This is a genomic window from Pseudomonas sp. G.S.17 (genome assembly GCF_038096165.1).
Lineage (GTDB): Bacteria > Pseudomonadota > Gammaproteobacteria > Pseudomonadales > Pseudomonadaceae > Aquipseudomonas.
The window spans coordinates 3,644,578-3,699,508 of sequence record NZ_CP151076.1 but is presented as its reverse complement, the minus strand read 5'-3'; the positions used below and the strand labels follow the sequence as shown (position 1 = coordinate 3,699,508).

Sequence of the window (54,931 nt, the reverse complement as noted above, 5' to 3'; positions counted from 1 at the left end):
ACTAAGATGCATAAATGCATCGCTAAGGGAGACGTATGAACTGGGATGACACCCGGGTATTCCTGGCGATATGCCGCAAAGCCACGTTACGCGGCGCGGCGCGGGTGCTGGGCGTGGATCAGGCCACGGTCGGCCGTCGGCTTGGCGCACTGGAAAGAGCCTTGGGCACGACCTTGTTCCTGCGCACGTCGGACGGCTATGTGCTGACCATGGCCGGGGAAGCCGCGCTGAAAGCGGCACAGAAAATGGAACAGTCGGCGCTGGAGCTGCAACGGCAGATTCTCGGTCTCGACGAGCGATTGACTGGCGAAGTGCGTATCACCAGCACCGATTCCCTCGCCGTCGACTTCGTGATTCCGGCCATTGCCAGCCTGCATGACGTTCATCCCGACATCAAAGTCCGGCTCGACACTTCGATTGAAGTGGCCAGCTTGTCCAAGCGTGAAGCCGACATCGCGATCCGCAACATCAAACCCGAGAATCCGGACCTGATCGCCCGCTGCATCGCCCGCTGGCCGGTGGGATTGTTCGCATCGGCGGGCTACGTCGAGCGTCGTGGTCAACCGCCGGCCGGGTTTGCCGGGCATGACCTGATCATGTATCAGCCTTATCTGGAGACGGGAAAGCCTCCGACCATGTGCTCCGAGCCCATCACCGAGGGGCATTTGGTCGCCACGGTGAATTCCGGGTTGATGATGCGTAAATCCGTTGCGGCCGGGATCGGCATTGGCGAGCTGCCGGTTTGTCTGGGGGAAATGGATGGCCTTGCGCGGATCTGGCCCGAGCGTTCCCGGTTGACGACTTATGATGTCTGGCTGGTAACCCATGAGGACTTGCGCCATACCGCCCGGGTGCGTGCGGTCATCGAAAAAATCGTCGAAAAGTTTGCCGGGTTTAACTAACGTGGTCCAGAACAAGCACCGACACATAATTGTTTGAATTGAACATGCTGCTGATATTTAGCGTAATCTATCCAAATGGATTGATTAAAATGTGTTTATTTGAACTTTAGTTATTTTAAAAGTGTCTTGAATGCCACGTGCAGCCTCGCTGTCATACTTGCAATTAGCCGCAATGTGTAGAGAATTCCGCGCAACGACTGTTTTTTCGTCAAAAAGCCACTATTTCGTTTTTCTTCCAGCTCTGCTGTGAAGACCGCACTGTTCCAGGAGTTCAAGAACATGGCAGCACTGCAGCAGCGTACCGTTGAAGCACTGAAAAAATCCCAGGCCGGGCTGACCTCCAAATGGCTTGCCAGCCTGGAAGCGAGTGGCGCGACGCGCAATATCAAGGAAGAAGATCTGAGGTTGCAGGCGGGTGACTTTCTGCGTCTGGTGATTTCCGTGGCAGAGAAGGGCAGCCATCAGTCGCTGGGTGGCAGCGACTGGGATGATATTCGTCTGTTCCTGGAAAAACTCTCCCACAGTCGCGCCCTTAGCGGCCAGGATTCGCAACAGACCGCCAGCTTTATTTTCTCGTTAAAAGGCCCGTTGTTCGCGATGCTGCAAAGCGAATACGAAGACAGCCCGACGCTGCTTGCCGAGCAGGTTCTGGAAATGTCCGAGCTGCTGGATGCCTTGGGCATGCACACCATTCGTACTTTCCAGAAATCCCGGGAAGCGGTGATCAAGCGCCAGCAGGAAGAACTGCTTGAGCTGTCCACGCCCGTGGTGAAACTGTGGGATGGCGTGCTGGCACTGCCGATGATCGGCACTCTGGATTCACAACGTACCCAAGTGGTCATGGAATCGCTGCTGCAACGGATTGTCGACACCGGCTCCGAGATTGCCATTATCGACATTACCGGCGTGCCAACCGTTGATACCCTGGTTGCCCAGCACCTGTTGAAAACAGTGACTGCCATTCGCTTGATGGGTGCTGACTGCATCATCAGCGGCGTGCGCCCGCAAATCGCGCAGACCATCGTGCACCTGGGTCTGGATCTGCAAGGCGTGGTCACCAAGGCCAATCTTGCCGACGCCCTGGCGCTGGCCCTGCGTCGTCTGGGTTTGACCGTCACCAAGGCGGTGTAGGCCCATGGAACGTATTCCGATTCTGCAGATGGGCGCTTACCTGCTCGTCACGATTCAAGTGGACATGCATGATCAGCTCGCCCTGAACCTGCAGGATGACCTCTCCGAACTCATTAGCAAGACTTCCGCGCGTGGTGTGCTCATCGATATTTCGGCGCTGGATATTGTCGATTCGTTCGTCGGACGCATGATCGGCACGATTTCCGGCCTGTCGCGGATCATGGACGCCGAAACCGTGCTGGTCGGCATGCAGCCTGCCGTGGCGATCACACTGGTCGAACTGGGCATGACCTTGCCCGGCGTCAGCACCGCGCTCAATGTCGAGCGTGGCATGAAGTTGCTGCACGAGCGAGCGCATGCCCAATGACCGTGCGAAGCGAGGGTTCCCAACCCGTGCTGATCGAACAAGATGTCGTATTGGCGCGCCAGACGGCGCGCAGGCTCGCCCAGGAGTGCGGAATGCGCCTGATCGACCTGACCAAAATGGTCACGGCGGTCAGTGAGCTCGCCCGCAACACTATGGTGTACGGCGGAGGCGGGCATATGGACTGGCAAATCCTCGATGACAATCTGCGTACCGGCTTGCGCATCACGTTCCGCGACGAAGGCCCAGGCATCGCTGATCTCAAAATGGCCATGACCGATGGCTGGACATCCGGCAAAGGCATGGGCCTGGGCCTGACCGGCGCCAAGCGTCTGGTGGACGAGTTTGAACTGGACACCGCGCCCGGCGCGGGCACTCGGGTGATGATTACCCGATGGGTATGATGCTGCGCAGCACCCTGACGCAGGTGTTGTTGATCGAAGACAGCAGCCAGGTTGGACACGCCAGGCGCACGGTTCAGCAATTGGCCGAGGCGCTGGATTTCTGCGAAGCCGATGCCGGTCGCGCGGCATTGGTGACCACCGAGCTGGCCAGCAATCTGCTCAAGCATGCGACGCGCGGCGAGCTGCACTTGCGCACGTTCCGCTCGCCTTCCTTGCAAGGCATCGAGGTGATTGCAGTCGACCGTGGCCCTGGCTTCGATGTGCATGATTGCCTGACGGACGGGTTTTCCACCCGTGGTACCCAAGGCATCGGGCTGGGCGCGATTTCCCGTCAGGCGGATGTCTTCGATGTCCATTCCGACGCGCGTGGCTCGGTGGTGCTGGCGCGGTTCTTTCCCCGTGGACAATCGATCAGCGACGTCAGGTTCGGCGTCAGCCAGCATTCGCTGGGTGGCGACCCGGCCTGCGGCGATGTCTGGTCAGTTGCGATCAAGGAGGGCTGGATCAGCGTCTTGATGATTGACGGCCTGGGCCATGGCGAAGACGCGGAGCTTGCGGCACGGGCAGGGGAAAATGCATTTGCCAGACAACCTTTTGCCTCTCCAGTGTTCACATTAGAAGAAATGCACGACGCCATGCGCGGCACCCGAGGCGGCGCCGTTGCTGTTGCGCAATTTGACGGTGTCGGCGATTCATTGCGATTCGTCGGTATCGGCAATATTGGCGGTACGTTGATCGGCGCAGAGCGACCTCGCGGCCTGGCTTCTCATCCGGGTATCGTAGGGCTGCAATTTCGCAAGGCCCAGACGTTCGACTTCCCTCAGATCGGTGGCCAATTGTTGATCATGTACAGCGACGGACTGCAATCACGTTGGGATCTGCGCGAGTATGCCGGGTTGGCGTTCCGCCATCCGGCGGTCATCGCGGCAGTGCTGCATCGCGATTTTTGCCGGGGTCGTGATGATGTGACTGTTTTAGTGATTGCCCTGGAGACTGCAAATGCCTGAGTCAACCCCCGCCGACTCGAATGCCCTCGCTCTTGAGCTGGCCCGCGTGCAGGCTGAAGCCGATGCCTTGCGCACCGAACTCGATGAAACCAATCAGGGCGTGCTCGCGTTGTATGCCGAACTGGACAATCAGGCCAATGAACTGCGCCAGGCTTCGGATCTGAAAAGCCGCTTCCTGTCCTACATGAGCCACGAATTCCGCACGCCTCTGGGTTCGATCCTGAGTATTTCCAGCCTGCTCACCGATGAAATCGATGGGCCGTTGGCCACCGAGCAGCATCGGCAGGTTGCGTTTATCAGCACTGCCGCACGTGAGCTGTCCGACATGGTCGATGATCTGCTGGATCTGGCCAAGATCGAGGCCGGACGCATCACCATTTCCCCGGCCTGGTTCGACATGTTTGACTTGTTTGCAGCCTTGCGCGGCATGTTCCGCCCGATCGTCAATATGTCTTCGGTGGACCTGATTTTCGAAGAGCCCATTGGCTTGCCACGGTTGTTCACCGATGACAAAAAACTCGGGCAGATCCTGCGTAACTTTATCTCCAACTCCCTGAAGTTCACCCAGCGCGGTGAGGTTCGGGTCTCGGCTCGCCTGGAAAATGATCACGAAGTGCGTTTCGCCGTCACCGATACCGGCGTGGGTATCCCGGAAGAAATGCTTGGTGAGCTGTTCGAGGATTTCTCGCAGATCGACTCGCCGCTGCAAAAGCGATGGCGCGGCACCGGCCTTGGATTGTCGCTGTGCAGACGCTTCGCCGAGCTGTTGGGCGGGCGGGTAGGGGTACAGAGCAAGCCTGGCGTCGGCTCGACCTTCTTCATCATCATTCCGCTGGCAATTGCCGGGGAGCCTGCCGATGAGGCGTGAAATCCGGCTGTTGATCGTCGATGACAACGCCGCCACGCGCTATGCCTTGCGGAGGCGCATGGAGCTTCATGACTTTGTCGTGCTTGAGGCCGGCACCGGCAATGAAGGCCTGGCGCTGATTGCTTCTGAAGCGCCGGATGCGCTGATTCTCGACGTCAACCTTCCGGACATGAGCGGTTTTGACATCGTGCGCCTGCTGCGCTCTGAGCCGCGCACGGCGCTGTTGCCGGTTGTACATGTGTCGGCGGCCTCGATCCAGACGGCCGATATCGTCACCGGTCTTGAAGCCGGTGCGGATGCCTATCTGGTGCATCCGGTGGATGCCGATGTTTTGCTGGCAACCCTGCGCACGCTGTTGCGAGTGCGCGACACCGAATACGCCCTGCGCGAGAGCGAGGCACGGTTTCGGGAAATCTTCGTCAACATTTCCGCGCCGATTGCGGTGATGGACGCCGACCTCAAAGTGCATGAGTGCAACCACGCGTTCGCCCAGCTGATTCAGAAAAGTATTTCCCAGCACACGATGCTCGACTCCCTGGCGGCAGATCAGGACGACATCATTCAGCAACTGCGCGCCGGACTGCTGGCGGGAGAGCGCTGGAGAGGCACGCTGTTGATGTCGGTCAAAGGCGAAGTCCGGGAAACCGAGTGGCAGATTTCTCCGTACCGCACGCCGGAACTGAGTCTGGTTTTCGTCGAGGATGTCACCGAGCATCGTCAGCGTGAGCAATCGCATCTGCGCCAGCTCGACAGTGTCAACACGCGGCTGGCCCATGAAGTCGCCGAGCGCGCACGCACCGAAGCACAGCTGTTGCAGGCGCAGAAGATGGATGCCATCGGCAAGCTAACCGGCGGCATTGCCCACGATTTCAACAACTTGCTGACCGGGATCATCACCGGCATCGAGCTGATCAAAAAACGCACCGCTGAAAATCGTCCGGAACGGGTCGCGCGCTATGCCGACGCGGCCCTGGCTTCGGCCATGAGCGCCGCGGCCTTGACCCATCGATTGTTGGCGTTTGCTCGCCAGCAGCCACTGGATGCCCGGCCGATCGATGTCAACGAGCACATCCGTTCCCTGGAAGATTTGCTCAGTCGCACCATCGGCAAGCGCATCACGCTGACCCTGGACCTGACCTCAAAATCAGCCGTAGCGTTGGTGGATTCCAGCCAGCTGGAAAGCGCGATACTCAATCTTGTCATCAACGCGCGGGATGCCCTTCCCGGCGGCGGCAACGTGCGCGTCACGACCTTTGCTGCGCACTCCAAAGGCGATCAGCGTGTGGCTGACGGGGCGTATATCGCGTTGTCGGTCAAGGATGACGGCATCGGCATCGATCACAGCGTGATCGATAAGGTATTCGATCCATTCTTCACCACCAAACCCATTGGCGAAGGCACCGGGCTCGGGCTTTCGACCATCTACGGCTTCGCCAGGCAGTCCGGTGGTGACGTACTGATTCGCAGCGTTGCCGGGCATGGCACCGAAGTGACGCTGATGATTCCGGCAGCCATCGACGTCCTGCCTGCACAAGCGGAACCCGGAATGCCGGTCCAGCCGGGTACCGGGGAGCATATTCTCATCGTCGAGGACACGGCATCGGTGCGAATGTTCGTCAGCGAGCTGCTGGTGGACAACGGTTACCGCTGCACGCAGGCCGCAGACGTCGCCACCGCTCTGGATATTCTCGAGAACGATCCTTCGGTGGATCTGTTGCTGTCCGACGTTGGCCTGCCACACATGAACGGCCGGGAACTGGCCGACCGCGCACGGGTATGGCGGGAAAACCTGCCAGTGCTGTTCATGACCGGTTACGCGGAAAACGCGGTAAACCGTCAACGTTTCCTCGGCGAACGCATGGATATGGTCATCAAGCCGTTCAAATTGAACGCGCTGCTGGAGAAAGTCCGCAAGATGCTCGAGAGCTCACCGACGGCTCTCTGAGGGCAGTCCGGTGGCACAGCATGGTGCGCCAGGCCGGGAAACGGGTGACCGGGCGGTCAGAATAAAAACATGTAGTGCTCTGAAAAAATCACTACATAACGGTTGACGCTTCCCCCTTCGCCTTGCATTATGCAGCTGTCTCCCTGATCGGGAGAGCGGTAAAAGGGTGTTCTGACATGCACGACGAGCCGTCGTGATGTTCCCGGATGTGTGCTGCCCACAAGGCAGATTGATGAAGCTGACCTGGCATGATCCCTGACCGGATTCGAGATGCTGGCGAAACGTCCTCATGAGGCTTGTGGTTGACAGTCAATTGTTAGTTGTCAGCGCTGTAATAGCCTTTTGAATCAAGACTTTTCGCAACTTCTCCTCTCGTTGTGGTGCTCTTGCGCAGCAGTGTTTTATCAAGGCTACACGCATCTATTCATGGGCCGGATCTGCAAGTTGTCTGATAGCGAATGTCATGCAGGTGCAGCGACACAAATCCACTGGCCGATTAATCATGTGTATTAGCTAACTAATTAAACCCGGTTGACGAGCGGTCAAGGAGCATTCAAATGAATTTGAACAAACAACCTACTATTGATGAACTGGCCCAATTGTTCGCCGCGCGCAAAGACAGTCTGGACAGCCATGTATTGTGGATCAGCGACGAAGGCGATGTTCATGTCGATCCGCTGACTTGCCAGGAAAACGAATTCGGCAAGAGCCACCCGGAAATGCGGGCCCGTCTGCGGACCTACCGTCGCGGCCATGGCTACGTTGGCAAGAAAGCCGCCGCCGACAAAGTGTTCATGAACCGGGTTCTGCAAACCCTGAAGAATGAATGGATCGCCACACAACAACAGTCCGACGTCCGTGTTGTTGATCGTCTCTACTGATAAACAGTTATACCTATAACGATTAATAATGAGTTGTTTCGCTTCTTGCTCCCGGAGAATATCCGGGAGCTTTTTTTATGGGTGTTTGTTAAGCAATCTCGAACCGTCGATTACCCTCCGCATCGCTGCTGCCTCCCTCGAATTGGCCATGTACTAGAATCAGGTTTGCGTACCCGTCAGCTGTTCTGTGGAGGACATGTGCCATGAATGATTCCGAGCAAAAAACTCCGACGCCTGAAGATGAAAAAAAGCCGGCGACCCGCCCCGGCAACTGGCATCCGCTGGACCGCATTCGTCAGCAGTTCGACCATCTGCTGAACGAATTCAATAGCCTGCCTTCAATCCTTTCCCGCAGCGGCCGGTTTGATGTGCAGCCGTTCTGGTCAGGGGAGTTTTCCGGCGTCCAGGCGCCTGCCGTGGATATTCGGGAAACCGCAACCACCTACGAAATCGCCGCTGAAGTGCCCGGCGCGGACGAGCAGAGCCTGACCGTCAAGGTCATCGACGGCAATCTGCGGATCAAGGGCGAAAAGCGCGAGGAAAAGTCGGACTCATCCGCCAACTATCACCTGACAGAACGCCGTTATGGGCAGTTCGAAAGAACCTTCAGCCTGCCCACAGGTGTGGATGCCGAGCATATTCAGGCGCATTTCAGCAGGGGCGTGCTGAATATCACGCTGCCCAAGAAGCCTGCGGCAGCGAAGCCGGAAACTTCGGTGAATATTTCCGTGGATTGAGCGCCGCAGCGCGCCCTTGAGGCCTGGCGCAGGACGGCGGCTGTCAAACGTCATCGACGCTGATCGAAACTATGGTTAGGCTTTGCTGGCGTTTCTCGTCCTGTTTCAGGTTGTCCGGAGGAGAACGGACTCTTCATTTCGATCTTCAAGGAAGGACACCCGACCTCGCCATCGATCTGACCCTTGCTCCCGAGCTCTGAGAGCGCGCACCAATCAGCCATTGCAGGATCAAGGCTTGAATGACGGCAAGGTGCTGGATCTGATTCACGCTATTTCAATCTTCGCCTGGGCCAACCGCTTGATGCTCAATCTGGGTGAGCCGGTCTTTGCTGGGCAATCGAGTGTTTGAATAAACTTCACTTAATGTTGTACAAGAGGCTATTTGTCGTATAGGTTTTAATCTTCTGGGTCGGTAGCAAGGTGTTGTAGTGGTCTCTTGGCCTTGCACCGCGTTACTGGCCTTTTTTTGTGCGCCGTTTTTATGTTGCAGCTGTCAGTGAGGCCTTACATGACGCGACCATGGTTGTGGTTAGTCTGGTTGTTGAGCGGCACGAGCCTGGCGGCAGGCTGGCAGGATGCGTTGCCCAATGCGCAAGTGGTCGGCAGCGGTGAGTTTCGCATGTTCGGCTTCAGGATCTACACCGCGCGGATGTGGAGCACCGACAAGCCTCTGCAGACCGACAAGCCATTCGCCCTGGAGCTGACGTATCACCGTTCCATTTCCCGCGAGGATCTGGTGGACGCCAGCATCGATGAGATCAAGCGCACGTCTGGCGCGCAGGTCAGCCCTGCGCAGCTGGTTATCTGGCGAGAGCAGATGCAGCGAGCGTTTGTCGATGTGCAGGAGGGTACTAGGATCGTCGGCGTGAATGTGCCCGGTCAGGAGGCACGCTTTTACGTTGGCGACAGGCTGCATCAGGTCGTGCGGGATCCGGCGTTTGCCAAGGCTTTCTTCGATATCTGGCTGGCCGCTGACAGCCGCAATTCCAATCTGCGCGAACAGTTGTTGGGCACGGCTGCTCCGTAATCTGCGCGCTCTGAAAATATGGCCTCTGGAAATAAGGAAAGCACCATGCTGAAAAGAATCGTTTTAATGTTGTGTATCGGTTTGGCGGGTTGCAGCGGAGTGCAGGTCAGTCAATACAGCCAGGAAACGCCGAAACTCGACCTGCGCGACTATTTCACCGGGCAGGTTTTGGCTTCCGGGATTTTCCAGAAGCGTTCGGGGGAGGTGACCAAGCGATTTCATGTGGTGATCAATGGCCGCAGTGAAGGCGACAAGCTGATCATGCACGAAGCCTTCAACTACAGCGACGGCACTAAACAAACCCGGGTCTGGACGTTGGTCCCGACCGGGCAGGACAAGTGGAAAGGCACGGCGAGCGATGTGGTGGGCGAGGCTTTTGGCGAAGTTTCCGGCAATACCTTCCACTGGAACTACGTGCTGAACCTGCCGGTGGACGGCAAGATCTACGAAGTGCGTTTTGATGACTGGATGTATTTGCTCGACGACCAGACCCTGGCCAATCGCTCTTACATGAGCAAGCTTGGGGTAGAGTTGGGGCAAGTGACGTTGTTTTTTCGTAAGCAGTAGGCTCTAGCGCTGTAGGAGCCAACTTGTTGGCGAGGCGGTCTGCCAGATTACGCAGGCCATACACTTCGCGAGCAAGCTCGCTCCCACACCGTTCGCTCCTACCTGTCTATGCCATTTACGGCACCACAGGAATCAACGGATCAGCCGCCGCCAGCGCTTCTGCGCGATTGGCCGCTGGTGGGTAGATCCACTGGGTGTTGATCTGCATCTTGAGCTGTTTACCTTCTTCCTTCACGTATTTGACCTGGCGATCCCAGCCTTCGGTGTACACCGCGCCCCAGGCGCCGAGGTCCAGGCAGGTCACGTATTTCACCTGGCTGTAGGGGATCGGTGCGACGCCCAGCAGATCGGCTGCGACGTTGTTACCGGCCGAGCGGCCAAGGGCGATGGCGTGCTGGCAGGTCATCATCGCGTAGTTTCCCAGATCGTCAGTTGCGGCATAGGCCACATCGCCGGTGGCGTAGATTGCGTCCTGGCCGATCACCTTCAGATTGCGGTCCACATGCAGGCGGCCGAAGTTGTCGCGCTCGGCAGTGATCTGTTCGGTGAGGCTGCTGGCGCGAACGCCTGCTGTCCAGACCACGGTATTGGCTTCGATGCGTTGGCCATCAGCCAGCGTGATGCCTCCAGCGTCGACTGCGGCAACGGTGGAATTGACCTGCCATTGCACGCCAAGACTGGCGCTGGCCTCGGCAATCAAAGGTTGCAGCGATTCGCCCAGTGCCGCGCCGATTCGCGTGCCACGGTCGACGACGATGACCTTGATATTGGCGTTTTCGCCCAGCGCCGCCCGCAAACGATGCGGCAATTCGGTCGCCGTTTCGATCCCGGTAAAACCGCCACCGGCCACGATCACGGTGTTGCGCGCTGCGGATTCAGGCAGCTGACCCAACGCATTGATATGCGCTTCAAGTCGGCTCGCCTCTTCAATACGGTCCACATCAAACGCGTGCTCCAGCAAGCCCGGCACCTTCGGCCGTACCACGCTGCTGCCGCTGGCGAGGACCAGGCGGTCATAGCTCAAGGTGCCTTTGACGCCGTTGGCATCGGTGTAGCCGACACGTTTGCCAGCGACATCGATCTGGTCCGCGGCACCCTGGACAAAGTTGACGCCGACGGCTTCGAACAACTCGCCCAGCGGCGCCTGCATGCCATGCACCTGGGCCTCGTAGAAGCGCGGACGGACGCGCAATTGTGCCTGCGGCGCCAGGACCGTGACTTCAATGTTCTGCTGGCCATGTTGATCGATCAGGCGCGTTGCACTCAGCGCGCTCCACATGCCACCGAATCCTGCGCCGACGATCAAGATCTGCTGTTTCATGGTTGTGTCCTTCAAAGATGAATCGATTGAGTGAGTCGAGTTCGTAGTGCCCTGACTACGGAGAGGACGGACGCGAATCGTTGCGTTAGCGCTGCGTCCCTGCTTACTCGATAACTACGACTTTATTAGTCGTAGTTAAATCAGGCAAGCTATTTTTTTATCGCTAAATCTGCCATTCCTCGCTGAAAGCCCAGATAACCGCTCTATCACGTCTGTTATGGGTGTGTTCCGAACGTCAGGATATTCTCAGCTCTTTACCGGTGAGCTGCTGATCGTTGTTAGAGTCAAGGATTTTTGCTACATTTGGCGACTGAATCAGTCGGAGATAGTCATGGCGCTTTACAGTGCAGGAGTCGAGTACGGCATCCATTGCCTCTTGTTTTTGCTTGATGATCGCGGCGACAGTCGGGAGGCCAGCGTGCGTGACCTGGCCGAGCTGCAAGGTGTGCCCCACGAATACCTGGCGAAGGTGTTCACCAAGCTGGCGAGGGCGAAACTGGTGGTCGCCACCGAAGGCGTGCGCGGTGGTTTCAAACTGGCGCGTCCGTCTGACGAAATCACCCTGCTGGATATCGTCACGGCCATCGACGGCAAGAAATCCATTTTTGAATGTCGCGACATTCGTGGCCGTTGCGCGGTGTTCGATGGACAGCCGCCAGCCTGGGCCACAGAGGGGACTTGCGGCATTCATGGCGCGATGCTGGTCGCGCAAAAACGCATGGAAGAAGCCCTGGCGCAGCAGACCATTCTTGATCTGGGCCGACGGTTCGGACGCAAGGCGCCGCCGGTATTTTTCAGCCAGGTCGATGGCTGGATGAATGAGCGCCGGGAACACAAAAGTGCCAGTAGCGATGAGCAGCAAGCCATTGCGCTGGTCGATATTTCCGAGTGACCGCCGGAATTTATTTGCAACATTTCCCTGCCGCTGTATCCAAGCCCTCGTTACTATTGTCGGCCCCGGCCCATCCGCCGGGATTACCACAATGGATTTCAACCGGGGACGGAGCATGACCGAGCCTGATTCACCTTCGCGCAGAGGCTTCTTTCTGGTTGCCTGCGCCTTGCTGATCACCATGATCGGCACCACGTTGCCCACGCCGCTTTACGTGTATTACCAGCAGCAAATGGGCTTCGGCGAAACCTGGGTCACCTTGATTTTTGCCATCTATGCGTTGGGCGTTATCGCTGCGTTGCTGGCGGTTGGCAGTTGGTCGGACCAGATAGGTCGGCGGCCGATGTTGTTCGCGGGCCTGCTGATGGGCGCGATCAGCGCGGCGATTTTCCTGTTCTGCGATTCCATTGGCGGATTGCTGCTGGGGCGGCTGTTTTCCGGGTTTTCTGCCGGGATCATGACCGGCACCGCCACTGTGGCGATTATTGAACTGGCGCCGAAAAGCTGGAGCAAACGTGCAACGTTGATTGCCACCGCAGCCAATATGTTCGGCCTTGGTCTGGGCCCATTGCTGGCCGGGCTGACGTCGCAGTACCTGCCGCAGCCGTTGCATCTGGTGTTCTGGTTACATCTGGGATGTCTGGCGCTTGCGATGCTGGGCATCGCGTTGGCTCAGGAAACCGTCGAGCGTCCGCCCGTGCCACGCTTGCGGGTCATGCGTCCGTCGATTCCGCCGGGGGTACGCGCGATGTTCATTCCGGCAGCGATTGCCGGGATGGCTGGATTCAGCGTTGCCGGGCTGTTCACCAGCATGGTGCCGTCGATCATGCGCCAGGTAATGGGCCAGTCTGATGGCGTGGTGATTGGCGCGGTGGTCGGCTCGTTTTTCGCTGCCTCGGTATTGGGCCAGGCCGCATTGCAGTGGTTGCCTGCGCGCTTGCACATGACCACCGGCTGCGCCGGGCTGATCCTGGGCATGGCGACCCTGGGCTTGAGCATTTCTACCGAACAATTAAGTTTGCTGATGATTGCAGGCGCGCTGGCCGGGATTGGCCAAGGCATGGTGTTCCGCGCCGGCATGGGCGCAGTGACTGCGGCGAGCCCCGCGCACCACAAGGCTGCGGTCAGTTCGGCATTGTTTGTGGTGTTTTATTTCTCCATGTCGCTGCCGGTCATCGCGGTCGGCGTCAGCGTCCCGGTGTTTGGCCTGCGGCATGTCGGCGAGTTGTTCAGCGCCATTGTTGCGGTGGTTGCAGTTTTGGCAATGCTGAGCATGAAGCGGGCCCAGGCGGTTGCGGCTGCCTGAGCTTTTTCGGTTGAAAAAAAGCCCCGTAATCGGGGCTTTTTGCGTTACAAACGCTGCAACAACGCCTGCGCAGTTGCCTCTGAAGATGACGGGTTCTGCCCGGTGATCAGCAGGCCATCTTCAACGACATAGCTGGCCCAATCCCCGGCCTTGGAATAGTCGCCGCCGTTGGCCTTGAGCATGTCTTCCACCAGAAACGGCACGACATCGGTCAAGCCGACGGCGTCTTCTTCGGTATTGGTAAAGCCGGTGACGCGCTTGCCTTTGACCAGCGGCTCACCGTCGGCGCCTTTTACGTGGCGCAGTACGCCGGGGGCGTGGCAGACGGCAGCGACTGGCTTGCCTGCGGACTGGAAGGCTTCGATCAGCGCGATGGAATTAGAGTCTTCAGCCAGATCCCACAGTGGACCATGGCCGCCGGGGTAGAACACCGCATCAAAGTCACTGGCTCTGACGTCTTGCAGCAACAAGGTGCTGGACAGTGCGGCCTGGGCGTTGGGATCTTTGCGGAAGCGTTCGGTGGCTTCAGTTTGCGCGTCCGGCTCATCGCTTTTCGGATCAAGGGGCGGCTGACCACCTTTGGGTGAGGCGAGGGTCAGTTGCGCGCCTGCATCCTTGAAGATGAAATACGGTGCCGCGAATTCTTCCAGCCAAAAGCCGGTTTTCTTGCCGGTATCGCCCAACTGGTCGTGGGAGGTGAGAACCATCAGAATTTTCATGTGCAGGCATCTCGTGTTGGGAGCGCGCAATGGCTGTCGCGCTCGGTGATGAAGAACTAACAAGGATTCTGAAAGCGGATTGGCGCAGACGTTCAACGTCGTGTACCTGACCGCATAAGGCAGCCACGCTGCCGGGAAGACAACGGAAAAGTTCCCCGCTGCGCGCTTATGTCGCAAGGTGTGACGCAGCGCTTGCCCGCCGTGGCTTTGCGCGGAACAGGGTGCATTGAAGCTGCGCAAAGCCTGTGCCGGGCGATGTTGAACCTGTAGCGGCGGTGTTACATTTCCCGGTCATGAACGTCCCTGCCATCCACCGATTGCTCAATGCCAGGCATCAGCCCTCCGCAACGGGCACGCGTGGCGTTGAAAAACTGCGCACGGGATTGATCAAGCGCCGCGCAGGCGCGGCCAGTCGGCACGGTATCGGCGCCTGGCTGGGCATATTCGCCATGCTGATGATCTTCGTCGGCCCGCTGATTTCCCAAGGCGCGAGCATGGTTCATGGCACGGGCGCGCCGATGGCCCACGACATGGCCTGCGACGACATGCCAGGCATGGCGCAGGTTGCAAAGCCTGTCTCGCCGGGCGGCCATCACGATCTGGTCATCTGGGAAAAATGCGGCTATTGCACGCTGCTGTTCCAGCATCCACCGCTCACCGAATCCAACCTGATTGTCGCGCCGCTGGGCATCGTGCCGGCGACGTTCCTGGCAACCTCGTTTACCCCGCAGCAAGTCCGCGCACCGGTGTTTCCCGGCGCTCGGAGCCGGGCGCCGCCGATCTCCTCCCGCTGAACGTCACCGCCATCCGCTGCTGAACAACGCTCAATCGACCCATGCGCCGACGCAAGTCTGTGCGTGCGTTGTTTGCCGTTTTGCTGGCAGCCATCACCTGACTTTTCATCGGATGTCTTTATGTACTCGACTCAGAACGAGCCTGCCTTTCACCTGGATCTACCCCGTCTACGCTGGCGTCACGCCTTTGGCCTGTTTCTCGGCCTGGCGCTGCCCGGCATGGTCCACGCTGCACCTGTTGACGGAGAACCGGCGACGGCGGCGCTGGACTTGTCGCCTCTGGTCATCACCGCCGTGCAACAGAGCTCACCGCTGACCATCGTCACCAACCCGAAAGAAGCGCGGCAGCCGGTACCGGCCAGCGACGGCACTGACTATCTGAAGACCATTCCGGGTTTTTCCGCGATCCGCAGCGGCGGCTCCAACGGCGATCCGGTGCTGCGTGGCATGTTCGGCTCGCGCTTGAACCTGCGCACCAATGGCGGACTGATGCTGGGTGCCTGCCCGGCGCGCATGGATGCGCCCAGCTCCTACATCGCTCCAGAAACTTTCGACAAACTGACTGTGATCAAAGGCCCGCAAAGTGTGCAATGGGGGCCGGGCGCTTCGGCCGGGACGGTGCTGTTCGAGCGCGGCCCCGAGCATTTCGGCGAGCTGGGCAGTCGCCTTGACGGCAGCGTGCTGGTGGGTTCCAACGGCCGCTTCGACAAGGTGCTCGATGGGGCGGTGGGCGGACCGCAAGGTTATCTGCGCATGGTGGGCAATCAGTCCCGTGCCGATGACTACAAGGATGGTGGTGGCAATACGGTGCCGTCGCGCTGGGACAAATGGAATACCGACATCGCGCTGGGCTGGACGCCGGATGCCGATACGTTGCTGGAATTCACGGCGGGCAAGGGCGATGGCGAGGCGCGCCTGGGCGGGCGGGGCATGGACAGCTCGCAACTGGCCCGGGAAAGCCTCGGGCTGCGCTTCGAGAAGCGTAACCTCGGCGGTGTGCTGGATAAGCTGGAAGCGCAGGTCTACTACAACTATGCCGACCACATCATGGACAATTTTCGGCTACGCACCCCCGATCCCAGCAGCATGATGAGTATGCCCATGGCTTCGCAGGTTGATCGACGCACCCTTGGCACGCGTCTGGCCGCCACCTGGAAATGGGCCGACGTGGAACTGGTGACCGGCGTCGACGCCATGCGCAGCGAACATCGCACGCGTAATTCCAGCTACAACATGATGACCGGGTTCTATACCGACGCGGACGCCGTGGCCTGGAATACCGATGCGGTGGAGCACGATTACGGCGGCTTTGCCGAAATGACCTGGTTCGCCGCCGAGCGTCGTCGGCTGGTCGGCGGCGCTCGCCTGGATCGGGCGTCGGCCAAGGATTACCGCGACACTCTGCGCAGCATGTCTACCCAAGCGACCAACCCCACGGCCGACGATACCCGGTCCGACACATTGCCCAGTGGTTTCGTCCGTTACGAATATGATCTTGCGGACTCGCCCATCACCTTGTATGCCGGCATCGGTCATGTGCAGCGTTTTCCTGATTACTGGGAGCTGTTTTCCCCCAATAGCGGGCCGAGCGGCACCCGCAACGCCTTCGACGGCATAAAGCCCGAGAAAACCACCCAGCTGGACTTCGGCGCACAGTACAACGGTGACGATTTGCGGGCCTGGGCGTCCGGCTATGTGGGGCAGGTGCGCGACTTCATTCTGTTCGACTACAGCACCAACATGATGGGTACCACGACGTCCCAGGCATCCAACGTGGACGCGCGGATCATGGGCGGCGAATTGGGCTTCGCCTATCGCCTGGATGCCAACTGGAAAACCGACGCGACACTGGCTTATGCCTGGGGCAAGAACAGTTCGGATGGACAGGCGCTGCCGCAAATGCCGCCACTGGAAGGCAAGCTCGGTTTGACCTATGAGCGTGAGCTGTGGAGTGCCGGTGCTTTATGGCGGCTGGTGGCGGAGCAAAACCGGGTCGCCGAAGGCAAGGGCAACGTGGTCGGCCAGGACTTTGGCAAGAGCGCCGGTTTTGGGGTGTTCTCGCTCAATGGCAGCTATAAGCTGAGCAAGCAGCTGAAAGTCAGCGCCGGCGTGGACAATCTGTTCGACGAGAACTACACCGAACATCTGAATCTGGCGGGCGACGCTGGCTTCGGATTTGCCGGCGACCGGGCGCTCAATGAGCCGGGGCGTACCTTGTGGACCAAGGTGGACTTCAGTTTCTAGGCAGCGATCATTGAAGTTTCGGCATCTTCAGTGACCGGCGACAAGCGGGAGGCGGGGTATCGGGTGTGTAATGCATCGTTTAGCGTTGATAATGCTCCGCTTGCCGCTCCTGCCAACCACCACGGAATCCACACGTGTGATGTTCGAGATCAAACCGCTGAACCCACAAACCTACCGCAGCCAGACCCGACGCAGCACGCTGATCATCGCCGTGACCTTCGCGGTGCTGGCGGTGGCGCTTTCCAGCCTCGCGGTGCACCTGTTCGGTGTGCCCGGTGGCGATAATTTCAGCCTGAACCTGAGCGGCGTCATCGTCGCGTTGCTGCTGATGATTGCCCTGGTTCGTTTCATCTTCTGGCCACAGCCCTGGATGGCGGCGGCGGTCTATGGCTGGCAACTCAAGCGCAACCTGATGCGCATTACCAACGTCATGCACCACATTAAGTCCGGCGTGGCGGCCGATGATCCGGCAGCGATCAAACTGCTGCGCTTCTACCATCTGGCGCTGGCGCAAATGCATGAGCTCGACGGCAATACCGGCGCCCACAGCGAACTGCTCAGGGACAGCGAACAACACAAGGAACGCATGACAGCCTTGAGCATCAACCCGGAGCAAACCCGGTTTGATCCGGCATGGATTGAGGCGGTCAAAGACCAGCGCTGATTGAAATGCGCTTCCACAGGCAGAACTGCGGCAATATCCTGGCGGGCGTCGGGCCGTTTGCGATTGAGCGCGGTCTGGTCGCCGTGCAGGACGCGCAGACCCGGGTCAGGATCTACATGGAGAATACTGGCCAGACTGCCACTGCGATCATTCAGACCCCTGACGGCGCGGTGAACTATGACGGCGACGTCAGGATCGACGGTGTTCCCGGCACCGCAGCGGCGGTGGTGGTGGAGTTCGACGATATTGCCGGTTCCAGTTGCGGCGCCTTGCTGCCCACCGGTAATCCCGTCGACCGCATCGACGGCGTGCAAGTGACTTGTATCGACGGTGCGCACCGCGCGGTTGATCTTCGATGGACAGGTGTGCGTTCGCGAGTCGGTTTTCTCGGCTATACCTAGTCGGTGACTTGCTAATTCCCCAAGCGCCTGACCGTTCACGGAGTGAAGCCATGCCCACACTTGCCCTTAAATTGAGTTCGTTATGGTTGGTGGCCATAACGGTTGCAGGATGTGCCAGTTCAGTGACCCAACCGGATGAGTATTCCGGGTTTCTCAAGGACTACAGCCAGCTCAAGCAGGAGAAATCACCCTCGGGTGCCGACGTGATGCGTTGGATTGATCCGCAGCTCAATCTCGCGAAATACACCAACGCCTACATCGAACCGAGCCAGTTTTATCCCAAGCCCCAAGCCACCGACAAAATCCCGCAAAGCACGCTGCAAGGAATCACCCGGTATTACGACCAGGCGTTGAAGCGGGAGCTGGGCAAATCGCTACCCATTGTAGCGTCGCCCGGTCCAGGCACGATTATCGTCAGGCCGGCAATTACTGCTGTCACCAGCAAGACTGAAGGCCTGAAACCCTACGAAGTGATTCCCATCGCCCTGGTGGCGGCAGCGGTCAGCACCGCATCGGGGATTCGTGACCAGGCAACCACCATCGCCACCGAAGCGGCGTTCCTCGATGCCGACACCAACAAGGTCATCGCCCAAGTGGTGCGCAAAGGCTCCGGCAGCCCATTGGAGAGTTCGGCACAGGTCATGAAGCCAGACGACGTCAAAGCGGTGCTCGATGGTTGGGCGTCGGACCTGCATCAGTCGTATTTGAAGTTGAAGGCGAAGTAGTATTTGGACCGCTGGACCGCTGGACCGCTGGACCGAGTGGTGCCAAACGCCTCACTGACTACCAAACATCGCCGTCCAGTAAATTCCGGCATCGCTTTTCGGGTCGGTTGCATAGGCGGCGCCCAGGTCGCGGTATTGCGGGTTCATCAGGTTGGCGCAGTGACCTGGGCTTGCCAACCAGCCATCCAGCACCTTGTGCACTGAATCCTGACCAGCGGCGATGTTCTCACCGATCTGTTGGCCGACGTAACCCGCCAGCTCGGCCCGATCGCCCGGAGTGCGGCCATCACGGTCGATGTGATCGAAGAAATTGTTGTTGGCCATGATTCGGCTATGGCTCTGAGCTGCGCTGCCCAAGGTTGCATTCCAGCTCAGCGGGGAGGCTGCGGCGAACTCCTGGCCGCCACACTGACGTGGCTGAGTGCGCGCACGGTTGATCATTTCCAGCAGCTTCTGGCCCTCTGCCTGCCAGTCGCCCAGACGCGCCGCCAGCAGTGGCCGCGCCAGGACGATGCGCCAGTCACGGCCCTCCCGGCTGACGCCAATATCGACAAACTGCGGGTCCAGCACCACCTGACAGAAGCTTTCCAGCACCACGCCCATGGCCGCCTTGGCATCGCGGGGGCCGGAAAGGCTGATTGCTTGCACGTTGACCATCGGATACGTCGCCCGCGCCAGCGCCCTTTGCAGGTCACCGACACTGTTGCCGGACAGCACCAGACGCGGATCGCTTACCAGAGGTGGCAACTCCAGGGAAACCTGGTCTGCGCAGCGTTGACCCTGGCTGCGGTAGGCATTGATCGTGTCGATCAACTGCGTTTCCTCGCTCGCCACGGCGGAAGTGGCGAGCAACAGCCCGAGCAAAAACGCTGTCAGACGCAGCGCGGATGAAATGAATGCCATGAACCTCTCCCTTGAGTCGAGTGCGCCTATCATGCGCAATTTTCTCGCATCAGGCACAAAGGGATTTCGCTCGGGCTAAATCGTTCCCCTGAAAAGCCCGCAAACACGAAAATTCAACCGGGTTACAGCAGCTTGGCGCGGGCTTCAGGCGTTCAACACTTTACGCTTAATCCGAGCAGAAACTCGCTGATCGCCTGTTGGATCAATCGCGGCACCACCAGATGCGCGTTATGCCCACCGTAAGGCAGCAGCTTGAGTTGTGAATGGCTGATCAGCGCGGCAATTTCCGCCGAGCAATGGCTGGGGGTGCTCATGTCATCCTGTAACCCCAGCACCAGCGTAGGCGCAGCAATCTGGCCAATGCTTGCCCGGCGGTCATGGGCGAGGCAGGCATCGATGCGCCGCAGCATCACGTCGGTACCGGGAAAGGCTGCGCAGGACGCGTTGAATCCAGCGCTCAGCGCGGCGTCATTGCGAGCGATCCAGTCCGGCGGGTAAATCCCGATCGGGCCGCTGCGCACGAAGGCTTCGACGCCCAGCCCGGTGAGCATTTCCCGGCGCATGTTCATGACCCGGCAGAAATAAGGCTCCGGCCCGCACCAACTGGCGTAGATCACCAGCCCGGCCACGCGCTCGGGGTGCTCGACTGCCAGCGCTTGCGCTACGGCACCGCCTAGCGAATGGCCGACGATATGCGCGCGGTTGATGTGCAGATGATCCATCAGCGCCAGCACATCGCCGGCCATTTGCTCGACGCTGTAAGGCCCGTCCCAGCCATCGCTGGCGCCAAGGCCGCGATGGTCATGGGTAATCGCGCGAAACTGCGTGGCCAGTGCTGGCACGATGCCGGTCCAGGGACGCGCCAGACCGTTTAGTCCCGAGATCAGCAGCAACGGCGTGCCGCTTCCAGCGTCTTCGTAATACAAACGGCCCCACGACAGTTCGGCGCTGGACATGCATTCACTCCTGACCAGCAAGGGTCTTTCAGTGCGTGGTGATGGTATTCGCGGCCGTATTGTCGGTCAGCTTGTATTTAACCAGCATTGCCGCGTAGCTGCCGTCTGCGACCGCGTCCTGCAATGCCGCGGACACCGCGTCGCGCAATTCATGTGACTGTTTTGGGAAACCGGCAACAATAAACAGCGAGCTTAGCGGCTTGCCGATGGTGACGTAGGTGCCTTTCTCCAGGGCCATGGTGGCGGGAACCGATTCGCTGCTCTGCACGGCAACATCGACCCGCGCCTGTTTCAGGTCCAGGCGGGCCATGGCAGTACCGTCGGTGGAGTGGACTTCAATGGCCGGTTTGCCCTTGGCAACGCAGTGGGTCTCGCTCCACTTTTTCATCGCTGCGTCGAACGCATTACGCCGATTGGCGCCGACTTTGAGGCCGCAAATGTCCTCGGCAGTGGCGATGGGCGCGTGGCTCGCCAAGGCATAAGGCTGCATGCCGGACGTCAGATAAGGCAGATAATCCAGGCGGTCCGCCGCCTCAGGCGCATCCAGCAAGCTAAAGGCCATGTCGACGCGGCCGGTCATCAGCGAATTGATTGCCGACTCGTAGGACACGTCCTCCCATTGGATCGCTACGCCCAGACGCTTGCCAACGTAGTTCGCCAGGTCAACATCGATGCCGACCAGTTCGCCGGTTTCCGGAACTTTGGATGCCATGGGCGGAAACCCCGCAAACAACGCGATTTTCAGCGTTTTGCTGGCCTGGAGACTCGCGGGTAAATTGATCTTTGGATCAATGGTTACTTCTGCTGCCACTGCGTTGGACAGCGCCAGCGCAACCGCTGCACTCATTACCAGTTTTTGAAATCGTCGAGATGACATTGACTACCTCATGCACGCAAATAAGGATTGGCCGGATGAGACGGCGCAATAGGCGATTCGGGTGGTACAAGGCGGTATTCAAAATAGTGCAGCGGTGCTGGCAGTTCTAGGACTGTTTGTGTTTAACGCAAGGTGTAAACGGCAGTGGCGACAAGGCTTAATAAAGCGCCTTAGTTGTATAAAAGTATCCGCGGGCGGGCAATTCACCATTGTTTATATTGAATATTTGGCAAGGCAATAAAGCAGCAGGAACCGGGTTGTGGGAGTCAACTTGTTGGCAAGCTTGCTCCCCTATAAGTTCGTTCCCTAAGCCAGATACCTGCTGAACCAGGCCAGGGTTCTGTCCCATGCCAGTCTGGCGGCGGCATCATCGTAGCGGGGCGTGGAATCATTGTGGAATCCATGATTGGCGCCTGGGTAAATATAAGCTTCATAGGTTTTTCCAGCGGCCTTCAATGCCTTTTCATAGGCCGGCCAGCCTTCGTTGATGCGGGTATCCAGTTCACCGTAGTGCAGCAGCAACGGGGCTTTGATCCTGGCTACGTCTTCAGCTTTCGGCTGGCGTCCGTAGAAGGGCACTGCCGCCGCCAGTTCCGGGTAGGCCACCGCAGCGGCGTTGGCGACGCCGCCGCCGTAACAGAAGCCGGTGATGCCGACTTTTCCCGTGGTTGATTTGTTGGCCATCAGCCATTCAATGGCGGCGAAGAAATCATTCATGAGTTTTTCCGGATCAACCTTTTCCTGCAGTTCGCGGCCTTTGTCGTCGTTGCCGGGATAGCCTCCGACCGAGGACAGGCCATCCGGCGCCAGGGCGATAAACCCGGCTTTTGCCACGCGCCGTGCAACGTCTTCGATGTAGGGGTTGAGGCCGCGATTCTCATGCACGACGACCACGCCCGGCACTTTGCCGCTGGCTTTGGCCGGGCGCACCAGATACGCACGAACCTGGCCGTGGCCCTTGGGTGACGGGTAGGCAATGTACTCGGCGACGATCTCGGGATCGGTGAATTCCACCTGTTGCGCCAGCGCGTAATTGGGGCTCAGGGCGCTGAGCATGGCGCCAGCGGTCAGCCCGGCCAAGGTGAACGCCGCCGCACGGTCGAGAAACTCCCGACGGTTGATCTTGCCATGGGCGTAGAAATCGTAAAGTTCGAGCAGTTCCGGGGAAAAATCTTTTGCGGTGAGACGTTCCATCTACTGCTCTCCTTGGGCTGGGATTGCCTTATTAAAGCAACGTTTGCGGTAACGGCCAATAAAGTCAGACGGGTATGATGGGCGCATTCAGCCTTCCCGGAGCCACAATCGCGCATGTCCATCGTCACCCGCTATGAAACGCCGCCGCCAGAAGCCATCAACAGTCAGATCATGCAGATGGTGGTCGATTATGTGACCGATATCAGCATGGTCGCCATCGCGCCGAGCAATCCGCTGTACAACCTCTATCAATACGGCATTGGCTACGAAGTGCATCTGTACTTGCAGGCCATGGACGGTTCCCGGGGCATACCGGTTGAACTGATCGTCGCCACGGACGAGCAGAACCCGGAAACCGTGATCGGGTTTGTGCTGTATTTGCCGGTGCAGGACGACCCTCAAGCCTGTGCAGTGGCTTACATGGCGGTGCAGGCCAGCCGCCGTCGTCAGGGCGTTGCCCGGGCGATGTTGCAGACGGTAATCAGCCGATATCCCCATGCTGAACTCGCATGCTTCATTGCCAAAGTGCCGTATTTCGAGGCGCTGGGCTTTCAGGTAGTGGGCGCGCGCGGTCCGCAGGTATTGATGAACACCCGCGACCATGGCACCGACGGCCTGCTGGCGGTGCTGGATGTCGCGCCGATCTACAACTCGCTGGAAGTTCGGCAGATTCACACCTACTTGCTGCAACAACATGGCAAGCGGGCCATGGTCGATGCCGAGAAACAGCGTGACCGGCATCTGGACCAGATGACCCGACAGGCGCGGGCATTTGTCCAGGGGCGTCTTGGTGATGCGGCTGTGCAGAACCCGCTGCCGGGGCCGCGACTGGTCTAGAGGCCAGCCCGCAATGGCGTCTGGTCAGGCAATTTCTCGTCGAAAATTGTCCACCTATACTCAACGCAGCGTGGCTAAAACCCATCCGGGCGGGTAGGGCTCACACGCATTCAACCTTGCAGGAGATCGCAATTTTGAATCTGCGCTCCGTAAGCACTGCCTTGATCGTTGGCCTGGTGGTGCTGCTGACGGGCTGCGCAACCGCACCGCGTGCCCCGCCAGCGCCGCCGATTGTGATTTCGCAGAACACCTGGCGGCAGGTCGACGTCGAGATCATTGCCGCATCGCAGGATGCGGCCGGGCAGGCCGGTGTTTATGCCCGTGGTTCCATGGACCATTGGCGGTTGCGGGTGTACGAGCAGACCGAAGAGACGTTCATCCCGTGGTTCAGCAGCTACTGGACCCAGGAATGGCTGGCGATGAAAGTCGGTTGGTACAGCATGAGCGCGGGGGACGATCAGGACGCCTCGGCGAATCGATTGGCGGTCTATCTGCAGGAACAATATCGCGGTCGTGTCCTCGCGCCGGTCGCGGTGGAGATTGATCCGGACGCGATCATGCAGCAATCGACGCAATTCTATGTGCAGCTGCTGGGCCAGCACTTTCAACGCATCGCTCAGCGCCATGGCGTGCCGGCGGAGCAAATGAACCAGCATCTGAATGGCGTGCTGGCGATCACCCTCGGTCCTCCGCCGCCGCGCAATGCCTCGCTGTATCAGCTGGTTCGTTCCGAGCCACTGACGGTGCTTCCCGCCTGGCTGGCATTGCAGGACAAGATCCACACGGCCAGGGTCCAGTCATCCCAGGCGGCCATGGCCTCGGTCGCCAAACGCACCAGTGAAAAACTCCAGGCCCAGTTTGCCAGCCGGGGCGTAGCGAGCGCTGCGGCAGCGGCGGCCGGCCGGGTAGCCGGCTTGCTGATTTCCGTGGGCGTGGCGGGATTTCGCGCAATGGCTCACGAAAGCGACCGAGCGGAAATGGAAGCCCAACTGCGGCACAACCTGGGTACCGCTTTCGACGGTGCATGGCTGGGCATCATGAAGAACCGGGAAACCGGCGTCATGGCGGCGGTCTATTACTTGTCCGGAGAGATCGAAACAAATCTGGCAGCGCGTCCTGCGCTGTCAGCTACGGTTTATTCACCACCCAAACAGCACGAGCGTCAGCAGCCATCCAACCTGAGACCGTGATGATGCGAAAAATCTGGAAGCGTTATGTGCACCAGCTGGACCTGGACCTCAATACCAAGATCTTTGATAACGTCAAGAATCTGCTGGTCTGCGCCTTGTTGTTTGCGGCAGGGACTAACGTCCTGCGTTCTCGGCATGAAGTGTTCATGGGGCTGGCGGGGGCAACTATTTCCGGGTGGGTGTTGATCGGGATTTCCGCGCTGCTGATGCTGCTTAACATCAGCGACGGCCTGAACCGACTTGCGAGGCTTCCCCATCATCGGGCGGTGCAAGTGATTTTTTGCGTGGTGTACCTGATCCTGGCATTTCGCATCGTGGAGATTGTCTGGGATTTTCGGGCTGAGTGAGGCTTTCCACTCTATCCCGGAAAGCGCCGGCGCAGTCATCAGACAATCGTTGCAGGAGGGTGTGTGTATGAGAGAAGGCATAAGCTAGCTTGAGAATGAGTCGCATTATACGCGCGGATCGCTTCATGCCCACGCTCCGCAGCAACAAACCGTGGCGCAACAAAACCCGCGCCATCATTCGTTCAATTGATAGTGACCATCATCTATTGCGAGTTCTGTTTTTTTGGCAAAGGAGGAGGATAGCGTCATACCCAACCTGCTTCCGCCGGAAGCTTTTGAAGGAATGCGCGCGATGAGAATTTCAACCCTGCTGGCTCTTGTCGCCGTATTGACCGGTGGCGTTGCTGTCGCTGCACCTACCTACGCTGCCGACGCGCAGTCCTGCCATTTGCTGCCGGTGGCCGCCAGCTCGGCGAGCTTGCAGCATTCCCAGTCGGTGGGCGTGCTCTACAGCGAAAACACAGTCAGCAACCTGGCTTATCTTGAGCAATATCACTCAGTCGCTGTGAAAGGTCAGAAGAGCGGCGTGCTGGATCCGCGGATCAGCTCGGCGTTCATTGACAGTTCAGATCCGCAACTGGCAATCGGCTGGCTCAAAGAGTCGCTGGATACGCAATTTGCCACGGTCACCGTCTACAAGGATCTCGATTCACTGGTGCAGGCCAGGCCCGATGTGGTAGTGATGCTCGACACCTATAACCAACTGGTCACTCAGCGCAATACCCAGGTCGAAGCGCGCTATGTCGCCAGGTTCTACGATGCGAATCTGCAATACATCGGCAAGGCTGAAGGTTATGGCGCCAAGCAAATGTCCTCGGTGTGGGTTCACGACAAGGCCGCTGCGGAGATTGCCGCGCAAGTGGACCAGCAACGCGAGCTGCAAGTGAACGCACTGAAACAGTTCGACGCATCATTGAAGGCGCTGGTGACCTCCGGCCAGGTGGCGAGTAATTGACAGGGCAGAGCATCGACTCCCTTGACGATGTGCCGGGTCAACCCGCCAGTCATGTGTACCGGCCCAGCCGACAGGCCTGATCAGCGGGAAAACCGCTTCGCCCCTGCCACGCAGAAGATCACCGCTACGCAAACCCCAAGCATGCCGATGCTGACCTGTTCCTGCAGCAGCGTGGCCGCCAGGGTCAGGCCGAAGAACGGCTGGAGCAGTTGCAACTGGCCGACTGCGGCGATCCCGCCCTGGGCCAGTCCGCGATACCAGAACACGAAACCGATCAGCATGCTGAACACCGAGACGTAACCCAGGCTGAGCCACGCCGGCAGATCAATGCCGGAAAATGACGGCGGGCTCAAGGCCCACGCCAGCGGCGCCATGACCGGCAGCGCCAGCACCAAGGCCCAGCAGATCACTTGCCAACCGCCCAATGTCTTTGAAAGCCTGGCGCCTTCGGCATAGCCCAGTCCGCAGGCGAGGATGGACAGCAACATCAGAATGTCGCCGGCTGGCGCGACGCTGAGGCCTTGCGACACGGCAAATCCCACCACCAGCGCGCTGCCCAATACTGAAAACAGCCAGAACACCGGACGCGGGCGTTCGCCGCCGCGCAACACGCCGAACACCGCCGTGGCCAGCGGCAACAGGCCGACGAAAACTATGGAGTGCGCTGACGTTACATATTGCAGCGCCAACGCCGTCAGCAATGGAAACCCGACCACCACGCCCATTGCCACTATTGCCAGGGGCACGAGCTGATGGGTGGCCGGTCGCCGCTGGCGCAGCAGCATCAACATGCCAAGCGCCAATACCCCGGCAATGCTTGCCCGGGCCACGGTCAGGAACACCGGGTCCAATTGCATGACCGCCAAGCGCGTCGCAGGCAGCGAACCACTGAAAATGACGACGCCAATCAGGCCGTTGAGCCATCCGCTGGCAAGCTTGGTGTCGGCATGGATTGCCGGGTTTGAGGTCTGTTGCATAGCGCTTCACTCACTGTGGTCGGGGTAATGCCGGTTGCGTCTGGCTATCGTATGGCTGAAGATCATGACAATCAAAAAATCGTCATGGATACATCTTCATATGGCCCGTGCTCGCTACAAGACCCTGGTGGATGCATTCGCTGCCGACATTCGTTCGGGCGCGTTGCCGCCCGGTACCCGCTTGCCCACTCACCGGGAACTGGCCGTCCGCGAAGGGCTGGCGCTGGTGACCGCGTCCAGGGTCTATGCCGAGCTGGAGACCATGGGCCTGATCAGCGGCGAAACCGGGAGGGGCACCTTTGTCCGGGAAACGACGTTGCCGCCGGGGCGCGGCATTGATCAGCAGGAAGTGGCGGCTGGCATGCTGGATCTCAGTTTCAATTACCCGTCACTGCCCGGTCAGGTTGAGCTGTTGCGCGGTGCGCTGCGCCAGTTGGCGGTGGCGGGGGATCTGCAAGCACTGCTGCGTTATCAACCCCACGCCGGCCGTCTGCACGAGCGCGCGTGTCTGGCGCGTTATCTGGCCTGTCGTGGCCTGGCGGTTGCCGCTGAACAGCTGCTGATTGTCAGCGGCGCTCAACACGGCTTGGCAATCGCCGTCATGGCGCTGTTCAAGCCGGGGGATGTGATTGCCGTCGACGCGCTCACTTACCCGGGATTCAAGGTAGTTGCGGACGCGCATCGTCTGGAGCTGGTGTCGATCCCGATCACCGACCGGGAACCTGATCTGGATGCCCTTGAAACCTTGTGCGCCAGGCGACGGGTCAAAGCGGTCTACAGCATGCCGACGCTGCATAACCCCATGGGCTGGGTGTTGGATCTGGCCTGGCGTGAACGACTGGTCGGTATTGCCCGACAGCACAACCTGTTGCTGATCGAGGATGCCGCCTATGCCTTTCTCGCCGAGAACCCGCCGACGCCCTTGGCGACACTGGCACCCGAGTTGACGGTGTACGTCTCCGGTTTCTCGAAAAACATCGCCACGGGGTTGCGCGTCGGCTTCGTCGTCACGCCGCTGGATTGGGTGCCACTGTTCGAACGCGCGATAAGAGCGACGACCTGGAACACCCCCGGCGTCATGACGGCAATGGTCTGTGGCTGGATCGAGGATGGCACCGTCGCCCGCCTCGAAGCCGAGAAGCGCGAGGATGCCTCGACCCGGCAGGCGATTGCCAGAAAGGTGCTGGCCGGTCTGCGCTGCATCGGTCACCCCAATTCCTATTTTCTCTGGCTGCCGCTGCCGGAAGAGGTCCGCGCCGATCAGGTCACCGTGGCTCTGTTGCGGGCGAATGTTGCGGTTTCGACGGCTGAGTCTTTTGTCGCGTCTGGCCCGGTGCCCCACGGGATTCGGCTGGCATTGGGTTCCGTCGACTTGCCGACGCTTGAGGTAGCGCTCAAGGAAGTGCGGCGGGTGATTGAGCAGTACGCCTGGTGAGTGGCCCGCAAGAGCCACTCGCAAAACGCCTGAAAAAGATCAGATGGCGCTGCTGTAGCGGCGACTGGTCACCCAGCAGATCGCCAAGGCAATGATCGCCACCAGGCAGCCGATAAAACCTACCCAGGCCGCGCCGAAATGATGGACCACGATGCTGCCCAACAACGCACCGCCGCCGATGCCGATGTTGTAGATCGCCGAGTGCAGCGCGGTGGCAACGTCGGTTGCGTCCGGCGCCATGCGAATCACCTGGGACTGCATCTGCACGCCGAAGCACAGCATCGCCAGGCCCCACACGGCGAAGACGGCAACCAGCGCGTAAACGCTCAACGATGCCCAGAACATCAGCCCCAGACACAGGCACAGACAACCAATCGCGATGTGAGTCAGGGTCGCCGGGAAGCGCGTATGCAAGACGCTGAAGAAAATCGAGCCGAGCAATCCAGCCAGACCGAACAACAGCAGCAGCCAGGTGGTGGTCGATTGACTGAAGCCGCCCACCGACTGCACGAACGACTCGATGTAGGTGTAGGCGGTAAAGTTGGCGGTCACCACCAGCGCGGTGATGACATACAGCGACACCAGCGCCGGACGCTTGAAGAGCACAGGCAGGCTGGTCAGGCTGCCGCTGTTCTGGCTCGGCAGCAGCGGCAACTTCTTGGCCAGCAAAAACCAGATCAGGCAGGCCACCAGCGCGATGGCGACAAAGGTCGCGCGCCAGCCCATGCCTTCACCCAGCAGACGGCCAATGGGGATGCCCAGCACCATCGCCAGGGACGAGCCCATGGCCAGGATGCTCAGCGCGCGGCCATGATTGGCGGCTGGCGCCAGGCGCACGGCGAGCGATGCGGTAATCGACCAGAACACCGAGTGCGCCAGGGCAATACAGATACGGCTGATCACTACGATGGTGAAACTGGGCGCAAGGCTGAGGATGAGATGGCTGGCGATCAGCGTGCCGATGGCCACTTTGAGCAACAGACGCCGCTCGACGTTACGGGTCAGCAACATCATCGGCAGCGACATCAGAGACACGGTCCAGGCATAGACCGTCAACATGGGGCCCACTTGCGCCGGGGTCATGTCAAAGCTGCTGGCGATGGCGCTCAACAAGCCCACCGGAGCGAACTCGGTGGTGATGAAGATGAACGCAGCGACGGCCAGCGTGCAGACACTGATCCAGCTGGTGGGTTGCGTGTCGGCAGTTGTAGTCATGAAACCTCGCAAAAATTGAGTATGGCGGGCGACATTAAACCAGCTCTTTCTTCATGTGGCGTTCGATCTGTTCCAGAGACTTGCCCTTGGTTTCCGGCAGACAGAAGAACACGAACAGCAAAGAGCCAACGTTAATCACCGCAAAGACAAAAAAGGTCGGGTTTCCCAGCGCTGCCAGGGCCATTGGAAAGGCAACCGCTGCGTTGAACAGCCATTGCATCGACACGGCGGTACCGGTCAGCAGGCCACGAACCTGCGTCGGGAACAGTTCCGACATCAACAGATGACGACGCCCGAAGCGGCCGATCGCCCAGATACCCAGCAGGGTGGCGATCACCGAGACGATGCCGTTGCTGATAGTGGCGGTCAGCGCGGTATTGGTGCCAATCCCGGTGTTCTTGAGAATGATCGGCGTGTAGTGCATGAAGGCGTTGACCCCGGTGGCATCCTTTACCTGAGTCACGAACTTCGCTCAAACGATGCGACCCGGTTCCTGCCTAATCGCTTCGCCTGGTAAAGCTGCTGATCAGCGCGATTGATCAGCGCCGCCGGATTGGCGTCCGAGGCCCGCGCCAGTGCGATACCGACGCTAACGGTGACTTGCCCGACCACGGCAAACGTGGCCTGGGCGATGGCGGAGCAGATGGTCTGGGCAACAATCAACGGGCTTTGTTCGCCTTCGATTTCCAGCAACAGCACGGCGAACTCTTCACCGCCATAGCGGGCGACAAAGTCAGTGGCGCGGGTGCTGGATTGAATCAACTGCGCCAGTTGCACCAGCACTTCGTCACCGGTGGCGTGTCCGAAGGTGTCATTAATGCGCTTGAAATGGTCGGCATCGATCAACAGTAAGGCGAATGCACGGCCGGTGCGCTTGAAGAGCAGGCTGCACTCGACCAGCTTCTCATCCAGCCGACGCCGGTTGTAAACCCCGGTGAGGGCGTCGTGGCTCGCCAGTTTCAAGAGTTCGGCATTGGCCTGGGTAAGGGCGGCGGTGCGTTGCGCGACGGTGGTTTCCAGAGACGCGTTCGCGGCCTGCAATTCACGCTCCTTGCCCAGCAACGACTCGGTCATGCTTTGCATGGATTGGCCCAGTTGCGCGATTTCCTGAACGGGATGATGCAGGGGAAAGGACACGTCGGTGCGATGGGCCTGGACCCGCTTGGCGGATCTGGCCAGTTGCTCGATTGGTCGACTGAGGGTCAGCGCCAGATAGTAAGCCACCACCGCGAACAGCAGCGCGGCAAGCACACCCAGCCCCAGCAGCTTGTAAAGCAGGATGCGCGCGGGTTGCAGCGCTGTGTTCAGCGGCTGGCGGACCGCAATGTTCCAGGCCAGCCCCGAGTTGGGCGGCGTCTGCACTGCAATGACGCTGCTGACAAACTCGCTGTCCACCGACCAGCCGGAGGCATCGGAGAGGGTGAGTGGCGATCCAGGCATATTGGTTTGCTGCTGCCCGGCAAGTTGCTCGGGATAGAGTATCCGCCCATCCTGATTGACGATCAGCACCTGCGTGTCAGCGCTCATGTCGGTGTGCGAGACGGCGGATTGAACAATCGTCGTCACCCAGCTCCAATGGGCATGTGCGCCGAGGACGCCGACCACTTGACCGTCGACATTGACAATGGGCGCTGCAAAATCAATGAAACGCAGAGGCTCGCCGTTGGTATTGGAGGGCAGCATTTTTGCCAGCAGCAGCGCCTCATGAGGATCGCCGGTGTACGGGCCGAGCAATCCGGCCTTGAACCAAGGGCGTTCTTTCACCGATTGATTCAGCAGCAGGCCTTTCACCGCCTGGCGCACCCGCCCATCGGTGTCCGCCACGCCCATCCAGGCGTATTCGGACCGCGACTGACTGCGCAGCTCCATCGACGGCAATATGTCCGGGTCATCGAGGTTGCCTCGCACCAGATGGGGTTCGCGGCTGAGCAGAAAGATTTCCAGTTGTCGTTCCCGCAACTGGATGCCCAATAGCGCCGCAGCTGATCGGGCAGTGCTCGCCAACGCGCTGCCGCTCGCCTGCTTCATTTGCTCGGTGGCGATATGGCCCACATACACGCCGACGATCAGCAGCGTCAGCAGGGACAGACCGGCAAACCAGAGGGTCAGGTGGCTACGGAGACTGGCTTTGAGCATGGGCGCGACCTGACGACTGGACTGTGGTCATGTTATCCAGAATAAATGGCTAACCGCCAGCTTCCGTCAGCAGTTTCACCAGGAAATAAGGCATATTGCTGGCCCCGCAATCTCGGATTGCCCGTCAAACTGTCTTTCTTTTCAGAATGTTAGGTGCTGGCTTGATGCGGATCTTTGGATTGATTGCGGCGACGTTGGTCTTGGTCAATGTTTCGCTAACGGCTCAGGCGAAAGAGCCGAGCATGAATGGGCGGGTTATTTGCGCCTGGGGTTCGGGCATTGCGGCAGGCGCGCAGGAATCGAAGCTTGCGGGAGTGACCCTCTATGGCGCACGCAAGAAGCTGCAAACCCGGAAGTTTACCCAACCCTGGATGCGCATGACGGCCATGGGCATCACCGAACAGACGTATAAAAGTGCTTCACGCCTGAAGCCGGCCGGTATCAAGCAGACCTATTTAGAGCAGTGCATCAACCACGAGCTGGCGCGTAAATAGGGGAAGTTTCTGCAGATTCAACTAACACGGCGATGATCGTCAGCGCGATCCAGCGCACGATGGTGTCCCTGGATCCGTCCAGAGCGCTCATCGCCGGCTTACATCAGCGGTGAGTTGTAGCCGCCGTTGCGCCCGCTGCGGATGATGTCGGGGCGCTTGCTGTCGGGTTCGATCTCGCGGCGCAACCGACTGACCTGCAGATCGAGGATTTCGACGTCGACGATCAGAAGTTTGCTCACGAGGGTCAGTCAGGGCGATTGATGAGTCCTAATCGAAGTGAAATAAATGGCCCGGTCGTATATTTCAATCCGGTAACAATCATTCCACACAGGCATATTCAGGACACATTCGCTCACACAGCCCTGACCGATTTCGCTCAATACTTCAGCAAATGCCAGGCGCGGCATTCAGCTTTTGGTTTTGATGGAATACATGCCCCCGAGAATAACCAATACCGCGCCGACCACCGTCCAGGTATCAGGAATCTCGCCGAACACGGCCAAGCCTATCAGGGTCGCGAACACCAGCAACGCGTAGTTGAACGGTTGCAGGGTTCCGGCTGTTGCATATCTAAGGGACTGAATGAGCAGCAGTTGAGCGACCACCCCCGTCAGCGAGACTATGCCCAGCAAAACCCATTCGGACGCAGTCGGCGCGACCCAACCCGGCAGCCCGACACACGTTGCCGCTATGGCGCCGACAATCGCCATATTACCCAATTGCGGGCGTGGGACTTCAATGGCTCGCTCTACATTCGCCAGCTGTTCGCTCATGATGCCCGTCACTTCAATGATTGCTGAGGTACAGCGTTTTTCGGGGTTGGCGGTAGCGGTTCAGCCTTCTCGTCCAACCCTCAATGCCTGCCAGCTGATGACGGAATTCACACCGAGTCTGGTCAATAGGCTGCCTGCTTTTGCTTAGCCACCACTAGACCGATGCTGCCGGAAGCCGCGAAGCTTTGTGTTTACGCCGGCAGCAGTCCCGCCACACGATAACTTTCGATCAGCGTGTCATAGAGCCCGATATCCGCGCGGCTTCTTGCCATGAGCTGAGCGCCGGAGACCGCAGCGAAGATCGCGCGCGCCTGTGCTTGGTTGTCCTCGGGGCTGGAACCGTTTGCAGCAGCCAGGACTTTGCCGAGCCAGGCCACGCTGATGTCGGCGAAGGTCTGGATCTCCGTCTTGACCGGTTCCGGCAAGTCGTCGAATTCGGCGGACATGAAGCTGCACAGGCACAGCCGGTTACCGTTCGCCAGCGAGCGGCGAAACAGCTCGGGATAGCGGCGCAGGCAGCTGGCCGGGTCCGGCATTTCGGCCAGCATGGTTTCCAGTTCGGCGGCGGTGTCTTGCCAATAGCGTCGAGCTACGGCTGCGCCCAGATCGGCCTTGCTCGGGAAGTGGTAGTAGATGCTCGCGCTCTTGATGCCCACGACTTCGCCGAGATCACGAAAATTCAAACCGCTGTAGCCACGGGCCTGCGCGGCATCCTTGGCGGCGGCCAGAATGGCTTCTCGATGGTTTGAGCTCACTTCACTGTCTCCTCGGTTCAATGGCTGGGCATCTTAAGCGATACAAAGCCCTTGACCGTTAACTTTTCACTCGTTATCTTCTACCTATCAACTGGCAGACAGGTAGAATATTATTATGAACTCCAACACCCCGTCAGACACAAGCACGCTGACCATCTACGACTGGCATACAGGCCCGTATCCGGCGCGTGTACGCATCGCCCTGGCAGAGAAAAACCTGCAATCGCGCACCCGTTTCGTTTCGATCGATCTCTGGAAAGGCGAGCACAAGACCCCGGAATTCCTGGCCAAGAACTACTCCGGCACGCTCCCGGTGCTGGAACTCGACGATGGAACCCTGATTGCGGAATGCACTGCGATCACCGAATACCTCGACAGCCTTGATGGCGCACCCACGCTCACCGGCAGCACCCCGCTGGAAAAAGGCCTGATCCACATGATGAGCAAACGCGCCGAACTGGAGCTGCTGGACGCCGTCAGTGTGTATTTCCATCACGCCACGCCGGGGCTGGGTCCTGACGTCGAGCTTTACCAGAATGCCGAATGGGGTTTTCGCCAGCGCGACAAGGCCCTGCGCGGCATGCATTACTTCGATGCCGTTCTGCAAACCCGGCCGTTCGTGGCGGGTGAAACGTTTTCAATGGCCGATATCACCGTTATTGGCGGTTTGATCTTCGCGGGGCTTGTCGAGCTGGCGATTCCTGAAGAATGTCAGGCACTGCACGCCTGGTACGCAAGGATGCAGGAGCGTGAGAGCGTGAAAAACCGGGTGACGATGTCCGAGCCGGTCTGATATCCGATTCACTCTGCTGTTGACCCACGCTCATCAAACGCCAACGGCATGATGGCGTTTTGGATTCGCTGGCCAAGTCATTTTCGATAGCGTTTGAATTACGAGCGATTCGACTGCCTTTGTCGGATTAAGGCATTTGGCCATAATCAAAAGATTTGATTTAAATCAGCCGGTTACACTGCATTTATCAATCAGTGCTCGGTAACCGGCAATAGGGTGTACCATCTGAGTCTGTCCTTCGGATATCAGTTAGCCATGCCCACGCTCAGCGAAGAGAGCCGTCAGATCGTAGCTTCTCTGGCGCACCGCGTTGGCCCCAACGCTGACATTGCAACAATTGCTCAAGCGGTCGTTTCCATATTGCAGGATATGGACGCGGCGCTCACGCCTGTCATCGGCCAACAAGGGGCTGCGGCGTTGCTGCGTCGCAGCCTTCATCTCTGCGTAACGACTCATCCAAGTCTGGCTGCCAGCTATGGCAGCCTGCAGGCATCGCCTATTCTGACTGCCATCGCGGCCGTACTCGTCGAGCAAAGCAAAACCAATGCGCTGTTTTTTGGCAAAGTCTTGCTGACCACCTATTACGGGTTGCTGACCACGCTGATCGGGCCTTCGCTGACCGCGCGTTTGCTTAGCTCCGTGTGGGAACCTTCTTTGAGCGACACTCCTTCGCAGGAAAAATCGCCATGAGCACCAAAGTGACTATCAACCGCCTGGCCACCGGCGTGCCAGGACTGGACGAGGTGCTGGGCGGAGGTTTGCCGGAGTTTTCGTTCAATCTGATCGCGGGCCCGCCTGGCTGCGGTAAAACCACCCTGGCGCATCAGATGATGTTTGCCCTGGCGACGCCCGAGCGCCCGGCCTTGTTCTTTACGGTACTGGGCGAGCCGCCGCTGAAGATGCTGCGTTATCAGCAGCAGTTCGATTTTTTCGACAGTGACGCGATAAATAAGTCGATTCGCTACGTGAATCTGGTCGACGACACATTGGCTGGTGATCTCGACGAAGTCTTGCGCCGTATCGTCAGTGAGGTTGAGATTCATAACCCGTCGCTGGTGTTCGTCGACTCGTTCCGTTCCGTGGTGCTGGCGAGTCAGACCCAGACCAATCCCAACAATAATCTGCCGCAGTTCATTCAGGAATTGGGCATGTTGATGACCACCTGGCAGGCGACCACCTTCCTGATTGGGGAGTATTTCACCGAAACCGACACCAACCCGATTTTCACTGTGGCCGACGGTCTCATCTGGCTACGGCAGAGCGTCCAGCGCAACTCCATGGTGCGCAAGATGGAAATCATGAAGATGCGCGGCCAGCCGACCCTGCCGGGGCTGCATACCTTCCGCATCGCTACGTCCGGGATCAAAGTGTTCGCGCCGGCCGCGCGCAACGTGAACGAGGCGCCTCTGGAGTTTCCGGTCAAACGCCTGAAAATGGGCGTGCCCCGGCTCGACGACATGCTCGGCGGCGGATTGCCTCGCGGGTACTCCTTGCTGGTGGCGGGGCCGTCGGGCTCGGGTAAAAGCATTTTGGCAGCGTCCTTTCTGGCCGAGGGCGCGCGCAATGGCGAAAGGGGTGTCATCGCCGTCTTCGAACAGCGCCCCAATCACTCGCAAAACGCTACGCTTTCTGACTTGATCCAGAGTGGAATGGTTGGGCTGGTGGACAGTCGTGCTCCAGATCTGTCGATTGACGAAATTGTCCAGTTGCTGCTCAGCGAGATCAGTCGACTCAAAGCCACTCGTGTGGTGATCGATTCGCTCTCAGGTTTTGAGCTGGCGCTGGCGCCGACCTTCCGCGAAGACTTTCGCGAATCGCTGTCGCGCATGGTGACTGCGCTGACCAGCGCGGGAGTCAGCGTGTTGATGACTTCAGAACTGGAAGACCGCTACACCGACCTGCGTTTCAGCCCTTACGGCACGGCATTTCTCACTGACGCGATCATCGTTCAGCGTTACATCGAAGTGCAGAGCCGCTTGCTGCGCATCATGGCCGTGGTCAAGGTTCGGGCCAGCGCCCACTCCGATGAATTGCGTTTGTACAGCATCGACGATAACGGGTTGCAGATCGGCGAGATGCTGCCGGATCAGGAAGGTTTACTGGGCGGCCGGCCGACCCGGCAGCGCCCGGACATCAACAATGAGTAACTCAACCTCATGACCAACGCCGAGGACAAGGACGTTACGGCGAACGCCGCTCGCGAATTACTCCTGCTCGAGGAGGAAATTCTTGAAGCAAAGGCAGTTCTGGCGGCGCTGCAACAAGAGTTGAGTGACACCAACCAGCGCATGGCTGAAAGCCGGCAGCTTGAGCAATTGGTCGAGGCCAATCAGCAATTGGTATTGGCGATCCTGTTGGCGCAAGCGGATGCGGAAAAATTACCGCACACGCTGGAAGAACAACGCTCTTCCCTGCAGGTTCGTGAGGCCAACGAACAGCTGGTGATCGCTGCCCTCGGCGCGCAACACCTGCAGGATCTGGCCGAACACGCTCTGGAGCGGCAACGCCAGGTCCTGACCCTGGTGGCCCATGAACTGCGCAATCCGCTGACCCCCATCAGCATGATTGCCGGGCGACTGGTGCGGGTGCCCAGGGAAGAACTGCCGCGCATGCAGAAGTTGATCGAAGGTCAGGTTCAGCACATGTCGCGCCTGGTGGAAGACCTGCTCGACGTATCACGCGCGAACACTGGCAAGTTTCGCCTGGATTGCCGCCTGGTCGACATGTCACCCATCATCCGCGAAGCCATCGAGATCTGCAGCCCGGTAATGGTCGCCCAGCACCTGGATTTCCGCGTCGAACAACCCGAGTGTGCGCTGATCGTCAATGGAGATCCGGTGCGTCTGGCGCAGATTCTCGGCAATCTGCTCGGCAACGCTGCGAAATACACGCCATCAGGCGGTCTTGTCGTGCTTTCGGTATCGAACAATGCGGACAGTGTGGAGGTACGGATTCGGGATAACGGCATCGGCATTTCTGCCCGGGCGCTGCCCTTTATCTTTGAGCCCTTTGTGCAGGATGCCCACGCGGTTGGCTTCAATGGCGTGGGGCTGGGCATTGGTTTGACGGTGGTGCGCGAGCTGGTCGAAGCCCATGGCGGGACAGTAACGGGCACCAGCGAGGGCGATGGTAAAGGCAGCGAGTTTGTCCTGACACTGCCGTTGTTCCACTTCTGACCTCATTCGTCCAGCGTCGCGCGTCAGCTCTGGCAGAACCGAATCCGGTTGCCGAACGGGTCGCAGACTTCCAGCACCGCCTGCCCGCCAGCAGATTGTTCACAATTCGTGTTCTGCATGATCACTTCAAGGCCATTGATGCAGTTTTCATTCGGAATATGCTGGGTTCATGAGTAACCGTGATCTCGCATAACAATGAGAAGAGTGCATCGCCATGATTAGCCCACGTACCCTTTATCAAAAACATATCGACAGCCATACCGTCTGCACGCTGGATGATCAGGGCCACGTCCTGTTGTACATCGACCGGCAGGTCGCCAATGAATACACCAGTCCGCAAGCGTTCAGCGGTCTGCGCGAGGCCAAACGCAGTGTATGGCGGCCTTCGGCGACCCTGGCCGTTGTCGACCACGTCAACCCGACAGCACCTGAGCGTGTTGCCGCGATGCCGGACGCCGGTGGGGCGCTGCAAGTCTCCTATTTCGAAGAGAACTGCCGGGATTTCGGCATTGAGCTGTTCGATGTGCTGGACAAGCGCCAGGGCATCGAGCACGTCGTCGCTCCCGAGCAGGGGTTTATTCTGCCCGGCATGGTGGTTGCCGCCGGCGACAGCCACACCACGACTTATGGCGCCCTCGGCGCATTTGGTTTTGGTATCGGAACCTCCGAGATCGAACACCTGCTTGCCACCCAGACGCTGGTCTACAAGCGCTTGAAGACCATGCGCGTCACCGTGACCGGCGACCTCGGCATGGGCGTGACGTCCAAAGACATCATCATGGTCCTGATCCAGCAGATCGGCGCTTCGGGTGCCACGGGATACGCAATCGAATTCGCCGGTCCGGCCATCTCGGCGCTGAGCGTCGAAGCGCGGATGACGATCTGCAACATGGCGGTGGAGGCGGGCGCACGCGGTGCGTTCATGGCGCCGGACGATAAGGTATTCGCCTACGTCAAATCCAGACCTCGCGCACCGCAAGGCGAGCAATGGGCGGCGGCCGAGCAGAAGTGGCGGGAGCTGTACACCGACGAGGGCGCGGTGTTTGATCGCGAAGTGCGGGTCGACGTGAATGCACTTGAACCGATGGTCACCTGGGGCACGAGTCCCGATCAGGCCGCCCCGGTCGGCAGCACCGTTCCGGATCCTGCCGGGGAAGTTGATCTGATTCTGCGCCAGGGTATGCAGCGGGCGCTGAAATACATGGGCCTGGAGGCCGGGATGCTGTTGAGCGAGGTGAAGATCAGCCATGCATTCATCGGCTCATGCACCAATGCGCGAATCGAGGATTTGCGCGACGTCGCGCGGGTTGTCCATGGCAAGCGGGTCTCTCCCGGCGTGCGGGCGATGATCGTGCCGGGCTCGACCCTGGTGCGCAATCAGGCAGAAGAGGAGGGGCTCGCGAGGATTTTCCTCGATGCCGGTTTCGAGTGGCGCCAGTCCGGTTGCTCCATGTGCCTGGCCATGAACGACGACGTGCTGGCGCCGGGTGACCGCTGCGCGTCGAGTACCAACCGAAATTTCGAAGGGCGTCAGGGTGCGGGTGCGCGAACCCATCTGATGAGCCCGGCGATGGTGGCGGCGGCGGCGATCCGTGGCCATCTGACTGATGTTCGCTCGTTTGCCTAGGAGGCTTGAACCATGCAACCTTTTGATACCGTAACGGGCAAAGCTGCCCCGTTCCTCGCGTCGAATGTTGACACGGACGTCATCATGCCCAAGCAGTTCCTCAAGGGCATCGACCGCAGCGGGTTGGACAAGGGCCTGTTTTTCGACCTGCGTTTCCTCGGGTCGGGTGAGCCGAATCCAGAGTTCGTCCTCAATCAGCCAGCCTGGAGCGGTGCGCGTTTTCTGGTGACCGGGCCAAACTTCGGTTGCGGCTCCAGCCGTGAACATGCGGTCTGGGGGCTCAAGCAATTGGGTATCCGGGCGCTGATCGGCACCAGCTTCGCCGGCATTTTCTATGACAACTGCCAGCGTAACGGCGTGCTGGCGATCCAGTTATCCGAGACTGAACACCAAAGGCTCGGCCAGGTGGTCAGCAACGCGGCAACCACGACGATCAGTGTCGACTTGCCCAACCAGGTGATTCGCTTGAGTGACGGTTCGGTGATCGCCTTCGAAATAGACGATTTACGCAAGCAATCGCTGCTGCTGGGGCTCGATGCCATCGGCAACACACTGCAACGCTCAGCGCAGATTCGTGATTTCGAAACCCGGCACCTCGCAGAGAATCCCTGGCTGAGCTAGGCGCTGGGCTATCACAGGGGAACAACAGTTCTCCTGTGATCAAACCAGCGACAAGTTGCGGAAATGCTCTTCGAAAAACTCGATGCAGACCCTGAGTTTTGCCGACTGGCTGACCCGCGTCGGGTACACCGCCCAGACATTGGCACTTTGCGTGTACTCGTCGAGCACCTGAACCAGTTCACCGCTTTCCAGCATGGGTTTCACGTCCCATAAAGATCGCAGGATGATCCCTGCGCCGCTCAATGCCCAGCGCAACACAATCTCACCATTGTTCGATGACAGTGGCCCGCTGACCCGCACCGACTCTTCGACTCCACCCTTGGTAAGGCTCCAGAGGCCGAAGGCATTATTGCGTTCCTTGAGGACCAGGCAATCATGATCGGACAGGTCGTCCAGCGAGTTCGGTCTGCCACGTCGCTGCAGATAGTCCGGAGTCGCGCAGAGCACCCTGCGATTGGCTACCAGCTTCTTTCCGAGCAATTGATTGGGCAAATCATCGCCTACCCGAATTTCCAGATCGAACCCTTCATTGACGATATCGACAACACGGTCAAATACGTCCAGTCGAATCTCCAGTTTGGGATACAGACGGGACAGCGTGGTTATCGCCGGCGCCACATGATTGCGACCGAAACCGAATGTACTGCAGATGTGCAGGCTGCCGCTTAACTGTTGTCGGGCGTCGGTCAGCTCGCTGATGAAATCATCCATGTCCCCCAGAAATCGCGTGGCCCAGACGCGAACCCGTTCGCCATCATCGGTCAGTGCTACGCGGCGGGTAGTCCTGTGCAGAAGCCTGGCACCCAATGTCGCCTCCAGAATCGACACGCGCTTGCTGACGTAGGCCGGTGAATAGCCCAGCTCCTCGGCGGCATGGTTGAAACCATTCTTGCGGATCACGGTGAGAAAAACCCGAAGGTCATCCGGTAGCAGGGATTGCTCACGATTCGTGTTCATAGGCCTCATGACTTCGCTATTTATCATGTTTTGGCGCAAGGATAACATCGAAATACGCTTGATTAATCGTATCGGGCTCTCCGTGACTTACATAAATCCTCGATAAAAATAACTAGAGGAATACACGCATGAACAAACCTTATGAGCAATCTCTGAAGGTCAGCAGTTTAGCCGGTTCGGGTCTACGCAATCGCTTGAACAGCCTGTGTGCCTATGAGATCGGGGTGATTCCGCTGCCGATATTCCTGGGCATCGCTTTCATCGTTTTCCTGTCGGCCCATTTGGGTTTACTGCCGAAAAACATGATCGGTGGCCTGGCCGTCATCATGACCATGGGCGTGTTTTTCGGTCAGGTGGGGCAGCGTCTTCCGATATTGAAAGAGTTCGGTGGCGGGGCGATTCTGTGCCTGATGTTGCCGTCGGTTCTGGTGTTCTTCGGTTTTTTCGGTGCGCCCACAATTGATGCCACCAAGATGCTCATGAAGGATGCCAATTTCCTGTATTTCGTGATCGCCAGCCTGGTGGTCGGCAGCATCCTGGGGATGAGTCGATTCACTCTGGTTCAAGGCATGATCAGAATGTTCGTTCCCCTGCTCGCGGGTACGTTCGCGGCTTTAGCAGCCGGGTTACTGGTGGGCGAGCTGTTTGGCTATACGTTTCACCACACGTTCTTCTACATCATCGTGCCTATTCTGGGCGGCGGTATCGGTGAAGGGATTCTGCCGCTGTCCCTGGCTTACTCGGCCATTCTGGGTGGAAGCCCGGATCAATACGTCGCCCAACTGGTCCCGGCTGCGGTGGTGGGCAACATCATCGCCATCATCTGTTCCGGAGTGCTGGCTCGTATCGCGCTCAAGCGCCCATCGTTGAACGGTGAGGGGACACTGATTCGGGCCAAGGATGAGAACGACAAGTTTCAGGTGAAGGAAGAAGATAAAGGCCCGGTCGATTTCCGTTTGATGGGCGCAGGTGTCTTGCTGATCTGTGCGTTCTTCGTGCTTGGCGGCCTGCTGGAAAAAGTCGTGGGTATCCCCGGTCCGGTGATGATGATTCTTGCCGCAGTCGCTTTTAAATACATTCGGGTATTGCCGGAGCGTCTGGAGAAGGGTGCCCATACTTTTTATAAACTTGTCTCGTCGGCATTTATCTGGCCGGTGATGATTGGCCTGGGAATGCTCTACGTACCACTCGACAGCGTCGTGAAGGTATTTTCGGTGGGTTATGTGGTGGTCTGCCTTGCCGTCGTGGTGTCGATGACCGCTGCGGGATTCCTGGTGGGGAACCTGATGAAGATGTACCCCATCGAGGCGGCTATCGTGACCTGTTGTCACAGCGGGCTGGGCGGTACAGGCGATGTCGCGATTCTTTCGGCGGCCAATCGCATGCAACTGATGCCGTTCGCCCAGATATCGACCCGGATTGGCGGGGCGGCCACGGTGATTATCGCCACGATCCTGCTCAAGGTTTTTTCCTGATACAGCAATGCCAATCTCTGTAGGAGCCAACTTGTTGGCGAGAGGATGGTCCTGCGTAACCAGACAAACCCCCTCGCGAACAGGTTCGCTCTTACACAGTCTGTACAAGACGGCGCTGCTTATTTTTTCAGTGCGTCATGCGCCTCCAGCGCCCGCAGCGAGTAGATATAGGCGGCACCGGCATTCAGCGAAATAGCGGTCGCCAGAGTCGCCGCGATTTCCTCGCGGGTAGCGCCGGCCTTGATTGCCGCGTCGGTATGTACGCCAATGCAACCGTCACAGCGCGTCGTGATGGCCACGGCGATGGAGATCAGCTCACGGGTCTTGGCATCCAGCACATCGTTCTCGGCAGAGGCTTCATCGAGCGCCATATACGCCTTGACCATTTTCGGGTTGCTTTTGCCCAGGGCGGCGAAAGACTTCTGGATGGTGGGCAGCAGTTCGGACCAGTTATTGAACATTTTGTGATTTCCTTCAGGGGTGGGGCCTGCCATTTCAGCGGCCTGTTTTTGAGCTTCACCAACAGCAATTCTAAGGTTTAGCAGACAATTTGCAGGGTTCAGGTTCAGGTGCCGTATTGTGCGATACGGCTTTCTCCGGCTCCCATCTGGCGACGCATGTCCGAAAACGTCCTCCGTTGGTCTTGCTCACGTCTATTACAGTGCTTGTGCACGCTTTACCATGCAGACATTATCACCAGCATGGCAAACGCCACGGAGCTAAACATGACCCTCAGCGCGCTTATCGTTATCGATGTACAAGAGTCCTTTCGTCACGCACCTTACTGGTCCGAAACTGATCTGTCTGACTTCCTCGAAAAACAGCAGGCGTTGATTGACGGCTGTGTAGAGCAGGGTATTCCGGTGGTGCAGATATTCCACGTCGGCGAGCACGGGCCATTTTCCCTGGCGTCGGGCCACGTCCGTACGCTGAAAGAGCTGTCGATCAGCCCGAGCGTGATTTTCCACAAGCATTATCACAGCGCACTTGCCGGCACTGGACTGGCAGCCTGGCTGACGAGGCGGGGGATCGGCAAGCTGATCATCAGCGGCATCCGCACCGAACAATGTTGTGAAACGACCACGCGCCACGCCTCGGACAGCGGTTTTGCCGTGGACTATGTGAGTGAGGCCACCTTGACCTTCGCCATGACCCACGCCCGCAGTGAGCGCACTTACAGCGCCGCCGAGATTCGCGAGCGTACCGAGCTGGTGCTGGAAGGGCGTTTCGCACGCATCGCCACGGTCGCGCAGACGCTGGAGGGCTGAAACCATGGCGATTCCGGTGCTGTTCGTGCTGCTGCCCAATGTGCTGATGCTGGATCTGGCGGGCCCGGCCGAAGTGCTGAGCCTCGCCTCCCGGATCGAGTCTGGAGAGGGTCATGCAGAAGGCGAGGAGCGCGTGGCGTTTGAGCTGCAATACGTCAGCCCGATGGCGGACTTGCAAACGTCTATCGGTCTGCCTTTGGTGGGGCTGGCGCCGCTGCCGGAAAGCCTGTTGCCGGGAACGCTCGTGGTATTGGTCGGTTCAACGTCGGCAATATCCGCGGCGCAGGTGCGTGAGTTCGAAGCAAGCAGCGCTGTTCTGACCGAATGGCTTCGACGGGTTCTGGCTCCCAGCGGCGAGCGGTTGCTGTGCGTGTGTGCGGGGGCGTTGAGTGCGGCCCGAGCCGGTTTGCTTGATGGTCGCCAATGCACCACGCATCACTCCCTGTGCGCGAAGTTGCAGGAACTCGCCCCCAAGGCCCGGGTGCTGGAAAACCGCCTGTATGTCACTGACGGTCGAATCAGCACCAGCGCCGGCATCACAGCGGGTATCGACCTGATGCTGCAGGTGCTGGCGGAGTTGAGCGGGCCACGGGTGGCGTGTGCCGTCGCGCGGGATATGGTGGTGTATATGCGTCGGGGCGGTGCCGATCCGCAGTTGTCGCCCTGGATCATGGGCCGTAATCACCTGCACCCCGCGCTACACCGGGTGCAGGATGCAGTGGCTGCTGACCCCGGCGGCGGCTGGACGGTAGAGCAAATGGCAGGTATTGCCTGCACCAGTGGCCGTCATCTAGGGCGGCTGTTCCATGAATATGCAGGAGTCGGTCCACTGGATTACCTGCATCGACTGCGGGTAGCGCTTGCGCGGGAATTGCTGATCCATTCAAGCCTGGATATGGAAACGGTGGCACAACGCGCAGGTTTCGGGTCGGCGCGGCATTTACGGCGTATCTGGGGAAAATACGAATCCATGCCGCCTTCGCACAGCCGCCTGCGCCTGGTTACGGCTTGATCTTCAACGGAGGGCAAACCTTGGCAATGACCTTCCAGTCACGTGGATTTTGATCGGTGTCAGGTAGTTACGCGGAACACTTCAGGGATGATATCGAAGCCCTGGCGGGTGACAGGCCTGGCAACGTAAAAGGCTGTTGTGAAACGGACAAGCGGTCACCACGTGCCAGCTGTCTTTACAATATATTGTCAGCCTGTATCGCTGGATTTATGGGCTGCCTGTCTAACGATTACCTCCTTGGGGTTCTACGCAGAGACGACGTTTCCCATTTTCTGGATTCAATTTTCAATTGTCATACAAGGCAGTCAGAGTTGCTTTACGGGCTCTCCAGGGAGGGAGGCAAGCGAGGACGCTTTATGCCGTTTTGTCACAACTGGCTAACGCCCATCGCAGTGCTCCAATAATTGACGCCGTTGCATAGGTTCAGGGGATGACCACGTGCTGAACAACTCCTTTACAGGCGGCCACGGGCTATCATGTCAAGCAGAAGATACGAAAGTTGTTTTACCAAATGCGTATCATTCTACTAAGCTGACGACGATTGCTTGCGCTGTCTCAAAAAGGCAGCGGGCGTCGCAAATTTCATTGCCAGACAACATCCGGTTAGTGAGACGGTGTGTGCTTTCGGTTTAAGTCAGCCTGAACATCATCTGATCGCTATCCCGGCGTCAGGGTTGGTACAGGCGGACATGCTCACTCCACCGCCGCGAGTACGCACCCGATGCAATATCAAAAGTTCTCTGAAACGCAGATCGAGACGCTGGTCGATGCGATCAACACTGATGGCTTCGCCGTTCTACGTGGTTGGGCGAGCGACGTTGAGCTGGCTGAATTACAAGCGATGGTCAGCCAGACGGTCAGTGCCGCAGGTAATCAATACGTCGCGTTGACCGGCAGCCAGGCCGTAGCCGGTTCGCTTTTGCACGAGTGGGGCAGCTCCCCCGACTTCCTCGATTTATGCCAACGTGTGGTGGCAAAAGGAACAGGACAGCGACCCAGCGAGCCGGATCTGCATCAAGTATTACGCTGCCTTATTGGCGAGCGCGGCCAGCGAGAGTCGTTGATCTTCCATTACGATTCATTTGTGCTGACGGCGATCATGCCTGTTTGTATGCCCGATCAGAGTGACCCAGGTGATTTGATCATGCTCCCCAATCACCGGCCTATTCGAAAAAATTATGCCCTGAACCTGTTGGACAAGTTGCTGATCGACAATCGATGGTCGCAACGACGCCTGGCCCAGCGTCACGCCAGACATGCCGAGCAGTTCGTGCGGATACGGATGCGGCCGGGCGATATGTATCTGTTCTGGGGTTATCGCTCGTTGCACACAAATCTTCCGGCCGATCCTACTGTCATTCGCTCGACTGCCGTTTTTCACTATCAGAATGTGCATGGCCGTAGTTCGCTGGCAAGCCGCATCCGCCGGTCGCTGGCAGAGTTGAAGCCCAAGCAGCCTGCCCAGCTCGAAGAGTCACAGGCACAACGGGAATCCGTGACTGAAAGACCCTGATGTCAGGCTGCCGCGCCCCTCGGATACCTGATATCAGGACGCCGAGGATCCGGCCATGTCGACTGAGCGATTCACGCGAGCCCAAGCATCCTTTCCATGATGATCGTGTGCTCGGCTCCATGAAATTCGTCTCGAATTTTGTTGAAGCCAAGGGAAGCGTAAAAACCTTCTGCGGTGATGGAAGAGGGGACAAGTAATCGTTCTATTCCGTTGCCGACGGCCACTGCCAGTAGCATCGCCATCAGTTGTCGTCCTATGCCTGCCCCTTGATGGGCCGGGTCGACGAACACACTTCGAACCACGTCCCGATCCAGGCTTGCTGTTGCAACTATCTGACCGCGGACCATCGCCACGTAGACCTCACGCTGAATCAACAAATCGAGGATTGCCTTCGGGGCAAAGCCTTGCTCAACCCGGGCGATGATTTCGGGTGAATAATCGTGGGCGTTGGACTGGCGTAAGGCGTTGACGATGACCGTGCTGATGGCCGAGGCGTCCTCGCGAGTTGCGCTTCGAATCAGGCAATCCATCTGGGCAATTCCTTGCGAATGGTCTGCCGATGCTAAACAAATCCGGGTGAGCAGGCCATGGGGCAGACTTCATCGGGAACGTACCGGCTGGTTTCGAATGACGATCCGTCGGTCCTTGAGGTAATACCACCCCCAAGAAATCAATCGCCTGACCAGACATACCTTCAATATCGCGAGCAGACAGGGCAGGCGTCGACCAACCGCCTTGCTCTGGGTTCGCCTGGAGGTTTCAAGCCTGCCAGCGCACGCTGGTCATCGCGCGGCCTGCGCTGGTGTCGGCTGCGCCGCTAATTCACGAACCTGCCATGGGGTTGTAGACTGGCGGCCTGCAAAATTCCCGCTAGCCCTCAAGCAAGAGATCCCCCATGGCAAACCACGACCTTACTTTTGTCGCTGACCCCGATCCGGAATCCATTTCCTCTGACGTAGCCGGTGTCGGCGGCCTGCTGGTCTCCACGCAGATTCCGACCCGTGCCGACGGCAGTCTGGAGTTGGGCGGTATCGTTGCGCAGAGCGAATGCACGCTGCAAGCGTTGAAGGTTGCACTGGAAAAAGCCGGCAGCTCCATGGATCGGGTTCTGCATTTGACGATCTACCTCACCGACATGGCCGACCGTCCGGCCTTCAATGAGGTTTATCAGCGCTTCTTCAGCAAGCCCTGGCCGGTTCGCGCCGCTGTTGGCGTTGCCGCGCTGGCGGTTGAAGGCATGCGCGTGGAAGTGACCGCGATGGCGGCCAAGGGCTGAATCGTCAGTCAGGCAGCTGCGACCCAGACGCGAAGGGCGCAGCTTAGCCGATCAACACAAAGCGGCTGTCAAAGGCAATGTTGCGTACTTCGATGAGCGCCTGATATTCAACGCTTTCGTACCATTTAACAGCTGCCTCGCGATCGGCAAACTCGCTGACCAATCCCCGTTCGAGCGCGCCCGTGAGCACCGGCAAAGTAAAGCCCGTCAGATGCTGGCCAGCGCCTGGGCCAGATCCGCGCGCAGGTCTTCGATATCCTCGACGCCCACTGACAACCGCACCAGCCCATCGCCGATGCCAAGCTGCGCGCGGGTTTCTGCCGGAATGCTTGCGTGGGTCATGATTGCCGGGTGCTCGATCAGGCTCTCCACGCCACCGAGACTTTCGGCCAAGGCGAAGATCCGTACATTTTCCAGAAAACGCCTGGCGCCGGCTAGATCAGTGTTCAGGTCAACGGAGATCATGCCGCCGAATCCGCGCATCTGCTGCCGCGCCAGTTCATGCTGAGGGTGCGAAGCCAGGCCCGGATAATAAACATGCGTGACCTGCGGCTGTTGTTCCAACCATTGCGCCAGCGTCAGCGCATTGTTGCAATGGCGTTCCATGCGCAGGGCCAGGGTCTTCACGCCGCGCAGGGTGAGAAACGCGTCGAACGGCCCGGCGATGGCGCCCACCGAGTTCTGTAGAAACCCCAGGCGCTCGGCCAGTTCCGGGTTCTGGCCTACCACCGCGATGCCACCGATCACGTCGGAGTGGCCGTTGAGGTATTTGGTGGTCGAGTGCACCACGATATCGAAACCCAGCTCCAGCGGACGCTGAATCCACGGGCTGGCAAAGGTGTTGTCGGCGACACAGATAATGCCGCGTCCACGACAGATGCGCGCCACGGCGGCGAGGTCGGTAAGACTCAGCAGCGGGTTGCTCGGCGTCTCGACCCAGACCATCCGCGTGTCATCCTGCAACGCTGCTTCGAATGCCGCCAGATCGGTTAGATCGACATAACTGAAACGATGCCCGGCGCTGCGTTGACGCACCTTGTCAAACAGTCGGAACGTGCCGCCGTACAGGTCATTGCCGGAAACGATGTGCGCGCCGGCGTCGAGCAATTCGAGCACGGTGGAAATCGCCGCCAGCCCGGAGGCGAAGGCGTAGGCCTGGGTTCCGCTTTCCAGGTCTGCCACGCAGCGCTCCAATGCCCAGCGCGTCGGGTTGTGTGAACGCCCATAATCAAGCCCCTTATGCACGCCGGGACTTTGTTGCAGATAAGTGGAGTTGGCATAAATCGGTGGCATCAATGCCCCGGTGGAAGGGTCCGGCGCCTGGCCTGCGTGGATCACTCGGGTGGCGAAGGCCTGTGGCGGCGTGGTTTCATCGTGTTGACTCATAGTGATCTCCGTAAATGATTGAGCAGATCGACGCGGGTAATCAGGCCGTGAAAGCACACCGCGTCAGCAATAATCGCTATCAGCCCTCGATCAAGCTTGCTTTGCAACTCAACCAGACTGGCGTCCGGGGGCAGAACTTCCAATTTGCCGGTCATGGCGCTGGCCACAGTCATACGCAGATGCGATGGGTCTTGATGGACGCCGACCAAGATGTCGGATTCGTCGATAACGCCGACCAGCTGTTGGCCATCCACCAGTACCGGCAGCTGCGACACATCGGCCAGCCGCATGCGCTGGAAAGCGGTCAGCAGGGTGTCATCCGGGCCCACGCTGATCACCCGCCCATCCTCGAAACGCCGGGCGATCAGGTCGCGCAGGTCGCCATAACGCTTGCGCTGCAGCAAGCCCTGATCGGTCATCCATTGATCGTTGTACACCTTGGACAAGTAGCGGGTGCCCGTGTCGCAGACGAAACTGACCACGCGTTTGGGCTCGGTTTGTTCGCGACAGTAGCGCAGCGCCGCCGCCAGCAACGTGCCGGTCGAAGAGCCGCCGAGAATGCCTTCGGCGCGCAACAGTTGCCGGGCATGATCGAAGCTTTCCTCGTCGCTGATGGAATAGGCGTGGCGCACGCTGGAAAGGTCGGCAATTGAAGGGATGAAGTCTTCGCCGATGCCTTCCACGGCCCAGGAACCGGGCGTGGGCAGTGGCAAGCCGCGACTGTAGTCGGCCATGACCGAGCCAACCGGGTCGGCCAGCACCATGACCAGGTCCGGCTGCACCCGGCGAAAGAACCGCGTCAGCCCGGTCAGCGTACCTGCCGAGCCGACGCCGACGACGATTGCATCCAGATCATGTTCGGTCTGCGCCCAGATCTCTGGCGCCGTGCTGCATTCGTGGGCCAGCGGGTTGGCGGGATTGTTGAATTGATCGGCAAAGAACGCATCGGGAATCTCCTGCGCCAGCCGCGCGGCGACGTCCTGATAATATTCGGGGTGGCCCTTGCCGACGTCGGAGCGGGTGATGTGCACTTCGGCGCCCATCGCCTTGAGGTGCAGGACTTTCTCTGTGGACATTTTGTCCGGCACCACCAACACCACGCGATAGCCTTTGGCGCGACCGACCAGGGCAAGTCCCAGGCCGGTATTGCCAGCCGTCGCCTCGATAATGGTGCCTCCGGGGCTCAGGCGACCATCGCGTTCGGCGGCATCGATCATCGCCAGGCCGATGCGATCCTTGATCGAGCCGCCGGGATTCTGCGATTCGAGTTTGAGGAACAACGTACACAGGCCGGTATCGAAGCGGGTGACGCGCACCAGCGGCGTATTGCCGATCAATCCGAGCACGGCAGGGCGGGAGTCATTAGGCATGTCTTCATCTCGCTGCGGTAATCTGCATTGAGATCAGGGTAGCTTGCAGTCCGCACACCTGCCGTCCAAATCGCCTGTCAGGTCATGCCGCAGCGTTTTCCGGCAGCTTGGCGATGACCTTGATTTCAAACTGGAAGCCATACAGCCAGGTCACGCCAATTCCGGTCAGCGTCGGGTGTGGCGCGTTGCCCCAGAACTCCGGAATCACCTTCCAGATGGTTTCAAACTTCGCCTCCGGATCGACAATGAACACCGTCACGTCGATGACATCATCAAAGGTGCAACCGGCCGCGCCGAGAATGGCATTGAGATTGTTGAAGGCCAGCCGCACCTGGCTTTCCAGATCCGCTTCGGGAGAGCCGTCCTCGTTACTGCCGACTTGCCCCGAGACGAACAAAAAGCCATTTGACTTGATGGCCGGCGAATAACGATTGCGCTCATAAAGCGCCTGGCGGCCGGGTGGAAAAACTGCGTCACGGATTGTCATGTCTAGCTCCTTCAGGGGATTAGGGAGCGAGTCGAAGGCGACCCGCTCAGCGATGAAGGGACTTTAGGGACTTGTTCCGGCCCGATAAACAGGCAACTCTAGCCAACACTGTTTGAAAATTCGAAACAATCAAGGCAGTCATCCAGCCCGCAGAGGATAAAAATGGACCGGTTTGACGCGATGCAGGCCTTCGTCAGAGTGGTGGAGGCGGGCAGCTTCACCAAGGCCGCCGAGACGCTGCATATGAGCAAGACCAGCGTGACGCAACTGATCCAGCAGTTGGAGGCGCGCTTGCGGGTCAAATTGCTCAATCGCACCACGCGCAAAGTTAATATCACGGCCGATGGCGCGGTGTTTTATGAGCGTGCGGTCAGGCTTCTGGCTGATCTGGACGACGCCGAAACCAGCCTGTCCGCCGCGTCGACATCGCCCAGGGGGCGGCTGCGCGTGGATGTGCCCAGCCCGCTGGCGAGCATGATTTTGGTGCCGGCGTTGCCCGCCTTTCATGCGCGCTATCCGGACATCCAGATCGACCTGGGCGTGAGCGACCGGATCGTTGATATGGTCGGAGAGAATGTCGATTGCGTGGTGCGTGGCGGCGAGCTGACCGACCAGTCTTTGATGGCCCGCCGGGTTGGCACTCTCCAGCTGGGTGTTTACGCGGCGCCGAGTTATCTGGCGCGCGTCGGTACGCCAGTGCATCCGCGAGAGCTGGAAGATTCGCAGCATCGCATCGTTGGTTTTCTGTGGGCACGCACCGGTAAGGCGCTGCCCTATGCCATGCGCCTGAACGACGAAAGCGTGCATATCCAGGGCCGCTACGTTCTGGCCGTCGACGATGGTAATGCCTATCTCGCCGCAGGCCTGGCGGGCCTCGGGGTGCTTTGGTTGCCGGACTACATGGCCCTGGCCAGTGTCGCGCGAGGCGAATTGGTGCCGCTGTTTGCAGACTGGCGCCTGGACTCGATGCCGATGTACGTGGCATTTCCCCCGAACCGGCACATCAGCGTGAAGCTGCGTGTGTTCATCGATTGGGTTGTCGAGTTGATGGCAAAGCATGCGCCGGTCGGTGCCCCGCATGATGCGTGAGTAGCGGATTCAATCGATATGAGAAGGTTTTTCGATCAATCGGTTGATGTCGACAAGTTCTACGTGAAGATTTCAGTGATCCTTTAGTGGCTGTTTGTAAGTTATTTCCGAGAGTGCGTCGGAATTTTCCCATATCTCTCTCAGGGGCTGGAATAGAGGCCTGAAGTACTTCATTGTCCGGACCTCTCTCAAACATTTAATACATAAACACTCCGTTTGATGTCTGCGCAGAGTCGCCGACATCACCTGTCGCAAGCTGGGGCGAGTTGCATGAGTGCATTTAAGTTCATTGCCTTTTTGTGGCATGTGAAAATATCAATGCTCATTCGTTGCATATAAATATTTTGTTTAAAAGGATGTTCATTCTATGTCCCTTCATTGTTTTCTTGCGCTGCGTTGCGGTGAACCTTCGTCTGTTGAATCAGCATTTTCAGATGTTCGTATTGCGTTCACTGCGCAGATTTATCGGCTTGGCAGCAACCCGCTAAACACTCGTTCGGAGGCCTGAACATGTCCACTGCACTGCGCGCTTTCTTCGACCACAGCCGTCACAAACTGCAAGTAAGTGATGTCGATGCATCCCTCGACGTCCTGACTTTCAAGGGCGAAGAACATCTGAGCCAGCCGTTCAAGTACGACGTGGAGTTCACCTCTGCGCAGCAGGACATTGCGGTCGAGAAGATGCTCGGTCGGGCCGCGACGTTCAGTCTGCATGGCTTGCCGCCCAAGTACCCGAAGATGACGCCGGATTTCCTTTCCGTCGTGCCCGAGCCGCCGCTGCGCACGTTGCATGGCGTGGTCACCGGCTTCAAGCGCCTGTCCGATTCCAACGATGAAGCCCATTACGCTCTGACCCTGCAACCGCGTCTGGCACTGCTCGATAAGGGCAAGCAGTTCCGCATTTATCAGCACCAGTCGGTGCCGACTATTGTCGAGAGCATTCTGCGCAGTCGGCACAACTTCGAAGGCCAGGACTTTCTGTTCAAACTGGCGCGCGACTACCCCAGGCGCGAACAGGTCATGCAATACGGCGAAAGCGATCTGGTGTTTATTACCCGGCTGCTGGCCGAAGTGGGTATCTGGTTTCGCTTCACCGTCGACCAACGTCTGAAGATTGATGTTGTTGAGTTTCATGACGACCAGCGTCATTACCAGTTCGGCGTCGAACTGCCTTTGCGTTCGCCGTCTGGTTTTACCAGCAGCGGGCAGGATGGCGTGTGGCAACTGCAAACCAGCCATAAGGTGGTAGAAAAAAACATCAACTTCCGCGCCTATCACCATCGCGATGCCAATGCCTGGCTCAACGGCGAAGTCGATCAGACCCGAGGCGCAAAAACCACCTACGGCGAGGCGTACCACTACGCCGAACCTTACAAAGAACTCGGCGACCGGATTGCTCAGGATGAAGACCTGTTAAGCGAAAGCGGTTTTTTCTACGCGCGCCTGCGTCACGAGCGCTACCTCAACGGCCAGACCCAACTCAGCGGTGCCAGCAGCAGCGCGACGCTGGGCCTCGGTCAGGTCCTGAAAATCACCGGCGCTCCGCAGGCCTTCGCGCCGGGCGCAGTCATTACCCAACTGAACACTTGCGCCGCCCGTGATCGCAGTTTCGAAGTCACCTTCGAGGCCATCCCCTATTCGGAAACCGTCTGTTTCCGCCCGCCCTTGGTGGCGAAGCCGCAAATCGCCGGCACCGTACCGGCGCGTGTCACCAGCCCGCAGAAAAACGCCCCTTACTCCGAAATCGACCGGGATGGCTACTATCGGGTCAACTTCCTGTTCGACCGCGACAGCTGGAAACCCGGCCAGGAAAGCATGCTGCTGCGCCTCGCGCGCCCTTATGCCGGCGACACCCACGGCCTGCATCTGCCGCTGATTGCCGGCACCGAAGTGGCCATCGCCTTCGAACAAGGCGACCCCGACCGACCTTACATCGCCCACGCCCTGCACGATGACCGCCGCCCGGACCACGTCACCCTGCGCAAACGCGACTACACCCGCAACGTCCTGCGCACCCCGGCCAACAACAAACTGCGCATGGAAGACCTGCGCGGCTCCGAGCACATCAAACTCAGCACCGAACACAGCGGCAAAAGCCAGCTGAATCTTGGGCATCTGGTGGACGCCGAGAAGAAAAAACGCGGCGAAGGGTTTGAACTGCGGACCGATGGCTGGGGGGCGATTCGGGGTGGCAAAGGCATTTTTATTAGTGCGGATGAACAAGCCAAAGCCCAAGGCCAGGTGCTCGACATAAGCAAGGCCATCGACCGGCTGCAACAGGCTGGCGAGCAATTGCAAAACCTGTCGGTCGACGCGGAAGCAGCCAATGCCGATCCGGCCGATGTTCAGGCGCAACTGAACCTGCTCAAACAGGATCTCGAACAGCTCAAGACCTCGGTGTTATTGCTCAGCGCCCCAAAAGGCATCGCCCTGACCAGCGGCCAGCATCTGCAACTGGCGGCGCAGAAAAACCTGATGCTCAACGCGGGCGCCGAAGCCGACATCAGCGTGGTGAAACGCCTGTTTATCGGCGTGGGCGCAGGCATGAGCCTGTTCGTGCGCAAGATGGGCATCAAACTGATCGCCAATCAGGGGCCGGTGAACATCCAGGCACAAAACGACCGCCTGGAACTGCTGGCCCGGCATGGCCTGAAGATCACCAGCACCGAAGATGAAATCCACATCACCGCCAAAAAGAAAATCATCCTCAACGGCGGCGGCAGCTACATCACCCTCGACGCGAACAGCATCGAATCCGGCTCGGCGGGGGACTACAACGTCAAGTCGGCGAGTTTTGAATACAAGGCCGGCGCAGCCAGTCAGGCCCCGGCCATGCCGCCATCCCCCCAACTCACCGAGCACGACACCGAATCCCAAGGACTTCGGCACTTCTCTGGCTGACCTTATGCAAGGAGCAAATACGCTATGGCTAAATGGT

The 54,931-nt window shown here is 58.9% G+C and carries 57 protein-coding genes and 3 pseudogenes (1 of these 60 cut by a window edge); 39 read left to right on the top strand and 21 right to left on the bottom strand.

Annotation, left to right across the window (positions count from 1 at the left end; all coding sequences use genetic code 11):
* The first annotated feature begins 35 nt into the window (after window positions 1–35).
* The 12 genes and pseudogenes from AABC73_RS17480 to AABC73_RS17425 all read left to right on the top strand — a co-directional run bounded on the left by AABC73_RS17480 (window position 36) and on the right by AABC73_RS17425 (window position 9,833).
* Window positions 36–902 carry a LysR family transcriptional regulator gene (locus tag AABC73_RS17480; RefSeq protein ID WP_341520257.1) on the top strand — a complete coding sequence of 289 codons (867 nt, stop codon included), beginning with the start codon at window positions 36–38 and terminating at the stop codon, window positions 900–902.
* A gap of 279 nt (window positions 903–1,181) precedes the next feature.
* On the top strand, window positions 1,182–2,033 hold the full coding sequence (locus AABC73_RS17475) for an STAS domain-containing protein (protein WP_341520256.1): 852 nt from the start codon (window positions 1,182–1,184) through the stop codon (window positions 2,031–2,033).
* A gap of 4 nt (window positions 2,034–2,037) precedes the next feature.
* Window positions 2,038–2,400 (top strand): STAS domain-containing protein, encoded by a 363-nt coding sequence (locus tag AABC73_RS17470; RefSeq protein ID WP_020292605.1) that lies wholly within the window; start codon window positions 2,038–2,040, stop codon window positions 2,398–2,400.
* Complete coding sequence (locus tag AABC73_RS17465; protein ID WP_341520255.1) at window positions 2,397–2,801, top strand: anti-sigma regulatory factor; 405 nt, start codon at window positions 2,397–2,399, stop codon at window positions 2,799–2,801. The genes AABC73_RS17470 and AABC73_RS17465 overlap by 4 nt, the downstream gene beginning before the upstream one ends.
* Window positions 2,798–3,808, top strand: coding sequence for an ATP-binding protein (locus AABC73_RS17460; RefSeq protein WP_341524271.1), 1,011 nt, complete (start codon window positions 2,798–2,800; stop codon window positions 3,806–3,808). The genes AABC73_RS17465 and AABC73_RS17460 overlap by 4 nt, the downstream gene beginning before the upstream one ends.
* Window positions 3,801–4,676 (top strand): ATP-binding protein, encoded by an 876-nt coding sequence (locus tag AABC73_RS17455; RefSeq protein ID WP_341520254.1) that lies wholly within the window; start codon window positions 3,801–3,803, stop codon window positions 4,674–4,676. Before AABC73_RS17460 ends, AABC73_RS17455 begins: the two co-directional genes overlap by 8 nt.
* Window positions 4,666–6,621 carry a response regulator gene (locus AABC73_RS17450; protein ID WP_341520253.1) on the top strand — a complete coding sequence of 652 codons (1,956 nt, stop codon included), beginning with the start codon at window positions 4,666–4,668 and terminating at the stop codon, window positions 6,619–6,621. The genes AABC73_RS17455 and AABC73_RS17450 overlap by 11 nt, the downstream gene beginning before the upstream one ends.
* A gap of 557 nt (window positions 6,622–7,178) precedes the next feature.
* Window positions 7,179–7,502: a hypothetical protein gene (locus AABC73_RS17445; RefSeq protein ID WP_331152285.1), complete on the top strand. Its 324-nt coding sequence runs from the start codon at window positions 7,179–7,181 to the stop codon at window positions 7,500–7,502.
* A gap of 203 nt (window positions 7,503–7,705) precedes the next feature.
* A complete protein-coding gene (locus AABC73_RS17440; RefSeq protein ID WP_341520252.1) occupies window positions 7,706–8,239 on the top strand; it encodes an Hsp20/alpha crystallin family protein in 534 nt (177 codons plus the stop codon).
* Between the two features lie 167 nt (window positions 8,240–8,406).
* A pseudogene (locus AABC73_RS17435) lies at window positions 8,407–8,588 on the top strand (alkylhydroperoxidase); the annotation flags it as partial.
* A 159-nt stretch (window positions 8,589–8,747) separates the two neighbouring features.
* Window positions 8,748–9,266 carry a chalcone isomerase family protein gene (locus AABC73_RS17430; RefSeq protein ID WP_341520251.1) on the top strand — a complete coding sequence of 173 codons (519 nt, stop codon included), beginning with the start codon at window positions 8,748–8,750 and terminating at the stop codon, window positions 9,264–9,266.
* A gap of 45 nt (window positions 9,267–9,311) precedes the next feature.
* Entirely contained in the window at window positions 9,312–9,833 is a 522-nt protein-coding gene (locus tag AABC73_RS17425; RefSeq protein ID WP_341520250.1) for a DUF3833 domain-containing protein, read from the top strand.
* 115 nt (window positions 9,834–9,948) lie between these two features.
* Here the strand turns inward: AABC73_RS17425 and AABC73_RS17420 are convergent, their stop codons facing one another.
* Window positions 9,949–11,154 carry an NAD(P)/FAD-dependent oxidoreductase gene (locus AABC73_RS17420; protein WP_341520249.1) on the bottom strand — a complete coding sequence of 402 codons (1,206 nt, stop codon included), beginning with the start codon at window positions 11,152–11,154 and terminating at the stop codon, window positions 9,949–9,951.
* Between the two features lie 331 nt (window positions 11,155–11,485).
* Here AABC73_RS17420 and AABC73_RS17415 point away from each other — a divergent pair, with 331 nt between their 5' ends.
* Both AABC73_RS17415 and AABC73_RS17410 read left to right on the top strand, forming a co-directional pair.
* The gene (locus AABC73_RS17415; protein WP_341520248.1) at window positions 11,486–12,046 is read left to right on the top strand and encodes an Rrf2 family transcriptional regulator; all 561 of its coding nucleotides are present in this window, start codon (window positions 11,486–11,488) and stop codon (window positions 12,044–12,046) included.
* A gap of 115 nt (window positions 12,047–12,161) precedes the next feature.
* Window positions 12,162–13,352 carry an MFS transporter gene (locus AABC73_RS17410; protein ID WP_341520247.1) on the top strand — a complete coding sequence of 397 codons (1,191 nt, stop codon included), beginning with the start codon at window positions 12,162–12,164 and terminating at the stop codon, window positions 13,350–13,352.
* Window positions 13,353–13,396: 44 nt separating this feature from the next.
* Here AABC73_RS17410 and AABC73_RS17405 read toward each other — a convergent pair whose 3' ends face one another.
* Window positions 13,397–14,071, bottom strand: coding sequence for a type 1 glutamine amidotransferase domain-containing protein (locus AABC73_RS17405; protein WP_341520246.1), 675 nt, complete (start codon window positions 14,069–14,071; stop codon window positions 13,397–13,399).
* A gap of 293 nt (window positions 14,072–14,364) precedes the next feature.
* Here AABC73_RS17405 and AABC73_RS17400 point away from each other — a divergent pair, with 293 nt between their 5' ends.
* The 5 genes and pseudogenes from AABC73_RS17400 (at window position 14,365) to AABC73_RS17380 (ending at window position 18,899) form a co-directional block, all read left to right on the top strand.
* Entirely contained in the window at window positions 14,365–14,865 is a 501-nt protein-coding gene (locus tag AABC73_RS17400; RefSeq protein ID WP_341520245.1) for a DUF2946 domain-containing protein, read from the top strand.
* A 120-nt stretch (window positions 14,866–14,985) separates the two neighbouring features.
* Window positions 14,986–17,109 carry a TonB-dependent copper receptor gene (locus AABC73_RS17395; RefSeq protein ID WP_341520244.1) on the top strand — a complete coding sequence of 708 codons (2,124 nt, stop codon included), beginning with the start codon at window positions 14,986–14,988 and terminating at the stop codon, window positions 17,107–17,109.
* Between the two features lie 139 nt (window positions 17,110–17,248).
* Window positions 17,249–17,773, top strand: a complete 525-nt coding sequence (locus AABC73_RS17390) for a DUF3087 domain-containing protein (protein WP_341520243.1) — start codon at window positions 17,249–17,251, stop codon at window positions 17,771–17,773.
* Window positions 17,774–17,787: 14 nt separating this feature from the next.
* Window positions 17,788–18,102: pseudogene (locus AABC73_RS17385) on the top strand (PrpF domain-containing protein); the annotation flags it as partial.
* A gap of 122 nt (window positions 18,103–18,224) precedes the next feature.
* Window positions 18,225–18,899: a DUF3313 domain-containing protein gene (locus tag AABC73_RS17380; RefSeq protein WP_331152314.1), complete on the top strand. Its 675-nt coding sequence runs from the start codon at window positions 18,225–18,227 to the stop codon at window positions 18,897–18,899.
* A 51-nt stretch (window positions 18,900–18,950) separates the two neighbouring features.
* Here AABC73_RS17380 and AABC73_RS17375 read toward each other — a convergent pair whose 3' ends face one another.
* The 4 genes from AABC73_RS17375 to yghX form a co-directional block, all read right to left on the bottom strand.
* The gene (locus AABC73_RS17375) at window positions 18,951–19,802 is read right to left on the bottom strand and encodes a CAP domain-containing protein (protein WP_341520242.1); all 852 of its coding nucleotides are present in this window, start codon (window positions 19,800–19,802) and stop codon (window positions 18,951–18,953) included.
* Between the two features lie 152 nt (window positions 19,803–19,954).
* Entirely contained in the window at window positions 19,955–20,758 is an 804-nt protein-coding gene (locus AABC73_RS17370) for an alpha/beta fold hydrolase (protein ID WP_341520241.1), read from the bottom strand.
* A gap of 28 nt (window positions 20,759–20,786) precedes the next feature.
* Window positions 20,787–21,635: a transporter substrate-binding domain-containing protein gene (locus tag AABC73_RS17365; RefSeq protein WP_341520240.1), complete on the bottom strand. Its 849-nt coding sequence runs from the start codon at window positions 21,633–21,635 to the stop codon at window positions 20,787–20,789.
* 306 nt (window positions 21,636–21,941) lie between these two features.
* Window positions 21,942–22,829, bottom strand: a complete 888-nt coding sequence (gene yghX / locus AABC73_RS17360) for a YghX family hydrolase (RefSeq protein ID WP_341520239.1) — start codon at window positions 22,827–22,829, stop codon at window positions 21,942–21,944.
* Window positions 22,830–22,943: 114 nt separating this feature from the next.
* Here yghX and AABC73_RS17355 point away from each other — a divergent pair, with 114 nt between their 5' ends.
* From AABC73_RS17355 to AABC73_RS17340, 4 genes are all read left to right on the top strand, one after another.
* A complete protein-coding gene (locus AABC73_RS17355) occupies window positions 22,944–23,666 on the top strand; it encodes a GNAT family N-acetyltransferase (RefSeq protein WP_341520238.1) in 723 nt (240 codons plus the stop codon).
* 134 nt (window positions 23,667–23,800) lie between these two features.
* On the top strand, window positions 23,801–24,856 hold the full coding sequence (locus AABC73_RS17350; protein WP_341520237.1) for a hypothetical protein: 1,056 nt from the start codon (window positions 23,801–23,803) through the stop codon (window positions 24,854–24,856).
* Between the two features lie 2 nt (window positions 24,857–24,858).
* Complete coding sequence (locus AABC73_RS17345; RefSeq protein WP_331152700.1) at window positions 24,859–25,203, top strand: hypothetical protein; 345 nt, start codon at window positions 24,859–24,861, stop codon at window positions 25,201–25,203.
* A gap of 292 nt (window positions 25,204–25,495) precedes the next feature.
* Window positions 25,496–26,158, top strand: a complete 663-nt coding sequence (locus tag AABC73_RS17340) for an ATPase (RefSeq protein ID WP_341520236.1) — start codon at window positions 25,496–25,498, stop codon at window positions 26,156–26,158.
* An 80-nt stretch (window positions 26,159–26,238) separates the two neighbouring features.
* Here AABC73_RS17340 and AABC73_RS17335 read toward each other — a convergent pair whose 3' ends face one another.
* On the bottom strand, window positions 26,239–27,135 hold the full coding sequence (locus AABC73_RS17335; protein ID WP_341520235.1) for a DMT family transporter: 897 nt from the start codon (window positions 27,133–27,135) through the stop codon (window positions 26,239–26,241).
* Between the two features lie 100 nt (window positions 27,136–27,235).
* Here AABC73_RS17335 and AABC73_RS17330 point away from each other — a divergent pair, with 100 nt between their 5' ends.
* Window positions 27,236–28,570 carry a PLP-dependent aminotransferase family protein gene (locus AABC73_RS17330; RefSeq protein ID WP_341520234.1) on the top strand — a complete coding sequence of 445 codons (1,335 nt, stop codon included), beginning with the start codon at window positions 27,236–27,238 and terminating at the stop codon, window positions 28,568–28,570.
* 39 nt (window positions 28,571–28,609) lie between these two features.
* On the opposite strand, the gene AABC73_RS17325 is transcribed toward AABC73_RS17330, so the two are convergent.
* The 3 genes and pseudogenes from AABC73_RS17325 to AABC73_RS17315 form a co-directional block, all read right to left on the bottom strand.
* Entirely contained in the window at window positions 28,610–29,785 is a 1,176-nt protein-coding gene (locus AABC73_RS17325) for a sugar transporter (RefSeq protein WP_341520233.1), read from the bottom strand.
* 34 nt (window positions 29,786–29,819) lie between these two features.
* Window positions 29,820–30,227: pseudogene (locus AABC73_RS17320) on the bottom strand (MFS transporter); the annotation flags it as partial.
* A gap of 17 nt (window positions 30,228–30,244) precedes the next feature.
* Complete coding sequence (locus tag AABC73_RS17315) at window positions 30,245–31,921, bottom strand: diguanylate cyclase (protein ID WP_341520232.1); 1,677 nt, start codon at window positions 31,919–31,921, stop codon at window positions 30,245–30,247.
* A 164-nt stretch (window positions 31,922–32,085) separates the two neighbouring features.
* On the opposite strand from AABC73_RS17315, the gene AABC73_RS17310 reads away from it, so the two are divergent.
* On the top strand, window positions 32,086–32,415 hold the full coding sequence (locus tag AABC73_RS17310) for a hypothetical protein (protein WP_341524270.1): 330 nt from the start codon (window positions 32,086–32,088) through the stop codon (window positions 32,413–32,415).
* Window positions 32,416–32,513: 98 nt separating this feature from the next.
* Here AABC73_RS17310 and AABC73_RS17305 read toward each other — a convergent pair whose 3' ends face one another.
* From AABC73_RS17305 to AABC73_RS17295, 3 genes are all read right to left on the bottom strand, one after another.
* Window positions 32,514–32,654: a hypothetical protein gene (locus AABC73_RS17305; protein ID WP_341524367.1), complete on the bottom strand. Its 141-nt coding sequence runs from the start codon at window positions 32,652–32,654 to the stop codon at window positions 32,514–32,516.
* Between the two features lie 168 nt (window positions 32,655–32,822).
* A complete protein-coding gene (locus AABC73_RS17300) occupies window positions 32,823–33,188 on the bottom strand; it encodes an EamA family transporter (RefSeq protein ID WP_341520231.1) in 366 nt (121 codons plus the stop codon).
* 191 nt (window positions 33,189–33,379) lie between these two features.
* Window positions 33,380–33,943, bottom strand: coding sequence for a TetR/AcrR family transcriptional regulator (locus tag AABC73_RS17295; protein WP_341520230.1), 564 nt, complete (start codon window positions 33,941–33,943; stop codon window positions 33,380–33,382).
* Between the two features lie 148 nt (window positions 33,944–34,091).
* Between AABC73_RS17295 and AABC73_RS17290 the strand changes: the two genes are divergently transcribed.
* The 4 genes from AABC73_RS17290 to AABC73_RS17275 all read left to right on the top strand — a co-directional run bounded on the left by AABC73_RS17290 (window position 34,092) and on the right by AABC73_RS17275 (window position 37,912).
* Entirely contained in the window at window positions 34,092–34,736 is a 645-nt protein-coding gene (locus AABC73_RS17290) for a glutathione S-transferase (protein ID WP_341524269.1), read from the top strand.
* A gap of 255 nt (window positions 34,737–34,991) precedes the next feature.
* Window positions 34,992–35,426, top strand: a complete 435-nt coding sequence (locus AABC73_RS17285) for a hypothetical protein (RefSeq protein ID WP_341520229.1) — start codon at window positions 34,992–34,994, stop codon at window positions 35,424–35,426.
* On the top strand, window positions 35,423–36,883 hold the full coding sequence (locus AABC73_RS17280) for an ATPase domain-containing protein (RefSeq protein WP_341520228.1): 1,461 nt from the start codon (window positions 35,423–35,425) through the stop codon (window positions 36,881–36,883). The genes AABC73_RS17285 and AABC73_RS17280 overlap by 4 nt, the downstream gene beginning before the upstream one ends.
* 9 nt (window positions 36,884–36,892) lie before the next feature.
* A complete protein-coding gene (locus tag AABC73_RS17275; RefSeq protein ID WP_341520227.1) occupies window positions 36,893–37,912 on the top strand; it encodes a HAMP domain-containing sensor histidine kinase in 1,020 nt (339 codons plus the stop codon).
* A 23-nt stretch (window positions 37,913–37,935) separates the two neighbouring features.
* Here the strand turns inward: AABC73_RS17275 and AABC73_RS17270 are convergent, their stop codons facing one another.
* Window positions 37,936–38,031 (bottom strand): glyoxalase superfamily protein, encoded by a 96-nt coding sequence (locus AABC73_RS17270; protein WP_341520226.1) that lies wholly within the window; start codon window positions 38,029–38,031, stop codon window positions 37,936–37,938.
* A gap of 95 nt (window positions 38,032–38,126) precedes the next feature.
* On the opposite strand from AABC73_RS17270, the gene leuC reads away from it, so the two are divergent.
* Both leuC and leuD read left to right on the top strand, forming a co-directional pair.
* On the top strand, window positions 38,127–39,539 hold the full coding sequence (leuC, locus tag AABC73_RS17265) for a 3-isopropylmalate dehydratase large subunit (protein ID WP_341520225.1): 1,413 nt from the start codon (window positions 38,127–38,129) through the stop codon (window positions 39,537–39,539).
* Between the two features lie 12 nt (window positions 39,540–39,551).
* Window positions 39,552–40,160: a 3-isopropylmalate dehydratase small subunit gene (gene leuD, locus AABC73_RS17260; RefSeq protein WP_341520224.1), complete on the top strand. Its 609-nt coding sequence runs from the start codon at window positions 39,552–39,554 to the stop codon at window positions 40,158–40,160.
* A 39-nt stretch (window positions 40,161–40,199) separates the two neighbouring features.
* Here the strand turns inward: leuD and AABC73_RS17255 are convergent, their stop codons facing one another.
* Window positions 40,200–41,117: a LysR substrate-binding domain-containing protein gene (locus AABC73_RS17255; RefSeq protein ID WP_341520223.1), complete on the bottom strand. Its 918-nt coding sequence runs from the start codon at window positions 41,115–41,117 to the stop codon at window positions 40,200–40,202.
* Window positions 41,118–41,245: 128 nt separating this feature from the next.
* On the opposite strand from AABC73_RS17255, the gene AABC73_RS17250 reads away from it, so the two are divergent.
* Window positions 41,246–42,592 (top strand): 2-hydroxycarboxylate transporter family protein, encoded by a 1,347-nt coding sequence (locus AABC73_RS17250; RefSeq protein ID WP_341520222.1) that lies wholly within the window; start codon window positions 41,246–41,248, stop codon window positions 42,590–42,592.
* Window positions 42,593–42,711: 119 nt separating this feature from the next.
* Here AABC73_RS17250 and AABC73_RS17245 read toward each other — a convergent pair whose 3' ends face one another.
* On the bottom strand, window positions 42,712–43,053 hold the full coding sequence (locus AABC73_RS17245; protein ID WP_065832159.1) for a carboxymuconolactone decarboxylase family protein: 342 nt from the start codon (window positions 43,051–43,053) through the stop codon (window positions 42,712–42,714).
* Between the two features lie 264 nt (window positions 43,054–43,317).
* Between AABC73_RS17245 and AABC73_RS17240 the strand changes: the two genes are divergently transcribed.
* The 3 genes from AABC73_RS17240 (at window position 43,318) to AABC73_RS17230 (ending at window position 46,385) form a co-directional block, all read left to right on the top strand.
* Window positions 43,318–43,860 carry an isochorismatase family protein gene (locus AABC73_RS17240; RefSeq protein WP_341520221.1) on the top strand — a complete coding sequence of 181 codons (543 nt, stop codon included), beginning with the start codon at window positions 43,318–43,320 and terminating at the stop codon, window positions 43,858–43,860.
* Between the two features lie 4 nt (window positions 43,861–43,864).
* Window positions 43,865–44,872, top strand: coding sequence for a helix-turn-helix domain-containing protein (locus AABC73_RS17235; RefSeq protein ID WP_341520220.1), 1,008 nt, complete (start codon window positions 43,865–43,867; stop codon window positions 44,870–44,872).
* A gap of 721 nt (window positions 44,873–45,593) precedes the next feature.
* Window positions 45,594–46,385 (top strand): hypothetical protein, encoded by a 792-nt coding sequence (locus AABC73_RS17230; RefSeq protein WP_341520219.1) that lies wholly within the window; start codon window positions 45,594–45,596, stop codon window positions 46,383–46,385.
* Between the two features lie 71 nt (window positions 46,386–46,456).
* Here AABC73_RS17230 and AABC73_RS17225 read toward each other — a convergent pair whose 3' ends face one another.
* Window positions 46,457–46,915, bottom strand: coding sequence for a GNAT family N-acetyltransferase (locus AABC73_RS17225; RefSeq protein ID WP_341520218.1), 459 nt, complete (start codon window positions 46,913–46,915; stop codon window positions 46,457–46,459).
* A gap of 365 nt (window positions 46,916–47,280) precedes the next feature.
* Here AABC73_RS17225 and AABC73_RS17220 point away from each other — a divergent pair, with 365 nt between their 5' ends.
* Entirely contained in the window at window positions 47,281–47,661 is a 381-nt protein-coding gene (locus tag AABC73_RS17220) for a RidA family protein (protein WP_341520217.1), read from the top strand.
* 43 nt (window positions 47,662–47,704) lie between these two features.
* Here AABC73_RS17220 and AABC73_RS17215 read toward each other — a convergent pair whose 3' ends face one another.
* From AABC73_RS17215 to AABC73_RS17200, 4 genes are all read right to left on the bottom strand, one after another.
* Window positions 47,705–47,851, bottom strand: a complete 147-nt coding sequence (locus tag AABC73_RS17215) for a DUF1330 domain-containing protein (RefSeq protein WP_341524268.1) — start codon at window positions 47,849–47,851, stop codon at window positions 47,705–47,707.
* A 17-nt stretch (window positions 47,852–47,868) separates the two neighbouring features.
* Window positions 47,869–49,047, bottom strand: coding sequence for a cystathionine gamma-synthase (locus AABC73_RS17210; RefSeq protein WP_341520216.1), 1,179 nt, complete (start codon window positions 49,045–49,047; stop codon window positions 47,869–47,871).
* Window positions 49,044–50,417, bottom strand: coding sequence for a cystathionine beta-synthase (locus tag AABC73_RS17205; RefSeq protein WP_341520215.1), 1,374 nt, complete (start codon window positions 50,415–50,417; stop codon window positions 49,044–49,046). The genes AABC73_RS17210 and AABC73_RS17205 overlap by 4 nt, the downstream gene beginning before the upstream one ends.
* A gap of 82 nt (window positions 50,418–50,499) precedes the next feature.
* Complete coding sequence (locus AABC73_RS17200) at window positions 50,500–50,904, bottom strand: RidA family protein (protein WP_341520214.1); 405 nt, start codon at window positions 50,902–50,904, stop codon at window positions 50,500–50,502.
* A gap of 162 nt (window positions 50,905–51,066) precedes the next feature.
* Between AABC73_RS17200 and AABC73_RS17195 the strand changes: the two genes are divergently transcribed.
* The 3 genes from AABC73_RS17195 to AABC73_RS17185 form a co-directional block, all read left to right on the top strand.
* Window positions 51,067–51,993, top strand: coding sequence for a LysR substrate-binding domain-containing protein (locus AABC73_RS17195; protein ID WP_341520213.1), 927 nt, complete (start codon window positions 51,067–51,069; stop codon window positions 51,991–51,993).
* A 510-nt stretch (window positions 51,994–52,503) separates the two neighbouring features.
* The gene (gene vgrG / locus AABC73_RS17190; RefSeq protein ID WP_341520212.1) at window positions 52,504–54,894 is read left to right on the top strand and encodes a type VI secretion system tip protein VgrG; all 2,391 of its coding nucleotides are present in this window, start codon (window positions 52,504–52,506) and stop codon (window positions 54,892–54,894) included.
* 24 nt (window positions 54,895–54,918) lie between these two features.
* On the top strand, window positions 54,919–54,931 hold the 5' end (the start) of the coding sequence (locus AABC73_RS17185) for a pesticin C-terminus-like muramidase (protein ID WP_341520211.1). It continues 2,588 nt past the right edge of the window; the window shows 13 of its 2,601 coding nt (coding positions 1–13); it begins with the start codon at window positions 54,919–54,921; its stop codon lies off the right edge, out of view.

What these genes read in the sequence shown, in the direction of transcription:
- AABC73_RS17480 (WP_341520257.1), top strand. Translation starts at nt 36, where the DNA reads ATGAACTGGGATGACACCCGGGTATTCCTGGCGATATGCCGCAAAGCC.
- AABC73_RS17475 (WP_341520256.1), top strand. Translation starts at nt 1,182, where the DNA reads ATGGCAGCACTGCAGCAGCGTACCGTTGAAGCACTGAAAAAATCCCAG.
- AABC73_RS17470 (WP_020292605.1), top strand. Translation starts at nt 2,038, where the DNA reads ATGGAACGTATTCCGATTCTGCAGATGGGCGCTTACCTGCTCGTCACG.
- AABC73_RS17465 (WP_341520255.1), top strand. Translation starts at nt 2,397, where the DNA reads ATGACCGTGCGAAGCGAGGGTTCCCAACCCGTGCTGATCGAACAAGAT.
- AABC73_RS17460 (WP_341524271.1), top strand. Translation starts at nt 2,798, where the DNA reads ATGATGCTGCGCAGCACCCTGACGCAGGTGTTGTTGATCGAAGACAGC.
- AABC73_RS17455 (WP_341520254.1), top strand. Translation starts at nt 3,801, where the DNA reads ATGCCTGAGTCAACCCCCGCCGACTCGAATGCCCTCGCTCTTGAGCTG.
- AABC73_RS17450 (WP_341520253.1), top strand. Translation starts at nt 4,666, where the DNA reads ATGAGGCGTGAAATCCGGCTGTTGATCGTCGATGACAACGCCGCCACG.
- AABC73_RS17445 (WP_331152285.1), top strand. Translation starts at nt 7,179, where the DNA reads ATGAATTTGAACAAACAACCTACTATTGATGAACTGGCCCAATTGTTC.
- AABC73_RS17440 (WP_341520252.1), top strand. Translation starts at nt 7,706, where the DNA reads ATGAATGATTCCGAGCAAAAAACTCCGACGCCTGAAGATGAAAAAAAG.
- AABC73_RS17430 (WP_341520251.1), top strand. Translation starts at nt 8,748, where the DNA reads ATGACGCGACCATGGTTGTGGTTAGTCTGGTTGTTGAGCGGCACGAGC.
- AABC73_RS17425 (WP_341520250.1), top strand. Translation starts at nt 9,312, where the DNA reads ATGCTGAAAAGAATCGTTTTAATGTTGTGTATCGGTTTGGCGGGTTGC.
- AABC73_RS17420 (WP_341520249.1), bottom strand. Translation starts at nt 11,154, where the DNA reads ATGAAACAGCAGATCTTGATCGTCGGCGCAGGATTCGGTGGCATGTGG.
- AABC73_RS17415 (WP_341520248.1), top strand. Translation starts at nt 11,486, where the DNA reads ATGGCGCTTTACAGTGCAGGAGTCGAGTACGGCATCCATTGCCTCTTG.
- AABC73_RS17410 (WP_341520247.1), top strand. Translation starts at nt 12,162, where the DNA reads ATGACCGAGCCTGATTCACCTTCGCGCAGAGGCTTCTTTCTGGTTGCC.
- AABC73_RS17405 (WP_341520246.1), bottom strand. Translation starts at nt 14,071, where the DNA reads ATGAAAATTCTGATGGTTCTCACCTCCCACGACCAGTTGGGCGATACC.
- AABC73_RS17400 (WP_341520245.1), top strand. Translation starts at nt 14,365, where the DNA reads ATGAACGTCCCTGCCATCCACCGATTGCTCAATGCCAGGCATCAGCCC.
- AABC73_RS17395 (WP_341520244.1), top strand. Translation starts at nt 14,986, where the DNA reads ATGTACTCGACTCAGAACGAGCCTGCCTTTCACCTGGATCTACCCCGT.
- AABC73_RS17390 (WP_341520243.1), top strand. Translation starts at nt 17,249, where the DNA reads ATGTTCGAGATCAAACCGCTGAACCCACAAACCTACCGCAGCCAGACC.
- AABC73_RS17380 (WP_331152314.1), top strand. Translation starts at nt 18,225, where the DNA reads ATGCCCACACTTGCCCTTAAATTGAGTTCGTTATGGTTGGTGGCCATA.
- AABC73_RS17375 (WP_341520242.1), bottom strand. Translation starts at nt 19,802, where the DNA reads ATGGCATTCATTTCATCCGCGCTGCGTCTGACAGCGTTTTTGCTCGGG.
- AABC73_RS17370 (WP_341520241.1), bottom strand. Translation starts at nt 20,758, where the DNA reads ATGTCCAGCGCCGAACTGTCGTGGGGCCGTTTGTATTACGAAGACGCT.
- AABC73_RS17365 (WP_341520240.1), bottom strand. Translation starts at nt 21,635, where the DNA reads ATGTCATCTCGACGATTTCAAAAACTGGTAATGAGTGCAGCGGTTGCG.
- yghX (WP_341520239.1), bottom strand. Translation starts at nt 22,829, where the DNA reads ATGGAACGTCTCACCGCAAAAGATTTTTCCCCGGAACTGCTCGAACTT.
- AABC73_RS17355 (WP_341520238.1), top strand. Translation starts at nt 22,944, where the DNA reads ATGTCCATCGTCACCCGCTATGAAACGCCGCCGCCAGAAGCCATCAAC.
- AABC73_RS17345 (WP_331152700.1), top strand. Translation starts at nt 24,859, where the DNA reads ATGCGAAAAATCTGGAAGCGTTATGTGCACCAGCTGGACCTGGACCTC.
- AABC73_RS17340 (WP_341520236.1), top strand. Translation starts at nt 25,496, where the DNA reads ATGAGAATTTCAACCCTGCTGGCTCTTGTCGCCGTATTGACCGGTGGC.
- AABC73_RS17335 (WP_341520235.1), bottom strand. Translation starts at nt 27,135, where the DNA reads ATGCAACAGACCTCAAACCCGGCAATCCATGCCGACACCAAGCTTGCC.
- AABC73_RS17330 (WP_341520234.1), top strand. Translation starts at nt 27,236, where the DNA reads ATGGCCCGTGCTCGCTACAAGACCCTGGTGGATGCATTCGCTGCCGAC.
- AABC73_RS17325 (WP_341520233.1), bottom strand. Translation starts at nt 29,785, where the DNA reads ATGACTACAACTGCCGACACGCAACCCACCAGCTGGATCAGTGTCTGC.
- AABC73_RS17315 (WP_341520232.1), bottom strand. Translation starts at nt 31,921, where the DNA reads ATGCTCAAAGCCAGTCTCCGTAGCCACCTGACCCTCTGGTTTGCCGGT.
- AABC73_RS17310 (WP_341524270.1), top strand. Translation starts at nt 32,086, where the DNA reads ATGCGGATCTTTGGATTGATTGCGGCGACGTTGGTCTTGGTCAATGTT.
- AABC73_RS17300 (WP_341520231.1), bottom strand. Translation starts at nt 33,188, where the DNA reads ATGAGCGAACAGCTGGCGAATGTAGAGCGAGCCATTGAAGTCCCACGC.
- AABC73_RS17285 (WP_341520229.1), top strand. Translation starts at nt 34,992, where the DNA reads ATGCCCACGCTCAGCGAAGAGAGCCGTCAGATCGTAGCTTCTCTGGCG.
- AABC73_RS17280 (WP_341520228.1), top strand. Translation starts at nt 35,423, where the DNA reads ATGAGCACCAAAGTGACTATCAACCGCCTGGCCACCGGCGTGCCAGGA.
- AABC73_RS17275 (WP_341520227.1), top strand. Translation starts at nt 36,893, where the DNA reads ATGACCAACGCCGAGGACAAGGACGTTACGGCGAACGCCGCTCGCGAA.
- AABC73_RS17270 (WP_341520226.1), bottom strand. Translation starts at nt 38,031, where the DNA reads ATGCAGAACACGAATTGTGAACAATCTGCTGGCGGGCAGGCGGTGCTG.
- leuC (WP_341520225.1), top strand. Translation starts at nt 38,127, where the DNA reads ATGATTAGCCCACGTACCCTTTATCAAAAACATATCGACAGCCATACC.
- leuD (WP_341520224.1), top strand. Translation starts at nt 39,552, where the DNA reads ATGCAACCTTTTGATACCGTAACGGGCAAAGCTGCCCCGTTCCTCGCG.
- AABC73_RS17255 (WP_341520223.1), bottom strand. Translation starts at nt 41,117, where the DNA reads ATGAACACGAATCGTGAGCAATCCCTGCTACCGGATGACCTTCGGGTT.
- AABC73_RS17250 (WP_341520222.1), top strand. Translation starts at nt 41,246, where the DNA reads ATGAACAAACCTTATGAGCAATCTCTGAAGGTCAGCAGTTTAGCCGGT.
- AABC73_RS17245 (WP_065832159.1), bottom strand. Translation starts at nt 43,053, where the DNA reads ATGTTCAATAACTGGTCCGAACTGCTGCCCACCATCCAGAAGTCTTTC.
- AABC73_RS17240 (WP_341520221.1), top strand. Translation starts at nt 43,318, where the DNA reads ATGACCCTCAGCGCGCTTATCGTTATCGATGTACAAGAGTCCTTTCGT.
- AABC73_RS17235 (WP_341520220.1), top strand. Translation starts at nt 43,865, where the DNA reads ATGGCGATTCCGGTGCTGTTCGTGCTGCTGCCCAATGTGCTGATGCTG.
- AABC73_RS17230 (WP_341520219.1), top strand. Translation starts at nt 45,594, where the DNA reads ATGCAATATCAAAAGTTCTCTGAAACGCAGATCGAGACGCTGGTCGAT.
- AABC73_RS17225 (WP_341520218.1), bottom strand. Translation starts at nt 46,915, where the DNA reads ATGGATTGCCTGATTCGAAGCGCAACTCGCGAGGACGCCTCGGCCATC.
- AABC73_RS17220 (WP_341520217.1), top strand. Translation starts at nt 47,281, where the DNA reads ATGGCAAACCACGACCTTACTTTTGTCGCTGACCCCGATCCGGAATCC.
- AABC73_RS17210 (WP_341520216.1), bottom strand. Translation starts at nt 49,047, where the DNA reads ATGAGTCAACACGATGAAACCACGCCGCCACAGGCCTTCGCCACCCGA.
- AABC73_RS17205 (WP_341520215.1), bottom strand. Translation starts at nt 50,417, where the DNA reads ATGCCTAATGACTCCCGCCCTGCCGTGCTCGGATTGATCGGCAATACG.
- AABC73_RS17200 (WP_341520214.1), bottom strand. Translation starts at nt 50,904, where the DNA reads ATGACAATCCGTGACGCAGTTTTTCCACCCGGCCGCCAGGCGCTTTAT.
- AABC73_RS17195 (WP_341520213.1), top strand. Translation starts at nt 51,067, where the DNA reads ATGGACCGGTTTGACGCGATGCAGGCCTTCGTCAGAGTGGTGGAGGCG.
- vgrG (WP_341520212.1), top strand. Translation starts at nt 52,504, where the DNA reads ATGTCCACTGCACTGCGCGCTTTCTTCGACCACAGCCGTCACAAACTG.